Origin of the sequence: Rhizobium sp. R635, assembly GCF_002211285.1 — a bacterium.
In the GTDB taxonomy this organism is placed as follows: domain Bacteria; phylum Pseudomonadota; class Alphaproteobacteria; order Rhizobiales; family Rhizobiaceae; genus Rhizobium.
Window position 1 is genome coordinate 1 of record NZ_LOKX01000016.1, and the last position, 57,151, is coordinate 57,151.

The window sequence follows — 57,151 nt, forward strand, 5'->3', positions numbered from 1 at the left end:
CCAGAACACAAACCAGCATCAGCCAATCCGCTTGAGTTTCACTAGAACGAGTAACTTCGTCGCCAGCAGCGCCGCCGCCCTCGTCAGTGAGTGGGCTTATAGAACTAACCCTCCCAAACAGTCAACACTCATTCCAAAAGTTTTTTGACATTTTTGTAACAGGTTGAAAATCAAGGGCTTTTAGCAAGAATTTTCGAAAGCGTGCAAAATTGCCGCCTGATGAAGCGGTTTTTGGGATTCATTTTCGCCGAATCCCGCAGAATGGCTTCGCCGATGAAGACAAGGCTTATATGGGAAGCCCGAGATCGAATTCCAGCGTGCTTGCCTCTCACACGCCTCACTCGCTAGTTTGGGGAAGAACGATCCGGCGGAGTGAAGAATAATGCTTGTCCTCGATGAAGAACAGACGCGTGCGGCCCTGCCCTGGCCGGAGCTGATCGAGGCGATCGCCGCCATGTTTACGAGCGAATGCGTGATGCCGGTGCGCCATCACCACGACATGGACGTGCCCGGCGAGGAAAGTGCGACGCTGCTTCTGATGCCGGCCTGGGTTCCCGGGCGCTATGCCGGGGTGAAGGCGGTTTCCGTTTTTCCCGGCAATGCGCGGCGCAGCCTGCCGGCAATCTCAGGGACCTATCTTCTTTCCTCCGGCGCCACCGGCGAAATGCTCGCCGTCATCGACGGCGGCGAATTGACGGCACGGCGGACGGCGGCGGCATCGGCGCTGGCCGCCCGTTATCTCGCCCGCCCGGATGCGCAGGAGCTGCTCGTCTGCGGAACCGGTCGGCTGTCGCTCAACCTGATGTTCGCCCATGGCGCGACCCGGCCTATCAAGAAATATAGGATCTGGGGACGCAACACGGACGCGGCAGAGAAAACCGCAGCAGAGGCACGGACGCTCGGTCTGGATGCGGAGGCGACCTCGGACAGGGAAGCAGCCGCTCGAACGGCCGACATCATTTCCTGCGCCACGCTTTCGAGCGAGCCGTTGATATCGGGCGAATGGCTGAAACCTGGCGCGCACCTCGATCTCGTCGGCGCCTTCAAGCCGAGCATGCGCGAAAGCGACGACGAGGCCATCCGCCGTGCTTCTGTCCATGTCGATACCCGTGCCGGCGCCTGTAGCGAGGCCGGCGACATCGTCCAGCCGTTGAAAAGCGGCATACTTGAGATGAGCGACATCAAATCGGAGCTTGCCGAGCTTATCAGCGGCGCGCATAGCGGGCGACGCCATGACGGGGAAATCACCCTGTTCAAGTCGGTCGGCGCAGCACTTGAGGATCTCGCCGGCGCCATCCTTGCCTATGAGACGGTGGCGGGCCGCAAGTGACGAACAGTGCATCCTTGCCGGAGCTTCCGGTTTCGCATGTCCTGCCGGCCGTCGGCGCGGCGCTGGCCGAACGAGGGCGCGCCATCCTTTCCGCCCCGCCCGGCGCCGGCAAGACGACCTTGGTGCCGCTCTACTTGCTCGACCAAGCCTGGCGCGGCGACGGCAAGATCATCCTGCTCGAGCCGCGGCGGCTCGCGGCGCGGGCCGCGGCAAGCCGGATGGCATCGCTGATCGGCGAACAGGTGGGCGAGACGATCGGCTACCGCATGCGCCTCGACAACAGGATATCGGCGGCGACCAGGGTCGAAGTGGTGACCGAAGGGGTTTTCGCCCGGATGATCCTCGACGATCCGGAGCTGTCAGGCGTCTCGGCCGTGCTCTTCGACGAATTCCATGAGCGGTCGCTCGATGCCGATTTCGGGCTGGCGCTGGCGCTCGACGTCCAGTCGGCGCTACGTGACGATCTGCGTATTCTGGTCATGTCGGCGACGCTCGACGTGGAACGCGTGGCCGCCCTGCTCGATCACCCGCCCGTCATCGAAAGCCTGGGGCGCAGTTTTCCGATCGATATCCGCTATCAGGACCGGCCGGGCGGCGAGCGCATCGAGGATGCCGTTACACGAGCGATTATCAATGCACATGCCGAAGAAGACGGCTCGATTCTGGCCTTCCTGCCCGGACAGGCGGAAATCACGCGCACCGTGGAGCGCCTGCAGGGGCGCTTCGGGCCTGAAACGCTGATTGCTCCCCTTTATGGCAATCTCAGCCAGAAGGAGCAGGATGCCGCGATCCGGCCGGCGGCCAAGGGAACGCGCAAGATCGTCCTTGCCACCTCGATTGCCGAAACCTCGATCACCATCGACGGCGTCAGGATCGTGATCGACAGCGGGTTGCAGCGTCTGCCGGTTTTCGAGGCCTCGACCGGGATTACGCGGCTCGAGACGGTGCGCGTCTCCAGGGCCTCCGCCGATCAGCGGGCCGGCCGCGCCGGACGAACGGAACCCGGCATCGCAATAAGGCTGTGGCATCAGGGACAGACGACGGCTTTGCCGGCTTTCACGCCGCCGCAGATTCTTTCCAGCGATCTTTCCGGACTGGTGCTCGATCTCGCCCATTGGGGCGTTCAGGACCCAACGTCGCTCGCCTTCGTCGATCAGCCGCCGGAAACGACGCTCAGGGAAGCGCGGGCACTGCTCGGCCAACTCGGCGCGCTCGACAAGGACGGCGCTCTGACGGCGCGCGGCAAGATCATGCGCGATCTCGCTTTGCCCCCGCGGCTTGCCGCTATGGTCGTTTCATCTGGCGAATCGGGCCATGCCCGGGAGGCGGCGATGATATCAGTGCTTCTGACCGAACAGGGGCTTGGCGGACCGAGCATTGACATCGAGGAACGGCTGCGGCGTTTCAAGGTCGAGCGCGGCGAAAGAGCCGACGCCTCGCGGCGGCTGGCAGGGCGGCTGGCGGCCGGCCTCGACATCGTTGCCGCAACGGCGCCGGCGCTCGCGGGCCAGCTTCTGCTGCATGCATTCCCTGACAGAATAGCGCTTCAGCGCGGCGGACGCGGACGATTCGTGATGGCGAACGGGCGGGGAGCGGAGCTGCCGGAAACCGAAAGGCTTGCCGGCAGCCAGATGCTCGTCATCGCCGATCTCACCGGGCGGGCAGCGCAGGGGCGGATTCTCGCGGCCGCCGAAGTGACGCGCGCCGACATCGAAGTAGAGCTGCCGGGCGAGATCAAAACGGACGACCAGACCTTCTTCGACCGGCAGAGCCGACAGGTGCGGGCGCGGCGGGCAACCCGGCTCGGCGCGATCGTCTTCGAGGAGACGCCCTTGCCGCGCCCTTCCGGAACCGCCGTCACAGCGGCGCTGATGGAAGGTGTGCGCGAATTGGGGCTCGATCAGCTCGCCTTCTCGAAGGAGGCACTCCAGCTTCGCGAACGGATCGGGTTCCTTCACCGGACGATCGGCGATCCGTGGCCCGACGTCAGCGACGATGCAATGCTTTCCCGGCTGGACGAATGGTTCGCCCCCTTCCAGACGGAAGCGCGCGGCCTTTCGGAAGTTTCCGCGGGCGGTCTTTCGAGCGGGTTGATGTCGCTGGTGCCGCACGAGCTGCAGCGCGATCTTAGCCGGCTTGCGCCGACGCATTTCGAGGCCCCGACCGGCCAGCGGCATCCGATCCAATATGAGGGCGAGGAGCCCGTGCTGACGATCCGCGTGCAGGAGCTGTTCGGGCTGAAGCAACACCCGGCCATCGCCGGAGGCCGCCTGCCGCTGCTTCTGGAACTGACCTCGCCGGCGCACCGGCCGATCCAGACGACTCGCGACCTGCCGGGCTTCTGGGCCGGCTCTTGGAAGGATGTGCGCGCCGAGATGCGCGGGCGCTATCCCCGGCATCCCTGGCCTGAACGGCCGGAAGAAGCGCCCCCGACGACACGGGCAAAACCGCGTGGTACATGAGGGCCATTCCCAAGGAGCCTGGCATGATCGACAAGACGGAAAGCCACACGCTGGAAGATCGGCACAGCAGCCGCAGGCTACGCCTGCAGACGCTGGTGCGGTTGCGCTGGCTTGCTGTCGGCGGGCAAGCGGCGACCGTGTTCATCGTTGCCTTCTGGCTGAAATTTCCCCTGCCGCTGATCGCCAGCTGCTCACTGATCGCCGCCCTTGCCTGGGTGAATTTCTACCTGACGATCCGCTATCCGCCGACGCATCGGCTGGGGCCGCCTGCCGCCTTCGCGCTGCTCGGCTTCGATCTTCTGCAACTCTGCGCGCTGCTCTTCATCACCGGCGGCCTTGCCAATCCCTTCGCCGCTCTCGTCTGCGTGCCCGTCATCATCTCCTTTGCCTCGCAGCCGATCCGCTACAGCACCGCGCTGATCGGTTTTGCGATGGTCTGCATCACGGTGCTTGCCTTTTCGCCCTTCCCGCTGCCCTGGTTCGACGGGGTCGAGATCAATGTGCACAATGTCATGCAGTTCGGCGTCTGGTGCTCGATCGCCTCGACGATGGCCTTTGCCGCTTTCTATGCCTATCGCGTCTCGATGGAGGCGGGCCAGCTTGCCGACGCGCTGGCGGCAACCGAACTGGTGCTGCAGCGGGAAAAGCATCTTTCGCAGCTCGACGGGCTGGCTGCCGCCGCCGCGCATGAACTCGGCACGCCGCTGGCGACGATCAGCGTCGTCGCCAAGGAAATGGAACGGGAGCTCAAGGACGACGACCGGTTTCGCGAAGACGTGATGCTGCTGCGCAGCCAGAGCGAACGCTGCCGCGATATCCTGCGGCGGCTGACGACGCTTTCCTCGGAAGGCGAGGCGCATATGCGGCGGCTACCATTATCCTCGATGATCGAGGAGATCGTGGCACCCCACCGGGAATTCGGCATCACGCTCGAGCTCATCGAAAAGAGCCCGCGCAAGGGCGAACCGGTCACCGACCGCAATGCCGGCATCATGTACGGGCTCGGCAACCTCATCGAAAATGCCGTCGATTATGCCAGGGAGAAGGTGACCGTGACGGTCGAGCACAATCACGACAAAGTGCGGATCATCATCGAGGACGACGGCAATGGTTATTCGCCCGACATTCTGACGCGGATCGGCGAACCCTATGTGACCAAGCGGCAGAAGGAGGATACGGCCGGCGGGCTCGGGCTCGGGCTTTTCATCGCCAAGACGCTGCTGGAACGCTCCGGCGCATCGCTGATTTTCGAGAATCGCGACCCGGAAAGCGCGGGTGCGCGCATCCGAATCGAATGGCCGCGCATGCTGATCGACGCAAATTCGACAAAATGAGTTTATCGGCATAAGTAGGAATTGAGATCGGCGCTCAGCCGCCAGGACCCGAGACGATGACAGAACAGAATCATGAAAATTTCGCAGCATCTGATGAAGACCATATCGGTCCCGACGCCAGCCTGCTGATCGTCGACGACGACGGGCCGTTCCTGCGCCGGCTGGCGCGGGCGATGGAGACGCGCGGTTTTCAGGTGGAAACGGCCGAATCAGTGGCGGAAGGCGTTGCGAAATCGAAAGGCAGGCCGCCAAAATATGCGGTGGTCGACCTTCGCCTCGGCGACGGCAACGGGCTCGACGTCATCGAAGCGATCCGCCAGCGACGCGACGACACCCGAATCATCGTATTGACCGGCTATGGCAATATCGCCACGGCGGTGACCGCCGTCAAACTCGGCGCCGTCGATTATCTCGCAAAGCCTGCCGATGCCGACGACGTCTTTTCGGCGCTGACGCAGCGGCCGGGCGAAAAGGCGGAGCTTCCCGAAAATCCGATGTCGGCCGACCGCGTGCGCTGGGAGCATATCCAGCGGGTCTATGAAATGTGCGAGCGCAATGTTTCCGAGACGGCGCGCCGGCTCAACATGCATCGGCGGACGCTGCAGCGCATCCTTGCCAAACGCGCGCCGAAATAGACGAATACGTTCTCAGTATCAGACATCGTCCACATTGAACGGCTTTCCGTTCGCCCATTCGGCCATCATCAGCCTTTGGGCGGCGGCCCGCGAAAAATTGAGCGTGACCGATTTGCGCGTGGCGGGCGCCAAACGGTGTTCCGGCGCCTCGCGAATCATGTGGGCGCCATAACCGTCCGAGAGGAAAAGCCCGCATTCTTCGGGAAAAATGTCGAGCGGCACGCCCTCGTGAGTCGCAAAGAACAGCCGGTCGCAATGCAGCCGGTATTCCGGCCATTTGCGATCGACCCTGAAATCCTCGATCGAGGTCTTGATTTCGATGATCCAGACCTCGCCCTTTTCCGAAAGCGTGATCAGATCGGCGCGGCGGCCGCTCGCCAGCGGCAGTTCCGGCAGTACGGCGTGACGCATTTCATGCAGCAATATCTGCGTTCCCCGCCGCACCATCATGGCTCTGTCCGATTGCCGGCCATCGATTAACGGATTGTTATTGTAAACGCTCAAAATCGTCATGGATAACCATCGCGGTGTCGGGTGTGTTGTTGCAAAAAAACCATGCGCTTTTAATTTGCGCGCGAGACGGATTTGTCGTGCTGCAGCAGTCTTGCAAAGCGCAAGTTAATCGAAAATAAACCATAATCAACGATGGTCGAAAGACCTTCTCCTTGCCCCAAAACTTCAAGAGTCATCTATGCGCTTCCGCAATGCATTCCCTGTATTTGGCCTGCTGACGACGCTCGCTCTGGCCGGTTGCTCCACGAGTTCCGACAGCGCCTCCGTCGACGACAAGGGCGCAGGCCCGACGGTACAGACGGCACAGATCTTCAACGACGCCTACGGCGTGACGAAGGATGCCGGATACTCCCTGCCGGCGATCCCGATCGACAGGGTCAAGCCGCAGTTCCGCCGCCAGGTCGTCAGCTACCAGACCACCGAGCGTCCCGGAACGATCATCGTCAACACGCGCGAGCGCTTCCTCTATTACATCCTCGCCAACGGCAAGGCGATGCGCTACGGCATCGGCGTCGGCAAGCAGGGCTTCGCATGGGCCGGCACCGCCTACGTCGCCTGGAAGCAGGAATGGCCGACCTGGCACCCGCCGAAGGAAATGGCCGTTCGCCGCCCCGACGTCGCCAAGTATGTCGAAGACGGCATGGGCCCGGGTCTCAGCAATCCGCTCGGCGCGCGCGCCATGTATCTCTTCAACGAGGACGGCAAGGACACGCTCTTCCGCCTGCACGGCACGCCGGAATGGGCCTCGATCGGCACCGCCGCTTCCTCGGGCTGCATTCGCCTGATGAACCAGGACGTCATCGACCTTTACAGCCGCGTCCGTCCCGGCAAGGGCACGTCCAAGGTCGTCGTCATTCAGTAAGCTAGATACCGAATTCGGTATAAAAAAGGCCGCCGGAACCTCGTTCCGGCGGCCTTTTCATATTCACACGGCCTGCTTCGCTTTCAATTCGAGGCGACGGCGGTGAAGCACCGGCTCGGTGTAGCCGTTCGGCTGCTCCCTGCCCTTCAGGACGAGAACAAGAGCCGCCTGGAAGGCGATCGAACCGTCGAAATTGCCTGCCATCGGCTGGTAGGCGGGATCGGATGCGTTCTGCCGGTCGACGACGGCGGCCATACGCTTCATCGTCTCGACGATCTGAGCCTCACCGACGACCTTGTGATGCAGCCAGTTCGCCATGTGCTGGGCCGAGATGCGCAATGTCGCGCGGTCTTCCATCAGGCCGACATTGTTGATGTCGGGCACCTTCGAGCAGCCGACGCCGTGATCGATCCAGCGCACGACATAGCCGAGAATGCCTTGGGCATTGTTGTCGAGCTCGCGCTGGATTTCCTCCGGCGTCCAGTTCGGCCGCACCGCGACCGGCACGGAGAGAATATCTGACAGCTTGGCGCGGGCGCGGTCCTTCAGCCCTTGCTGGACCTTGGCGACGTTGACGCGGTGATAGTGGGTGGCGTGCAGGGTCGCCGCCGTCGGCGACGGCACCCAGGCGGTGTTGGCGCCGGCTTTGGGATGGGCAATCTTCTGTTCCAGCATCGCCGCCATCAGATCCGGCATCGCCCACATGCCCTTGCCGATCTGGGCATGGCCCGACAGGCCGCATTCGAGACCGATATCGACGTTCCAATTCTCATAGGCCGAAATCCAGGCCGCCTGGCGCATGTCGCCCTTGCGAATCATCGGGCCGGCTTCCATCGAGGTGTGGATTTCGTCGCCGGTGCGGTCGAGGAAGCCGGTATTGATGAAGACGACGCGCTCGCGGGCGGCGCGGATACATTCCTTGAGGTTGACGGTGGTCCGGCGTTCCTCATCCATGATGCCCATCTTGATGGTGTTGCGCGCCATGCCGAGCATATCTTCGACCCGCGAAAAGATCTCGACGGCGAAAGCGACTTCTTCAGGGCCATGCATCTTCGGCTTGACCACATACATGGAGCCGGTGCGGGAATTCTTCTTCCGGCCGGCCGTACCGATATCATAGAGCGCAATCAGGCCGGTGATGACGGCATCCATGATGCCCTCGGGCACTTCATTGCCGTCCCGGTCGAGGATCGCAGGATTGGTCATGAGGTGGCCGACATTGCGCACCAGCATCAGCGAGCGGCGATGCACCTCGAAGGAAACGCCATCGGGGCCGGTATAGTCCAGATCCGGGTTGAGCTTGCGGATGAAGCTCGTTCCACCCTTCGCCACCTCTTCCTGCAGATCGCCCTTCATCAGGCCGAGCCAGTTACCGTAGACGACGACTTTGTCTTCGGCATCGACGGCGGCAATCGAATCCTCGCAGTCCATGATCGTCGTGATCGCCGATTCCAGCCAGACGTCGGAAATATGCGCCGGGTCGGACTTGCCGATCGCCGTCGACGCGTCGATGACTATATCGATGTGAATACCGTTATTCTTGAGGAGAATATGGGAGGGAGCGGCGGCGTCACCGCGATAGCCGGCAAAATGCCCGCTATCCCCGAGCGTTACCTGCTCGCCGTCGACCGATCTGACGACAAGCGCTCCATCCTTGACGGCGAAGCTTCCGATGTCCTTCCAGCTCCAATCCTGCAGCGGCACCGATGCATCGAGGAAGTCGCGCACCCAGGCGATGACCTTCTCGCCGCGCTTCGGATTGTAGCCCTTGCCCTTCTCGACGCCGTCGCTCTCGGGAATGGCATCCGTGCCATAGAGCGCATCATAGAGCGAACCCCAGCGGGCATTGGCGGCGTTGAGCGCATAACGCGCATTCATGACGGGAACGACAAGTTGCGGACCGGCGATCGAAGCGATTTCAGGATCGACATTTTCTGTCGAGACCTGAAAATCCGAGCCCTCGGGCAGGAGATAACCGATTTCGCGGAGGAATGATTGGTATTCATCCATATCCGCCGGCGCACCATGACGGCGATACCAATCGTCAATCTTTGCCTGCAGTTCGTCGCGTTTGGCGAGCAATGCGCGATTCCTCGGGCCGAGATCGTGAACGATCGCCGAAAAATCAGCGAAAAACTTCTCCGCATCGACCGCCAGACCCGGCAATACGTCCTTGACTAGGAAATCGTGAAGGACGGTTTCGATGGCAAGACCGTTCTTGTCTATGCGGCTCATGCGACATTCTCCCTGCAGCAGCTTTCGGAAGCTGACACTTTGCCCGGCTTTCATTCACAGTCAATTCAGCAATAATTCGAAAGATTTATGCTCTTTCGGAAATTATGCGCGGCGTCACGCGCATCGGCAGTCCGTTCTGTGGCTGAGTCGTCAGCTTCTGCACCGGCCAGGGGTTGGTCTGATCGGTGGAATCGAAGCGATAACGGTGCATCAGGACGGCAAGGGCGATCACCGCCTCCTGAAGCGCGAAGGTCGCTCCGATGCAGACGCGCGGACCGGCGCCGAAAGGCAGGAACTGGAAGCGTCCGATAGAGCCGCGATTTTCCGGCAGGAAGCGCTCCGGCATATAGGCGCGCGGTCTGTCCCAGTGACGTTCGTGGCGATGCAGCGTCCAGGGCATGATGAGCACCGTGACGCCGGCCTCGATCTCGACCCTCTCGCCCTTGGCGCTCGTCCAGGAATCATCCGCTATAGCGGCACGGTTGATGGATGGCGCAGGGGGATAAAGGCGCAGGGCCTCCTCGAAGGCGGCGCGCGTCTGCGGCATCATATCCAGCCATTTCACAGGTTCGGCGCCGGTGGCGAGCACCGCGTCGATTTCCTCTTCCATCGCCGCGCGGATATGTGGGCTGTTCGATACGCAATAGAGCGTCCAGGCCAATGCCCGGGCTGTGGTCTCATGCCCTGCGCCGATGAAGGTCAGGATATTGTCTTCGATCTCTTCCTTCGTCAGTCCGTCAGGGCCTGCCTGTTCCAGGAGCAGCGTCAGGAAATCCTCGGGCGCGGCACGGCGATCCGCCTTCATCTTGGCAAGCCGCATATCCATCGTGTCACGCACGATGGCGCGGAATTTCTCCAGCACTTTCTGGCCACCGATGCGTGTCACACGTGGAACCCAGGATGGAGCGCGCATCAGATCCATCGGGTCGACGCGACCCATGCGATGCAGAAGTTCATTGACGTCATCAGCGAAATGGCCGCTCGAGGTGACGATTTCACCGGAGAATAACGTGTCAGCGAGAATCGCGAAGGTCAGCTCGGTCATATCGGTGCTGATATCGAAAATCGCGCCTGCCTCGCCCGCGCTCTCATATTTACGGACATAATCTTCCGATTGGCGCAGCATCTGTCCGGCAAAGCCCTGGGCATGGCGGGGCGTGAAGACAGGCGCCACCGCCTTGCGTGATCTCTTCCAGACCGGACCTTCGGCGGTCAGAAGGCCGTCACGGAGGATCGGTCGCAGGACAAGCTGGCGAACATCCGACATGCGGTAATTATTGGCATTGTCGACCAGCACATGCTTGATGAGGCCGGGATCGTTGACGATCAGCGTCCTCTGGCCGAAGAAGCTCGTTCTGATCCAGGGCAGCGTATAGGAGGGCTCGCCCCAGAGTTCGAGCGGGTTGCGCAGTATGATGCGGATGATTTCCAGCCGGCTCGGCGGCACGGTGCGCGGCAGCGGTGCCGGCGGAACGAAGGGATCAGGACGCATGTCCATCGTCAAAGCCTTTCGGGGAAGATCGGCGCCTTCCCGGCAAGCTTGAAGCTAGAGCAGGCCCTTGAGTTCGTCCAGCTTGTCGTTGATCAGCCAGCCGTAATAATTCTCCTCCGGCCAGACCGTCGTGCCGCCAGAACGGTTCTTCGCGGCAAGGGCCGCGGCACGCTGGCGCGAATTGCCGACATTATAAAGCGTCGCGGTCAAGCCGGGATTGCCCGAGATATCCATGCCGGCAATCTCCTTGTAATCGTCGATCGACCTGCGGATCGAAGCGGCGACGAAGGCGAGCGAGATATCGGGATCCATGATGGCCTTGTAGACCGCGCCGGCATTCTTCTCGTTCAGCTTCGGATAACCCGACACGCGGCTGACGAGATCGGAGAGCATCAATGCCGTCAGCGGGTTGACCTGGCCGAGACCGAAGGTCTGGCCGGCATAGAAGGGCTGGAAGAAGACGGCGCTGAAGCGGTTGTTGGGGAAGCTTTGACCGCCGACGGTCTTACCACGGAAATCGCTTTCCCAAACGTCTTCGCGGCAGGACCAGAGTGTATAGGAATCGCTCTTGCCCTTGCATTCGGCAAATTGCGGCCGCGCGACGAAATCGTCGATGTTTTCGCCGTCATAGGCGAAACGGAAGCTTTCTCCGGCATAGGAGGCGGCTTTTACATAATAGGCCTGCAACCGGTCGTAGGCGTCGACATTATAGGTATGTTCGCCGACGATCGCGCCGATGACATGGATGGGATTGATGCCGTAGGCGCTGGAGACCTTGCGGATCTTGGCCATCAGCTCGCGATCGGTCGCCAGAAGCTCGTGGACCTTCTCGTATTTCAGATCGAAGCTGCTCTTGGTGCCTTTGGTGCGGCGGACGGATGCGCCCGGAATATCGGGCTGCTCGGCATGACGATTGCCTGCCGGCACCGTCTGCATTGCGAAGGCCGGCGCTGAATTCACCAGGGCAACGGCAATCATAAGGCTTGTCAAAAGGCGTCGCACGATCCGCTATCCCGTCCGTTCATCGTCCTGTTCGCGATGCGGCTGACTGGACCAGAATCTTGGCCGAATAAAGCCGGAGCGGAAAACAAAACGGGCCTTCACTAAAAAGTAAAAGGCCCGCTGTCGAGAGTGGAATTCGTCACAACTCGGCATTCACACCGGTAAAGAGGTGAACCGGTGCGCCGATATCACAGAATGAAGCGCGACAGGTCGGTATTCTGCGCGAGATCGCCGACATGTTCGCGCACATATGCGGCATCGATCGTAATCGCCGTGCCGCCGCGATCCGGGGCGTTGTAGGAAATATCGTCCAGGACCCGCTCCATCACCGTCTGCAGGCGGCGCGCGCCGATATTCTCGACGGAGGAGTTCAGATGCACGGCGACGTCGGCAAGCGCGTCGATCGCGTCCTCGGTGAAATCGAGGTTCAGGTTTTCGGTCTCCATCAGCGCGCGATACTGGCGGATGAGGCTCGCTTCCGTCTCGGTCAGGATCCGGCGGAAATCCTCCTTGTTCAGCGGGCGCAGCTCGACACGGATCGGCAGGCGGCCCTGCAGCTCGGGAAGAAGATCCGAAGGCTTGGCGACATGGAAGGCGCCCGACGCGATGAAGAGCACGTGGTCGGTTTTGACAGGTCCGTATTTGGTCGAGACCGTCGTGCCTTCGACGAGCGGCAGGAGGTCGCGCTGCACGCCTTCACGGGAAACGCCCGCCCCCATGCCGCCGTCGCGGGCGGCGATCTTGTCGATTTCATCGAGGAAGACGATGCCGTCATTCTCGACCGAGCGGACGGCCTCGCGCTGGATCACCTCATTGTCGATCAGCTTGTCGGACTCGTCGCGGATCAGATCGGTATAGGAAGCCTTGACCGTCGTGCGCACCTTCTTGGTACGGCCGCCCATCGCCTTGCCGAACATTTCCGACAGGTTCAGCACGCCGATATTGGCGCCCGGCATGCCGGGAATTTCGAAGCCGCCCATGCCGGAACCGGTATCGGCCACCTCGATATCGATTTCCTTGTCGTCGAGTTCGCCGTCCCTCAGCTTCTTACGGAAGTTCTCGCGGGTGGCAGGCGAAGCGGTGGTGCCGACCAAGGCATCGAGAACACGCTCTTCGGCGCTGACATGCGCCTTGGCCTGCACTTCGGCCCGCTTCTTCTCGCGCACCAGGCCGATGCCGACTTCGACAAGATCGCGGACGATCTGCTCGACATCGCGGCCGACATAGCCGACCTCGGTGAATTTGGTGGCTTCCACCTTGATGAAGGGCGCGCCGGCGAGCTTTGCCAGGCGGCGGGAAATTTCCGTCTTGCCGACGCCGGTCGGGCCGATCATCAGGATGTTCTTGGGCATGACTTCGTCGCGCAGGCTCGGATCGAGCTGCTGGCGGCGCCAGCGGTTGCGCAGCGCGATCGCGACGGCGCGCTTGGCCTCATGCTGGCCGATGATGTAGCGGTCGAGTTCGGAAACGATCTCGCGGGGGGAAAAGGTCGTCATTGCGTATCATTCTCCTGGCGGTCCGGGGCGATCAGCGGCACCCGGCCGTAATTCATCGTTATTTCGCCAAGCCTTGAAAGCATGGTTGGTCCGGCCGCACCTCAGCCTTCGACCTCAAGCGATTCCACCACGATATTATGGTTTGTGTAGACGCAGATGTCGGCGGCGATATCGAGGGCGCGGCGCGCGATCTCTTCGGCCGATTTGTCGGTATCCATGAGCGCGCGGGCGGCCGCGAAGGCGTAGTTGCCGCCCGAGCCGATCGCCGTCGTGCCATGCTCAGGCTCCAGAACATCGCCGTTGCCGGTGATCGCGAGCGTGATCGACTTGTCGGCGACGAGCATCATGGCTTCGAGATTACGCAGGTATTTGTCGGTACGCCAGTCCTTGGCGAGTTCGACGGCGGCTCGCATCAGCTGGCCGGGATATTGCTCCAGCTTCTTTTCAAGCCTTTCGAGCAGGGTGAAGGCATCGGCGGTGGCGCCGGCGAAACCGGCGATGACCTCGCCCTTGCCGATGCGGCGCACCTTGCGGGCATTGCCCTTCATGACGGTCTGGCCGAGGCTCACCTGGCCGTCGCCCGCCATCACCACCTTGCCGCCTTTTCGAACTGTAATGATCGTTGTCATAAAACACCTGTCTGCCCATGACGAGGGCTACTCTGCCAAGCCGCTCACCGGCCTTGTTGAACCCTATGTAAGTGGGCCGGAGCCGATTGCAAATGGGCCGGCTTTTCTCTTCCCCGGCTTCTGGATATTTCCCCATGCGCCTGATAAGGAACGGCCTTATTCCGATGGAGGGCCAGATGGCCGAGACCGCAGCAAGCCGCACGGGCAGCGTTTCCCGCAAGACCAACGAGACCTCGATTTCCGTTTCCGTCAATCTCGACGGTACCGGCAAATCGAAGATTTCGACGGGCGTCGGCTTCTTCGATCATATGCTCGACCAGCTTTCGCGGCATTCCCTGATCGACATGGAGATCGACGCCAAGGGCGACCTGCATATCGACGATCACCATACCGTCGAGGATACGGGTATCGCGATCGGCCAGGCGATCTCCAAGGCGCTCGGCGACCGGCGCGGCATCACGCGCTACGCTTCGATAGACCTTGCCATGGACGAGACGATGACCAAGGCCGCGGTCGATCTTTCCGGCCGGCCCTTCCTCGTCTGGAACGTCGCCTTCAGCGCGCCGAAGATCGGAACCTTCGACACCGAGCTCGTCCGCGAATTCTTCCAGGCGCTCGCCCAGAATGCCGGCATCACCTTGCATATTCTCAACCATTATGGCGCCAACAACCACCATATTGCCGAGACATGCTTCAAGGCCGTTGCCCGCGCATTGCGCACGGCGACAGAGATCGATCCGAGACAGGCGGGCCGTGTTCCCTCGACCAAGGGCACGCTCGTCTGAGCCCCTTAAGGGAGCGGCGAGAATGACTTCAAGCTATATTTTCCTGACGCCGCCCGGCAGCGCAGGTACACGCCTTGACGAAACGCGAGCCATCCGCGACGGCTTCACGTGGCTCGGCTTCCTGTTCCCGTGGATTTGGCTACTGGCACATCGGCTGTGGCTGCCGGCGGGCGTGGCCTTTCTGGCGCAGGCAGTCGGCGGCGCGCTGATGGACGAGCCGGGTCTCGGGCTGGCGGGAGCGGCGATCGCGCTTGGTGTGAATGTGCTGGTCGGCCTCGAAGGCCAGAATTTGCGCATTCGCAGCCTTGCCGCCACAGGCTGGAACGAAGACGGGCTCGTTACAGCCGATACGATCGGCATTGCCGAGGACGTCTATTTCTCGGACAAGGCAAACATTACAGAGAGCGACGGCGCCGCCGCACCGGACTGGGAGAACAAGACCCGCCCGGACGGCCGCCACGGCCATGCCACCTCGCTCGGTCTTTTCGGTTTTGATGGAGGACGCTGATCATGCGCGTCGCGATTATCGACTACGGTTCCGGCAACCTGCGCTCGGCGACCAAGGCTTTCGAACGGGCTGCCCGCGAGGCGGGCATCGATGCGCATATCGACCTCACCGACAAGGCAGAGAATGTCGCTGCGGCTGACCGTATCGTACTTCCCGGCGTCGGCGCCTATGCCGATTGCCGGCGTGGCCTCGATGCCGTGCCTGGGATGACCGAAGTGCTGATCGAGGCTGTCGAGAAGAAAGCGCGGCCATTCCTCGGCATCTGCGTCGGCATGCAGCTCATGTCCTCGCGCGGCCTCGAAAAGACCGTCACCCATGGTTTCGGCTGGATTCCCGGCGACGTCATCGAGATGACGCCTGGAGATCCCACGCTGAAGATCCCGCAAATCGGCTGGAACACCCTCGATCTCCAGCGCGAACACCCGCTCTTCGACGGCATTCCCACAGGATCGCAGGGGCTGCACGCCTATTTCGTCCATTCCTACCATCTTGCCGCCGAAAATGCGGGCGATGTCATCGCGACCGTCGACTATGGCGGCCCGATGACCGCTCTCGTCGGGCGCGACAACATGGTCGGGGCACAGTTCCATCCGGAAAAGAGCCAGAAACTCGGGCTTGCGCTGATCGCCAATTTCCTGCGCTGGAACCCGTAATACGGCCGCCTTATTTTTCCTTTATGGAAACGGCGGAACAGGAGTGTGCTCGATGCCGGCTTCGCGGAAATCAGGCAAGGTGCTCTATACGCTCAGGCCCTCCCGGGAAGGCCTTCCTCCCTTCTCGGATATCAGGCTTCCCGGCGGAACGATCATCCGCCGCGTTGACGAAGCCATCCATAGGAGGGCGCTTTCCAATGCAGCCAAGGCGTTGAAAGAAAGGCTGGACCGATGATCCATGAGTTTCTTGCCGGCAACGAGAATTCCCAGCTGCGCGCCAATGGCATCAGCGCCGGCGATATCGCCGAGGCGGTGCTGGAATTCTATATCGAGGGCGAAGACGACCTGATCGGTCTGCTCGCCTATGCCCTTTATGAACGGCAAAAGCGCGATTTCGTCCTCAGCCATCGCAAGCGCAACGCCGGCCGTTCGCCCAATGAGGCGGAGCTTGCTGCCGTCAACAGCAACTATCTCTCCACAGACCTGCGCAACACGCTGCGCGACCGCGCCTCGCAGATCCTTTCGAGTTATGCCGAGACCTATGTGGAGGCGATGGAGCCCGAGATCCGGCTTGCGGCCGTCAACAACGATGCGCTGCGCCGGGTGCGCGAGATCGAGAAATCGGTGAAAAAGCGCCTGGGCTTCTGGCGCCAGGTGCGCGCCGGCTTCACCGTTACCCTGCTGATCCTACTGCTTTTCGGCGCGGCCACCATTGCCGCTGTCTTTTTCCGCTCGGATATCGTAGATGCGTGGAATGCGCTGATGGTACCGACCACTTTACGGACGTAAGACGACATGATCCTTTTTCCCGCGATCGACCTGAAGGGCGGCCAGTGCGTCCGCTTGAAACTCGGCGACATGCAGCAGGCGACGGTCTACAACACCGATCCGGCCGCCCAGGCGAAATCCTTCGAAGACCAGGGTTTCGAATGGCTGCACGTGGTCGATCTCGACGGCGCCTTTGCGGGACATTCGGCCAATGGCGATGCCGTCGAGGCGATCCTGAAGGCGACCAAGAATCCGGTGCAGCTCGGTGGCGGCATCCGCACGCTCGATCATATCGAAGCCTGGCTGTCGCGCGGCCTGCGCCGCGTCATTCTCGGCACTGTCGCGGTCAGAAATCCTCAGCTGGTCATCGAGGCCTGCCGGAAATTTCCCGGCCGCGTCGCCGTCGGCATCGATGCCAAGGGCGGCAAGGTGGCCGTCGAGGGTTGGGCTGAAGCTTCCGAACTCGGCATCATCGAGCTCGCCAGGAAATTCGAGGGCGCCGGCGTTGCCGCGATCATCTACACCGATATCGACCGCGACGGGATCCTGACCGGTATCAACTGGGCGTCGACGCTGGAGCTTGCCGACGCCGTCTCCATCCCCGTCATCGCTTCGGGCGGCCTTGCCTCCATCGAAGACATCGAGCGCATGCTGCAGCCCGATGCGCGGAAGCTCGAAGGGGCGATCTCGGGCCGTGCGCTTTACGACGGCCGGATCGATCCGGCGGAAGCGCTGGCGCTGATCAAGGCCAGCAGGGCCAGGGAGACTGCGTAAATGACCCTCAAGGCTCGTGTCATCCCCTGCCTCGACGTCAAGGACGGCCGTGTCGTCAAGGGCGTCAATTTCCTCAATCTCGTCGATGCCGGCGATCCCGTCGAAGCGGCGAAGGCCTATGATGCGGCCGGCGCCGACGAACTCTGCTTCCTCGATATCACCGCTTCTTCGGACAATCGCGAGACGATCTTCGATGTCGTGTCGCGCACAGCCGACCAGTGCTTCATGCCGCTGACGGTCGGCGGCGGGGTCAGAACCATCGCCGATATCCGCAAGCTCCTGCTGTGCGGCGCCGATAAGGTCTCGATCAATTCGGCAGCCGTCAGCAATCCCGATTTCGTCGCCGAGGCGGCCGACAAGTTCGGCGATCAGTGCATCGTCGTCTCGATCGACGCCAAGCGCAGGCGCACGCAGGCGGTCGGCGGCTACAATCTCAGCGCCTGGGAGATCTATACGCATGGCGGCCGCAATGCGACCGGCATCGACGCCATCGAATTCGCCCAGAAGATGGTGGCCCGCGGCGCAGGCGAACTGCTCGTTACCTCGATGGACCGCGACGGCACCAAGGTCGGCTACGACCTGGAACTGACGCGGGCGATCGCCGATGCGGTGCGGGTGCCGGTCATCGCGTCGGGCGGCGTCGGCGATCTCGACGATCTCGTCGCCGGGGTGAAGGAAGGCCATGCCAACGCGGTACTTGCCGCCTCGATCTTCCATTTCGGCACCTATACCGTCGGCGAGGCCAAGCACTATATGTCGAAGTGCGGCATCGACATGCGTCTCGACTGAACCTTGAAAGCGGACATATGAGCGGATTTTCCCTTTCCGACCTCGAAAGGATCGTCGCAGAGCGATCGAACGCCTCGCCGGAGCAATCCTGGACGGCAAAGCTCGTGGCCGCCGGCCAGCCGAAAGCGGCAAAAAAGCTCGGTGAAGAGGCGATTGAAGCCGTGATGGCGGCGGTGACTGATGACCGCGACAATCTGACCTATGAAGCCGCCGATGTGCTCTATCATCTCTTGGTCGTATTGCGGATTGCTGAAATACCGTTAGAGAATGTCATGGCCGAACTCGAGCGCAGAACCGCGCAGTCCGGCCTCAAGGAAAAGGCCAGCCGGCAGGGTTCATGAGTATCGCGACTGAGATTATCGGGGTGCCGGAAACGTTGGATCACTTCCAGTCGGAATCCTATTCGCCCTACCATTTCTTTTCTTCCGAACAATGGGCGAAATTCCGGGCCGACACGCCGCTGACGCTGACCAGCGACGAGGTCAAGCGGCTGCGCTCGATGGGCGATCCGATCGATCTCGACGAGGTCCGGCGCATCTATCTCTCGCTGTCGCGCCTGCTTTCGTCGCATGTCGAATCCTCGCAGATGCTGTTCAACCAGCGCAACCGCTTCCTCAGCATGTCGGATGTGACGAAGACGCCTTTCGTCATCGGCATCGCCGGTTCGGTCGCCGTCGGCAAATCGACCACTGCCCGTATCCTCAAGGAGCTTTTGGGACGCTGGCCCTCGAGCCCGAAAGTCGATCTCATCACCACCGACGGCTTCCTCCACCCGAACGCCGTGCTGCAGCGGGAAAAGCTGATGCAGCGCAAGGGTTTTCCGGAGAGCTACGATACGGCCGCGATCCTACGCTTCCTCTCGGCGATCAAGGCGGGACAGCCTGACGTGAAGGCGCCCTGCTATTCGCACCTCGTCTACGACGTGCTGCCGGACGAATACAAGATCATCGACCGGCCCGACATCCTGATCTTCGAAGGCATCAACGTGCTGCAATCGCGCGACTTGCCGGCCGACGGCAAGATCGTGCCCATGGTGTCCGACTTCTTCGACTTTTCGATCTATATCGATGCGGCGGAAAACAAGATCCATAACTGGTATGTGACGCGCTTCATGCGGCTGCGTGAAACCGCCTTCCGCGATCCCAACTCTTATTTCCATCGCTACGCGTCGATCACCGATGCGGAAGCGCTTGAAATCGCCGAGGATCTCTGGACGAACATCAACCTGAAGAACCTGCGCCAGAACATCCTGCCGACGCGGCCGCGCGCCGATCTCATCCTGAAAAAAGGCAAGGACCACCTGATCGAGCAGGTTGCGCTCAGGAAACTATAGCAGGCGATCAATTTTCACGAATGGACGCGTCGCAGCGTCAGATTGATGCGGCCGCCGTTCTTCAGCAGCGTCGACGTCCCGGGATGAATGCGGTCAACGCCATGGAAACAAAGCCTCCCCTCGCCGCCCAGCACGACCAGATCGCCGCTCGCAAGCTTGAAGGATAGCGTGCGATCATTGCGGTTGAGGCCGCCGACCCGAAAGAGGCAGCTGTTGCCGAGCGAGATCGAGACGACCGGCGCCTGCAAATCCCTCTCGTCCTTATCCTGATGCAGGCCCATGCGGGCGTCGTCGGAATAGAAATTGACGAGGCAGGCCTCCGGCGGCTTCTCATAACCGTAAACGTCATTCCAAATATCGAGCAAGAGGTTCGGCATCTCAGGCCAAGGCCTGCCGGTTGCCGGATGCGTCGGCTGATAACGATAGCCGCGCTCCTTGTCCGTTACCCAGCCGAGCGGCCCGCAATTGGTCATCCTGACCGACATCGGCTTACCGGTGCCGGGCATGACGGGCACATAGAGCGGCGCTTCGGTGACGACGGTACGGATGAGCTCGACCAATTCTTCCTGGCGCGCCCGGTCGAGGTAGCCGGGGAGATGGCGGATGCCGTTCAGGAGACCCGGCATATCACTCGCCGCCGCCCGGGCGGCCACGCATTTTCTTGACTTCAGAGCGGCCGGATTTTTCTTTCAGCCGACGCTCGACAGAACCCTTGGTCGGCTTGGTCTTCTTGCGCGGCGGCGGTGGCGGCTTGGCCGCTTCCAGGATCAGCTCCTTCAGCCGCTCGCGCGCATCCTCCCGGTTGCGGTCCTGGCTGCGAAAGCGGCTAGCCTCGATCATCAGCACGCCCTCCTTCGACATACGCCGGCCGGCGAGCTTGACCGCATTGGCCTTGACGCGATCATTGAGGGAAGGTGAATTCGGGATGTTGAAGAACAGCTGGACCGCGGTCGAGACCTTGTTGACATTCTGCCCGCCGGGACCGCCCGCCAGAACGAACTGTTCCGTCAGTTCCCATCCCGCGATGGTGATCCTGTCATCGATGTAGAGAGCGTCGCTGGCCATGCGGCGTTCTATCTCATATCGCCGGCCAATTGGAAATATCGGCCGGCAACGAGAAAACCCGGCAATCCTGCGACGCCGGGTTTCACGTGAATCAGAAAGTTTATCCGCTTTATTCGGCTGCGACCTTCACGCCCGGGGCCGCGTCGCGGACGCCGCCATCGACATGATTTTCGAACTTGGCGAAGTTGGCGATGAACATCGAGACCAGCTTTTCGGCCTGCGCGTCATAGGCGGCCTTATCGGCCCAGGTCGAGCGCGGATCGAGAATGCCGCCATCGACACCATCGACGGAGACCGGCACGGCGAAGCCGAAGTTGGCGTCCGTGCGGAACTCGACCTGGCCGAGCTTGCCGCTCAGAGCCGCGGCCAGCAGCGCGCGTGTCGCCTTGATCGGCATGCGCTTGCCGGTGCCGTAGGCACCGCCGGTCCAGCCGGTGTTGACGAGCCAGCACTCGACGCCGTGACGGCCGATCAGCTCCTTGAGCAGATTGCCGTATTCGGCCGGGTGGCGCGGCATGAAGGGTGCGCCAAAGCAGGTGGAGAAGGTCGCTTCCGGCTCGACGACACCCTTTTCGGTGCCGGCCACCTTGGCGGTGTAGCCGGAGAGGAAGTGATACATGGCCTGATCGGGCGTCAGGCGCGCGATCGGCGGCATGACGCCGAAGGCATCGGCCGTCAGCATGATGATCGTCTTCGGATGCCCGGCGCGGCCGGTTTCCGAAGCGTTCGGGATGAAATGCATCGGGTAGGCGCAACGGGTGTTTTCCGTCAGCGAACCGTCATCGAAATCGGGCTCGCGACGTTCGTTGAGGACGACGTTTTCGAGCACGGTGCCGAAGCGCTGGGTCGTCGCGTAGATCTCCGGCTCGGCCTCGGCCGAAAGGCGGATGGTCTTGGCGTAGCAGCCGCCTTCGAAGTTGAAGATGCCGTTTTCGCTCCAGCCATGTTCGTCATCGCCGATCAGCGTGCGGGCCGGATCGGCCGAAAGGGTCGTCTTGCCGGTGCCGGAAAGGCCGAAGAAGACTGCCGCATCGCCATCCGGGCCGACATTGGCCGAGCAGTGCATCGGCATCACGCCCTTGGCCGGCAGCAAGTAGTTGAGGACGGTGAAGACCGATTTCTTCATTTCGCCGGCGTAAGATGTGCCGCCGATGAGAACGAGGCCGTTGGTGAGATCGCAGGCGATCACCGTTTCCGAACGGCAGCCGTGGCGCGCCGGATCGGCCTTGAAGCTCGGCAGATCGATGATCGTCAGCTTGGGCAGGAAAGTTGGCAGTGCTGCGGCGTCAGGACGGATCAGCAGATTGCGGATAAACAGCGAATGCCAGGCGAACTCGGTTACGACGCGGGTCGGCAGAGCATGGCCTTCTTCGGCGCCGCCGACGAGGTCCTGGACGAAAAGGTCCTTGCCGGCAGCATGCGCCAGCATGTCATCGCGCAGCAGGGCGAAGTGCTCCGGCGAGAGCGGCTTGTTGTTGTCCCACCAGATTTGACCATCCGTATTGGCGTCACGGACGACGAACTTGTCACGCGGCGAACGACCGGTGTGCTGACCGGTAAGGGCCCGAAGAGCGCCCTGAGCGGTCAGTTCGGCTTCACCCCGGCGGATCGATTCCTCATAGAGCGCTGCGGCGGAAAAGTTATAGCGAACGCTGGCTGCGCCGCCCAATCCAACCGTTGCAAGCTCCGTTGCCGGGTTATGAACTCCGAACTTTTCCATGGCTAGTTCCCTTTGCTCAGGCTCGTTGCCGTTAAAACTAAGCGGGAAAATACGGGGAGAAATTTTAAAAGACAAGAGACAAAAATTGAGAAAATGCAGTAATATCAAATAATTAATCGATTTAAATTTCTGTCGTTCTTTTTAAATCGTTTGAAGGCGCCGCGTTGAAACATTTTGGCGCACCACTTCGGGTTGCGGTGGAATTTTACGACAATCCTCCCCTTTATCTTTGCCACAATTTGTTCCACCTTTATCCTCCATAAGCGCATCCGGTCACTGAGACCGCCTGGGGACGACTAAAATCCGGGAGATTGCGCACTGATGACGGAGACCAACACCATGCCGACAATCGCGCTCGTTGACGACGACCGCAACATCCTGACCTCGGTGTCGATCGCACTGGAGGCCGAAGGATATAAGGTCGAGACCTATACGGACGGTGCCTCGGCGCTCGACGGCCTTCTGGCGCGACCGCCGCAGCTTGCGATCTTCGATATCAAGATGCCGCGCATGGACGGCATGGAACTTCTGCGCCGCCTGCGGCAGAAATCGGATATTCCGGTCATCTTCCTCACCTCCAAGGATGAGGAGATCGACGAACTGTTCGGCCTGAAGATGGGCGCGGACGATTTCATCACCAAGCCTTTCTCGCAGCGTCTGCTGGTGGAGCGCGTGCGCGCCGTCCTGCGCCGCGCCTCGAGCCGCGAAGCCGCGGCCGCCGGCGGCACGAGCCCCAGCGGCGCGCCGAAAGCCGGCGCGGTGCAGCAGGCCCGTTCGCTGGAACGCGGACAGCTGGTCATGGACCAGGAGCGCCACACCTGCACCTGGAAGGGCGAGGCCGTGACGCTGACGGTGACGGAGTTCCTGATCCTGCATTCGCTGGCGCAGCGCCCCGGCGTCGTGAAAAGCCGCGACGCGCTGATGGATGCGGCCTATGATGAACAGGTCTATGTCGACGACCGGACCATCGACAGCCACATCAAGCGGCTGCGCAAGAAATTCAAGATGGTCGATACCGACTTTGATATGATTGAAACGCTCTACGGAGTGGGATACCGCTTCCGCGAAGCAGCCTGAGCCCGAACGGCGCAGCGCGAGGAATTGTTGAGGGTTGCGGGCCGGTCGATCCGGCCCCACCCTTCGAAAGGGCCTGTCATTGGCACAATTGGTTCAGGAAAGGGATCTGGACGACGCGGAGGGCGTGAGCACCCGTCGCGTCCGAGGCCGCCGTTGGTCACATCCCTTCACGCTGATCCGCCGCATCTTCGGCAATGCGGTGTTTTCGAGCCTGACGCGGCGCATCCTGTTCTTCAACCTCGTCGCGCTGGTCGTGCTCGTCGGCGGCATCCTTTATCTCAACCAGTTTCGCGAAGGCTTGATCGACGCCCGCGCCGAAAGCCTGCTGACGCAGGGTGAAATCATCGCCGGCGCCGTTTCGGCCTCCGCGTCGGTCGATACGAACTCGATCACCATCGATCCGCAGAAGCTGCTCGAGCTGCAGGCCGGCCAGAGCATTACGCCGGTGCCGAACGACGAGGACCTGGAATTCCCGATCGATCCGGAGAAGGTCGCCCCGGTCCTGCGCCGGCTGATCTCGCCGACGCGCACGCGCGCGCGCATCTTCGATGCCGACGCCAATCTGCTGCTCGATTCGCGTCACCTCTATTCGCGCGGGCAGGTGCTGCGCTTCGACCTGCCGCCGGTCGAAGAAGAGAAGCAGACCTGGAGCGATTGGTTCGCGACCCTGTTCAACAAGGCGCTGCAGCCCGGCAATCTGCCGCTCTACAAGGAAGCGCCGGGCGGCGACGGCTCGATCTATCCCGAAGTCATGAACGCGCTGACCGGCGTGCGCGGCGCTGTGGTACGCACTACGGAGAAAGGCGAGCTGATCGTTTCCGTCGCCGTGCCGATCCAGCGCTTCCGCGCCGTGCTCGGCGTGCTGCTGTTGTCGACGCAGGCGGGCGACATCGACAATATCGTCCATGCCGAACGGCTTGCCATCATGCGGGTCTTCGGCGTGGCGACGCTCGTCAACGTGCTGCTGTCCCTGGTGCTGTCGTCGACCATCGCCAATCCGCTGCGCCGGCTTTCGGCAGCGGCGATCCGCGTGCGCCGTGGCGCCAAGACGCGCGAGGAGATCCCCGACTTCTCCGCCCGCCAGGACGAAATCGGCAATCTTTCCATCGCCTTGCGCGAGATGACGACGGCGCTTTACGACCGCATCGATGCGATCGAGAGCTTTGCGGCCGATGTCAGCCACGAACTCAAGAACCCGCTGACCTCGCTGCGCAGCGCCGTCGAAACGCTGCCGCTCGCCAAATCCGACGAATCCAAGAAACGGCTGCTTGACGTCATCCAGCATGATGTGCGCCGCCTCGACCGCCTGATCAGCGACATATCGGACGCCTCGCGCCTCGATGCCGAACTTGCACGCGTCGATGCCGGCTCCGTCGACATGGAAGTGCTGCTGCGCGACCTGATCGACGTGTCCCGCCAGATCCGGGGCAGCAAGAAGCAGGTGGAAATCGAATATACGATCGAACGCAAGCCGAACATCAAGACGCGTTTCGTCGTCAACGGCCACGATCTGCGCATCGGTCAGATCGTCACGAACCTGATCGAAAACGCCCGCTCCTTCGTTCCCGAGAAGGGCGGCAAGATCACCGTGAGGCTGGTGCGCACGCGCTCGCGCTGCGTCACGACCATCGAAGACAACGGCCCCGGCATCCAGGCGGAAAATATCGACCGCATCTTCGAGCGTTTCTATACGGACCGGCCGGAATCGGAAGGTTTCGGCCAGAATTCCGGCCTCGGCCTTTCGATCAGCCGCCAGATCGCCGAAGCCCATGGCGGTTCGCTGAGGGCGGAGAACATCACCGATGGCGAGAACGGGCGCGTGCTCGGCGCGCGCTTCATCCTCGCCCTTCCGCTTGACGCCGCCGCATGAGCGGGCCGGCTCCCAACATCCATGCGACGGCGATCGTCGTCGGCAGGACGGGGCTCCTGTTCAGCGGGCCGTCCGGCTGGGGAAAGTCGATGCTGGCCTTCACCTGCATGACCGAGGCCCGCCGGCTGGGTCTCTTTACGGCGCTCGTCGCTGACGACCAGGTCCTCCTGTCGGAAGATGCCGGCTCGGTGATTGCCGCATGCCCGCCGTCGATCGCCGGGTTGATCGAGCTTCGCGGCACCGGCATCGTCCGGCAGGATCACGTGCCCCAGGCAATCATGCACTATGCCGTGCTTCCCGGCAGCGCTTCCGGTGAAAACCGCGTCCCCGCGGAGGGCGAAATCGTCAGTCTCGCCCCGGGTTTTTCGCTTCCCGCATTGCGGCTGCTCACAAATGTTGCCTCACCGCTGGCGATCCTCATGGCGAAAGCGCCTGACATCGGATGCTGAAGGCTTCCGGATTGATCAATCCGCCTTATATATTTGCATTTTTATCTTGCACTTCGGCTTTTCATAGCCAAGATGTGCCGCCACCGGTGGACGAAATTGCTGCATTGCGATATCTCAGCCACCGTTTGCGGATATGGGAGCAGTAATATCATGATCGGACTTGTGCTTGTCACTCATGGCAAGCTGGCTGAAGAGTTTCGTCATGCTGTCGAGCACGTCGTCGGTCCTCAGAAATTCATCGAGACGGTCTGTATTGGCCCCGAAGACGATATGGACCAAAGACGGCAGGACATTCTGCAAGCCGTTTCCGGTGCCGACGACGGCCATGGCGTCGTCATCCTGACCGACATGTTTGGCGGCACGCCGTCCAATCTTGCCATATCGGTCATGAGCAGCGGCCATACCGAGGTCATTGCCGGCGTCAACCTGCCGATGCTGATCAAGCTCGCTGGCGTGCGCGGCGAGAACAACATGGAGAAGGCGCTGGTGGAGGCTTCCGAAGCCGGGCGGAAATATATCAATGTCGCGAGCCGCGTGCTCAGCGGAAAATAACGGGCCTTCATGACGTCGCTTTCCCGGGAACTCCTCATCATCAACAAGCGCGGTCTTCACGCGCGCGCCTCCGCCAAATTCGTGCAGATGGTCGAGAATTTCGATGCAGCCATCACCGTTTCCAAAGATGGAATGACGGTCGGCGGCACCTCGATCATGGGCCTCATGATGCTGGCGGCAAGTCCTGGCTCGAGCGTGGTCGTCTCGGCGAGCGGCATCCAGGCCGCCGAAGCGCTGGAGGCGCTGGATCAGCTGATCCAGAACAAGTTCGGCGAAGAAATGTGACCTCGGCCGAGCTCATATAAACATATAAAGACTTCTTTATATCCTTATTGCCATCCCAGGCGAAGCCTGCTAAACGGCTGGCATGCCGTGCGCTTGCTTGCGCCTGCGCCAATTTTTGAGACGTTTTTCAGCCTGGAGACCTCTATGAGCACTGAAAAAGATTATGTCGTCGCCGATATCGGGCTTGCGGATTTCGGCCGCAAGGAAATTACGATCGCCGAAACCGAAATGCCGGGGCTGATGTCCTGCCGCGCCGAATTCGGCCAGGCAAAGCCGCTGAAGGGCGCGCGCATCACCGGTTCGCTGCATATGACCATCCAGACGGCCGTGCTGATCGAGACGCTGGTGGCGCTCGGCGCCGAAGTCCGCTGGGCTTCGTGCAACATCTTCTCGACGCAGGACCATGCCGCCGCCGCGATCGCCGCTGCCGGCGTTCCGGTATTCGCCATCAAGGGTGAATCGCTCGAAGATTACTGGGTCTATACGGACAAGATCTTCCAGTGGGCCGATGGCGGTCTTTCCAACATGATCCTCGATGACGGCGGCGACGCCACCATGTACATCCTGCTCGGCGCCCGCGCCGAAGCCGGCGAGGACGTGCTCTCCAACCCGCATTCCGAAGAAGAAGAAATCCTCTTCGCACAGATCAAGAAGCGCCTCGCCGCTTCTCCGGGCTGGTTCACCAAGCAGCGCGACGCCATCAAGGGCGTCACGGAAGAAACCACCACGGGCGTCAACCGCCTCTACCAGCTCAGCCAGAAGGGCCTGCTGCCCTTCCCGGCGATCAACGTCAACGACTCCGTCACCAAGTCGAAGTTCGACAACAAGTACGGCTGCAAGGAATCGCTGGTCGACGGCATCCGCCGCGGCACCGACGTGATGATGGCCGGCAAGGTTGCCGTCGTCTGCGGTTACGGTGACGTCGGCAAGGGTTCTGCCGCTTCGCTTTCCGGCGCCGGCGCCCGCGTCAAGGTGACCGAAGCCGATCCGATCTGCGCCCTGCAGGCCGCCATGGACGGTTACGAAGTGGTTCTGCTCGAGGACGTCGTTTCCTCGGCCGATATCTTCATCACAACGACCGGCAACAAGGACGTCATCCGCATCGACCACATGCGGCAGATGAAGGACATGGCGATCGTCGGCAACATCGGCCATTTCGACAACGAAATCGAAGTCGCCGCGCTGCGGAACCTCAAGTGGACCAACGTCAAGCCGCAGGTCGACCTGATCGAGTTCCCCAAGGGCAACCGCATCATCCTTCTCTCCGAAGGCCGTCTGCTGAACCTCGGCAATGCGACGGGCCATCCGTCCTTCGTCATGTCGGCTTCCTTCACCAACCAGACGCTGGCGCAGATCGAGCTCTTCACCAAGCCCGGCCAGTACGAGAACAAGGTGTACATCCTGCCGAAGCACCTCGACGAGAAGGTCGCGCGCCTTCATCTCGATAAGCTCGGCGTGAAGCTTACCCAGCTCAGCGAAGAGCAGGCTGCCTATATCGGCGTGAAGCCGCAGGGCCCGTTCAAGTCCGACCACTACAGATATTGATAGGATCATCAATATCCACAAGATGTAGAAGCCGCGGCATTGACAAATGCCGCGGCTTATTTTTTGGACGCTCCCTTCCCGCCGATTCCCTTCCGAAGTATTGTTTTAAGACTTGATTCGGGACGCCGGACACCGTCCGACCGTCTCGAAATGGGATGTCTTGTCGTAATGCGGCACATTGAAAGACGGAGACATACCGCGGATGTCGGAAATGAAAAACAGCCTGTCCGGTCAGGCGGATGACGGCGTTCGCGCCGGTCGCCGCCCGTTCACGGCAGGCCAAGGATATCAATCTGCAACGGCACACGAGGCCGCAAAGCAAGAGCATGGATCATTGGCGCGCTTCCTGAAAACCTGCGCAGCCGGCACGGCGTTTGCCGCGCTGGCGCGGCCGGTTCTGGCACAGACCGAGCAGCAGGCGGCGGCCTCGGCTCATCTCTTCACCTCCTCGCAGGTCGTCGGCGTTTCCGTCGTCATCGGCGTCATCTCGGCGGCGCTGCTGTCGACACTGTGGCTCGTGCGCCAGCGCGGCAACCTGGAAAACGAAAGCCGGGAAATCCGCTCGGCGCTTTCCGATGCCCAACAGCGCATTTCGCAATACCAGGCTCTGATCGCTGACAAGAACCGGCGGATCGTCATCTGGGACGGCAATACCCGCCCTGAGCTTCTCGGCCAGCTTCCGCCCGAAACCGGCGCGCCGCAGGACGGAGAATTCCTGGCCTTCGGCCTCTGGCTGAAATCACGCTCCGCCTCCGATCTGGAAAAGGCGATCGACCGGCTGCGCGACGGCGCGCAAAGCTTTGACATGGTGGTCGAAACCATCCGTGACGAAGTGCTCGAGGCGCAGGGCCGGGTTTCCGGCGGGCGCGCCTTCGTCCGCTTCGTGGCGCTCAACAATCTGCGCGCCGAGCTCGCAGAGATCAGGATCGAGCGCGACCGGCTGATGACCTCGATCTCGGCCTTCCAGACCATGCTCGACGCGATCGACATGCCGGCCTGGCAGCGCGACCCGGCGGGCCGCCTGACCTGGGTCAACCTTGCTTACGGCGAGGCGGTCGAAGCACGATCGCCGCAGCAGGCGATCAATGAAGGCCGCGAGATGCTGACGACCGTGGCGCGCGAACGCATCCGCGCGACGGCGACGCCGGAATCGCCCTTCCACGACACGATCTCGACAGTCGTGCGCGGCAACCGCACATTCTTCGACGTCGTCGACGTCAAGGTTCCCGGCGGCTCGGCCGGCATTGCGGTCGACGTGTCCGACATAGAGGCGGTTCGCGCCGAGCTGGAACGGACGCTGAAGAGCCACGCCGAAACACTCGACCATCTCGCGACACCCGTCGCCATCTTCGACGGCGACCGCAGGCTGCAATTCTACAACCAGGCCTTCGTCGCCCTTTGGGAGTTGGATATCGCCTTCCTCGAAAGCCGGCCCGACAATAGCGAGCTGCTCGAACGGCTGCGGGCAGCCAAGAAGCTGCCGGACCAGCTCAACTGGAAAAGCTGGAAGGAAGCGGCGCTTTCGGTCTATCGCGCGCTCGATACGCAATCGGATCTCTGGCACCTGCCGAACGGGCAGACGCTGCGCGTCTTCGCGACAGCCCATCCGCAGGGCGGCGCCACCTGGGTGTTCGAAAACCTGACCGAGCAGGTCGACCTCGAAACGCGCTACAATACGCTGGTCAAGGTGCAGGGCGAAACGATCGACCATCTTTCCGAAGGTGTGGCGGTGTTCGGCCCCGATGGACGCATCCGCCTGTCCAACCCGGCGTTCCGCGCGCTCTGGGGGATCACCGAAGCCGAGGCCAAGCCCGGCACCCATATCCGTGCCCTCGGCGAGGCCTGCGCGCCCTCCTACGACCGGCCGGACGGCTGGAAGACCTTCGCCGAACTGATCACCAGCTTCGACGACGAACGCCGCTCGGGCCAAGGCACGCTGGAACTCTTCTCCGGCCTCGTGCTCGACTACGCCGTCATCCCGCTGCCGAACGCCCAGACCATGCTGACCTTCGTCAACATGACCGACAGCGTGCGCGCCGAACGCGCGCTGACCGAGAAGAACGAGGCGCTGCGCAAGGCCGACGAGCTGAAGAACGACTTCGTTCAGCACGTTTCCTATGAGCTGCGCTCGCCGCTGACGAATATCATCGGCTTCACCGATCTCCTGCGCACGCAGGGCGTGGGACCGCTGAACGACCGGCAGGCCGAATATATCGACCACATCTCGACCTCGTCCTCGGTTCTGCTGACGCTCGTCAACGATATTCTCGATCTTGCGACCGTCGATGCCGGCATCATGCGGCTGAACTATGCGGAGATCGATCTCAACGACCTGCTCGACGACGTCTCGATGCAGATCGCAGATCGCCTCCACGAAAGCGGCGTGGCGCTCGAAATCACCGCGCCCGCCTATCTCGGCTCGATCGTCGCCGATCCGCAGCGGCTGAAGCAGATCCTGCTGAAGCTCCTGTCCAATGCGGCGAATTTCTCGCCCGAGGGCACCTCGATCTCGCTGGAATGCCATCGCGAGGGCTCGGATTTCGTCTTCGCCGTCAGTGATCGCGGCCCCGGCATCTCGCCTGAGATGATCACCACCGTTTTCGACCGCTTTGCGACGGGTGCAAAAAGCGGCAAACGCGGCGGCGCCGGCCTCGGTCTCTCGATCGTCGACAGCTTCGTCAGCCTGCATCATGGCGACGTGACGATCGATAGCGAGCCGGGCAAGGGCACGACCGTCGTCTGCCGCATCCCCTCGGTCGATATCCCGCATTCCGCCGCTGCCGAATGACGACGAGTGACACGATCTCGCTTTTCCTGAAGGACGAGGCGGCCACCATTCGCTTCGGCGAAGACCTGGCTCTCGCCCTGAAAGCCGGCGATTGCCTTGCCCTTTCGGGCGATCTCGGCGCCGGAAAATCCTCGCTGGCGCGCGCCATCCTGCGGGCCGCGGCCGATGACGAGGGTCTGGAAGTCCCGAGCCCGACCTTCACGCTGGTACAATCCTACGATCTGCGCATCCCGGTTTCGCACTTCGATCTCTACCGGCTGGGCGATCCTGCCGAGCTGACTGAACTCGGCTTCGACGAGGCCTTGCAGAACGGCATCTGCCTCGTCGAATGGCCCGAGATGGCCGAAGGCGAGTTGCCGGCGTCTCGCATCTCCTTGCGGCTCGAACATGAAGGCGCCGGCCGCCGCGCCACGATCACGGCGGCTGAGAAGACCGCGGCCCGTATCCGGCGTGTGCTTGATATCCGCGACTTTCTTGCCGATGCCGGTTGTGGAGACGCCAAGCGGCGTTTCCTTATCGGGGATGCGTCGCTGCGCGCCTATGAATCCGTCTATCCGAAGAAGGGCGAACGCAAGATCCTGATGGACTGGCCGCCGTTGCCGGACGGCCCACCGGTTCTGGACGGCAAACCTTATCCCAAGGTCGCCCATCTCGCAGAAAACGCCTATCCCTTTGTGGCGATCGCCAACGCCTTGCGCGAACGCGGCTTTGCGGCGCCGGAGATCTACAAGGTCGACTATAACAAGGGCATCCTGCTGATCGAGGATCTCGGCAGCGAAGGCGTGCTCGATGACGATGGGCGGCCGATCCCCGAACGTTACCGGCAAAGTGTCGCCTGTCTCGCACACCTTCATTCCATGCAGATTCCTCAAGATATCCCGGTTACAGCAGACCATACGCATCACATTCCCGACTTCGACCGCACGGCGATGAAGATGGAAGTGCGGCTGGTGCTCGACTGGCATATTGCCTGGAAGCGCGGCACGGCGCCGACGGATACCGAGCGCGAGGAATATCTGGCAATCTGGGACGACCTGATCGACGAGTTGCAATCGGCCGAAACCAATCTGCTTCTGCGTGACTTCCATTCACCCAACATCATCTGGCGTGAACATGAGAGCGGCGTCCGCAGGATCGGTATCATCGACTTTCAGGATTCGATGATAGGGCCGGCCGCCTATGACCTTGCCTCCATCGTCCAGGATGCGCGCGTCACCATCGAGCCGGATCTTTTCCGGCAACTGATGGACGACTACCTCACCATCCGCCGCGCGCAGGGCGGCTTTGACGAAGCCGGATTCATGAAGGCCTGGGCCATCATGTCGGCGCAGCGCAACTGCAAGCTTGCCGGTCTCTGGGTGCGGCTGCTGCAGCGGGACGGCAAGCCCGGCTACCTCAAGCACATGCCGCGAACGCTCTCCTATCTCCAGGTCGCGCTCGAGCACGAAACGCTTGCCCCCTTGCGCGATTGGTGCTCAAGGGCTGGAATAGGCCAAAGCGAATCATAAGTTCCGGATCAGCATGACGATCAGACAAGCCATGGTATTGGCCGCGGGTCTCGGGACCCGCATGCGCCCGATCACCGATACGATCCCGAAGCCGCTGGTGAAGATCGACGGCAAGCCGATGATCGATTACGCGCTGGATTCGCTTGTTGCGGCCGGCGTCGAACGAGCCGTCGTCAACATTCACCATCACGCCGGCCAGATGCTCGATCATCTCGGAAACTATCGCGGCCTCGACATCGTCATATCAGACGAGCGGGAGGCGCTAATGAATTCCGGCGGTGGGCTGGCGAAGGGCCTGACACTGCTGACGCGCGACAGCCTCTTCGTCATGAATGCAGATCTCTTCTGGATCGGCGAACAGCCGGGACGACCGACGAACCTGCAGCGCTTAGCCGGATTCTTCGATGCCGAGCGCATGGACATGGCGCTGCTCTGCGTCCGCATCGAGGACACGACGGGCCATAACGGCAAGAACGATTTCGGCCTTGCCGCTGACGGCCGGCTGACGCGTTATCGCGACGATCCCACCAATCCCGTCGTCTATGCCGGGGCGATCGTCATGAACCCGGCGCTATTCGACGATGCGCCGAAGGATGCCTTCAACCTCAATATCTATTTCGACAAGGCGATCGCGCGCGGGCGGCTGTTCGGCATCGTGCTCGAAGGCCATTGGCTGACCGTGGGAACGCCGGAGGCGATCGGCGAAGCGGAGGAAACGATCCGCCGATTGCGGGCGTTCGCGTGAGCTCATGGCGGAGCGGCACCAGCCACGCATCCTGACGATCCCGGCGGGCCTTCCCTTCCTGAAAACGCTGGCGACGACACTTTGCGACGGCCGGCTGACGCCGCTCTTCCGGCACGAGCCCGACGATCCGCTGTCTCTCGCCGGGGTGACGATCTATCTGCCGACCCGGCGCGCGGTACGCGTGCTGCGATCGGAATTCGTTGATTTGCTCGGCGGCCGCTCGGCCATCCTCCCCGTCATCCGTCCCCTCGGCGAAACCGATGACGACAGCGGCTATTTCGACGAGGCGCTGCCGGCGACGATCGATCTCGCCCAGCCGCTGTCGAATACCGCCCGCCTGCTGGAGCTTGCGCGCCTTATCCTCGCCTGGCGCAACAAGCTGCCGGAAATCGTCCGCCACATTCATTCGGATTCGCCGCTCGTTGCGCCTGCAAGCCCGGCCGATGCGATCTGGCTTGCCCGCAACCTTGCGGAGCTGATCGATTCCATCGAAACCGAAGATCTCGACTGGTCGGAGCTGTCGAAACTCGACACCGGCGACTATGCCGCCTGGTGGCAGCTGACGGCGGAATTCCTGCAGATCGCCAGCGCATTCTGGCCGGAGCGGCTTTCCGAGCTCGGCAAGTCCTCGCCGGCGCGGCACAGGAACGCCATCCTCCGGGCCGAGGCAAACAGGATTTCGACGATGACGCCCACAGGGCCGATCATCATTGCCGGTTCGACGGGCTCCGTTCCCGCCACGGCCGATCTCATCGCCGCCGTCGCCAATCTGCCCGAAGGCGTGATCGTACTGCCGGGCCTTGATCTCTCCATGCCGGACAAGCACTGGCCGATGGTCGCGCCGGAACCGGAGCCCGGCCAACACGTAAACCCAGCAAGCCGCAGCCATCCGCAATATGGCCTGTCGTTCCTGCTCAAGCGCCTGAAGCTCACGTGCGCCGACATCGCGCTTCTCGACAGGCCGGAAGCCGATCTCGACCGGCGCGCAGAAATCCTGTCACGTGCGCTCAGCCCAGCCGAGGCGACCAGCGACTGGGGGGCATGGAAAAACGATCTGCCTGACGGCGCCCTGTCTTCGGCCTTCGCCGATGTGTCGCTGATCGAAGCCGCCAACGAGCGCGAGGAAGCGACCGCGATTGCCATTGCGCTCCGGCTGGCGCTGGAAAGGCCCGGGCAGGACGGTGAAAGCCGGGCGGCACTCATCACGCCGGACCGCAATCTCGCCCGCCGGGTAATGGCGGAGCTTTCCCGCTTCGGCATCCTGGCCGACGATTCGGCCGGCACGCCGCTCGCGGCCACGCCGCAAGGCACCCTGCTGCAATTGCTCTTGGAGGCGTCGCTGCGGCCGGGCGATCCGGTGGCGATCGTCTCGCTGCTCAAACATCCCCTCGCCCGTTTCGGGCTCGAACGCGACGCGTTGATTTCGGCCACCGAGGCGCTCGAGCTGCTGGCGCTGCGCGGCGGCGTGGCGGAGGTCGACATCAGCACACTCGAGCCGCTGCTCACCCATCAGCTTGCCGAACAGGCCCTGGACAGGCACGCGCCGCAATGGCGAAAGACGCTTGGCCCCGAAGCAGCCGATGCCGCATACGGGCTTGCGCGCCGGGTTCAACAGGCGACCGCGCCGCTCGCTTCGGCGCTGCTGCGGCACCGGCCGGAAGATCGCGGCGGGACGGCGAGTTTTCCCTTGTCCGAATGGGCGGAGCGCACCGGCCGCTCCCTCGAAGCCGTCGCCGCCGATCCGCAAGGCAATCTCGCCGATCTCTGGTCGAGCGAGGCGGGAGACGCGCTCGCCGCGCTGCTTAGCGAAGTGATCGATACGGACGGCCAGATGGAGGCCGACGGGCCGCAATGGATCGACATCATGGCGGCGCTTGCCGCCGGCCATGCGGTGAAGCCGCGGGCACTCAGCCATCCCAGGCTCTTCATCTTCGGGACGCTGGAAGCCCGCCTGCAGAGCGTCGACACGCTGATCCTCGGCGGCCTGAACGAGGGTTCCTGGCCGGGACAGACCGCCAACAATCCCTTCATTCCCAGGATGATGAAGACCGAAATCGGGCTGGAGCCGCCGGAACGGCGCATCGGCCAGCTGGCGCACGATTTCGAGATGGCGAACGGCACGCGCCATCTGATCTACTCGCGCGCACTGCGCCAGGGCTCGACGCCGACTGTCGGCTCACGCTGGTTGCAGCGGCTCCTGGCGCTCGGCGGAGAGGCTTTCGAAGCGGAGTTGAAGGGACGCGGCAACCGATACCTGCAATGGGCCGGCCTCATCGACCGCGGAGAGGCTCAGGCACCGGCACAGCGCCCCTCACCAAAGCCGCCGCTCGCGCTACAGCCGAAATCCTATTCCTTCAGCGAAGTCGGCCGGCTGCGCCGCGATCCCTATTCCATCTATGCCCGCCGTGTTCTGCGGCTCGACCCGGTCGATCCGTTCAATCGTGATCCGGGAGCGGCCGAACGCGGCACGCTCTACCACAAGATCATCGACCGCTTCATCCGGGAGGCCCATATCGCCGGCACGCCGGATGCGGCAGCGGCGATGGAGCGCATCCTTTCCGAGCTCTTCGACATGGAGCAGCTGCCGCCACATATCGATGCGGTGTGGCGGCCGCGCTTCCGCGAAGTGGCCCGCGCCTTCCTCGAATGGGAGGCCGGACGGCGACCCGGCATCCGCAAGACGCTGACGGAAGTGCGGGGCGGCGTCGAGTTGGAGGCGATCAATATCCGGCTCAACGGTGTCGCGGACCGCATCGACGTCACCGGACCGAACGCCGCCGATATCATCGACTACAAGACCGGCTACAATCCCTCGCCGGCTCAGGCGCGCGCGCTTCTCGATCCGCAGCTTGCGCTCGAAGCGGCGGCGCTGAGCGCCGGCGCCTTCCGCGATGCCGGCAGCCTCGTGCCGCAGGACCTGCTCTATGTCCGGCTGCGCCCGGGACGGCGCTTTCAGGTCGATACCGTCAATAACGAGAGCTCGGCGCGTAGCGACAAGGCAAAATCGGCGATGGATCTCGCCGAGGAATCGATCGATCAGCTGGTCAAATTCGTGGGATTGCTGCAATCCGGCGAGAAGGGCTTCACCTCGCGGCTCATTCCGGCGCAGCAATTCGATTTCGGCGGCGACTACGATCATCTCGCCCGTGTTTCCGAATGGTCGACGGCCGAGACCGAGGAAGGCGGCGGCGATGAATGATGTGACCGACCTTCCCGACGACGACGATCCGGGCGCCTGGATCGGCTGGACGACGATCCAGCAGGCCATCGCATCCGATCCGGTGCGCTCGGCATGGGTTTCGGCCAATGCCGGTTCCGGCAAAACGCATGTTCTGACACAGCGCGTCATTCGGCTTCTGCTCGCCGGGGCGCGGCCTTCGGCCATTCTCTGCCTTACCTATACCAAGGCTGCAGCTTCCGAAATGTCGAACCGCGTCTTCGAACGGCTGGCCGAATGGGTGGTGCTCGACGATGAAGATCTCAGCCGGCGGATCGGCCAGATCGAGGGCACGGCGCCCGACAGGATCAAACTTGCCGAGGCCCGGCGGCTGTTTGCCAAGGCGCTGGAGACGCCGGGCGGGTTGAAGATCCAGACGATCCACGCCTTTTGCGAGGCGCTGCTGCATCAGTTCCCGCTGGAGGCCAACGTCGCCGGACACTTCTCGGTTCTCGACGATCGCGCGGCCGCCGCACTGCTTTCCGATGCGCGCCGGGCACTGCTGACGGCAACCGCGCCGGCGCAAGACCGCGCGCTTGCCGAGGCATTTGCCTATGTGCTCAATCTCGGCGACGAATCCGGTCTCGAGAACCTGCTCGGCGACATCGTGGCCAATCGTAATGCCATTCGCCGTTTCACCGCGGCGGCCGACCAGCATGGCGGCGTTGAGCTGGTGCTGCGCAAAAGGCTCGGCCTTGCATCAGACGACACGGAAAGAGGGATCGCGGCGCAATATTGGCCGCTGCCCGGGCTTTCCGGCAGCACGCTGGAACTTTACCTCTCGCTTGCCGACCACAAGGGGGGCGCAAAGGCACAGGAAGTTGCCTACGGCCTCCGGCTCGCCGGACGGGAGCGCGATGATGCAAGACGCGCCGAAATGCTCGAAAAGATCTTCCTGACGGCGGCAAAGGGCGAGCCGAAGGCGGATTCGCAATTCCTCGTCAAAGCCATGCTCGCCGAAGCGCCTGAATTGGCTGACGCCATCGCCGCTGCCCGCGCGCATGTTGCGGCAAGCCGCGACCGGTTGAAGCTCATGCGGATGTACGGCGCCACGCATGCAGCACTCGTGCTCGCCGACCGGCTGAACAAGGACTACGAGGAGCTGAAGAAGCAGCGCAGCCAGCTCGATTTCGAGGACCTGATCACCCGCACCGCCGATCTCCTGACGAAAAGCGGCGTCGGGCCCTGGATTCACTACAAGCTCGACCGCGGCATCGACCATATCCTGGTCGACGAGGCGCAGGACACCAGCCCGATCCAGTGGAGCGTCATTCAGTCGCTCGCCGAAGATTTCTTCTCCGGCGAAAGCGCCCGGCCGATCGTGCGCACGCTCTTTGCCGTCGGTGACGAAAAGCAGTCGATCTATTCTTTCCAGGGCGCGCGGCCCGAGCGTTTCTCCGAAGAGAGCGACCGGACCCGGCGGCGTGTTTCCGACAGCGGGCAGAGCTTTTCCTCTGTCCGGCTGCCGCTCTCCTTCCGCTCGACGGCCGACGTGCTCGAAGCCGTCGACCACATCTTCAAAGAGCCGGACAATGCACGCGGCCTCAGCGCGCTCGGCGAACCGGTCGTGCATCGTTCGAGCCGCATCGGGCATCCCGGCGCCGTCGATTTCTGGGAGATGGTGGCGCCGGAAGCGGTGGTGAAGGAGGAGGACTGGACCGCGCCCTTCGACGCGACGCCGGAAAGCGCACCGGCCGCCATCCTGGCGCGGCGGATCGCGCATTCGATCGGAACGCTCGTCGGCCGTGAGACGATCGTCGAAAAGGGCAAGGAACGGCTGATCGAAGCCGGTGACATCCTCGTGCTGGTGCGCAAGCGCGACGCTTTCGTCAACGCCTTGACGCGCGCACTGAAGCGCCGCGGCGACATCCCCGTCGCCGGCGCCGACAGGCTGGTGCTGACCAGCCACATCGCCGTACAGGATCTGCTGGCGCTCGGCCGTTTTCTGCTTCTGCCGGAGGACGATCTCTCGCTCGCCGCCGTGCTCAAGAGCCCGCTTTTCGATCTTTCCGAGGAGGACGTCTTTTCGATCGCCGCGCTGCGTGGGGACAATGAGAGCGTCTGGAGCCATCTCAGGAAATTCGCCGCAGACGGCACCGAACGTTTCCGGGCCGCAGTCGAAAAGCTTGAGCTGTTCCTGCGGCAATCCAGGAGCCTGTCGGTTCATGATTTCTACGCGCGGGTGCTGGGCAGCCATGGCGGGCGGCGGCAATTTCTGGCGCGCCTCGGCACCGAGGTCAGCGATATTCTCGATGAATTCCTGACCTTTACCCTCGACCACGAGAGTTCCGGCCTTCCCGGGCTGCAATCCTTCATCTCTACCCTGGAGCTCGAGGCGCCCGAGGTGAAGCGCGAGCAGGACAAGGGGCGCAACGAGGTGCGGATCATGACCGTGCATGCCTCGAAGGGCCTCGAAGCGCCGATCGTTTTCCTCGTCGACGGCGGTTCCAAGGCCTTCACGCATACCCATATGCCGAAACTTCGGCTGATCGAATCGCCGTCCGGCGAGCCGCCGATGCCTGTCTGGGTTCCCGTTTCCGACCTTGCCAATTCGCTGACGCAGAGCGACGCGGCGCGTGTCCAGAGACTGGCGGAAGAGGAATACCGCCGGCTGCTCTATGTCGCCATGACGCGCGCCGCCGACCGCTTGGTCGTCTGCGGCTATCGCGGGGTGCGGGAGAACAACGACACCTGGCACAAGATGATCTCGACGGCGCTGCGTGAAGATCATCCCTATGTCGAGGTGGCGACGTTCTCCGGCCCCGATGGCGAATGGCAGGGCACCAGATGGCGCGTGCCGCGGGTGGACCGCAGCTTCGAACGTCTCGACCGCAGCCAACACCACGAAAGCCAGGAAGCCCTGCCGGACGGCCTGTTGCGTCCGTTGCCGCCGCAGGCCGAGCTGCCCCGGCCACTCAGCCCTTCCGGCGCGGGGACGATCGTCGACGAAGATGAAGGCGGCCTGCTCATCACTTCGCCGCTGTTCGGCGAGAAGGAGCGCAGCGATCGTTCGCTGGAGAAAGGCAGGCTGATCCACCGTATGCTGCAGGCGCTTCCCGATATTCCGGCCGGCGAACGGCCCGATGCCGCGCAGCGCTATGGCGAACGGGCGGCGCGGTTCTGGCCGGAGGCCGAGCGGCGCAAGCTCATCGATTCGGTTCTGAAACTATTAAACGAGGAGGGCCTGCAGCCGGTCCTCGGCCGGGAGGCGCGGCCCGAGGTCTCGATCATGGGCACGTTGACGCTCGACGGCAGACGCTATGCCGTTTCCGGCCGTATCGACCGGCTCGCCGTGCTTGCCGATCGTGTCGTCATTCTCGACTACAAGACCAACCGGGTGCCGCCGGCGACCGAGGAGGCGATCCCTTCCGCGCATAAGGCCCAGCTCGCGATCTATCGCGAGATCCTGGCGCCGCTCTATCCCGGCAAGCGCATCGACTGCATGCTCGTCTATACCGAGAATGCGTCGCTCTACACGCTGAGCGAAAAGGCGCTCGGTTTGGCGCTTGCAGGACTCAAGACAAAGTGAAATACCGGACATTGAAATTTCGGCACCGCACCATCACATGTGGTTCAACACTTGAGTTAAAGGAGCAGCCCATGGCTACCGTGAAAGTCGATATCAATAACTTCCAGTCGGAAGTTCTGGAATCCGCAGAACCCGTCGTCGTCGATTTCTGGGCTGAATGGTGCGGCCCGTGCAAGATGATTGCTCCGAGCCTCGAAGAAATCGCCGTCGAGATGGAAGGCAAGGTCAAGGTCGCCAAGCTCAACATCGACGAGAATCCGGAACTCGCCGCCCAGTTCGGCGTGCGCTCCATTCCGACGCTTGCGATCTTCAAGGGCGGCGAAGTGGCCGATATCTCGGTCGGCGCCAAGCCGAAGACGGCTCTTTCGAACTGGATTTCGAACGCCGCCTGATTGGTATCGCCTACATGAAAAAAGCCCGGCTTCGACCGGGCTTTTTTCATTTCACATTCCTTCGTTTCGCCCGCTTCACTTCGGAGGCGTGCCGTTGTCGGCAAGCACATCGCCGACGAGATAGAGGGAGCCGCCGATCAGGATACGCGGCGGCAGCGCCTCTGGGTCGAGGGCGGATTTTATCGCTTCCAGCGCATCACCGACCGTCGACATCGGTTCGGCGACCAGGCCGGCATCATAGGCGGCATTCGACAGGATCACCGGGTCGATCACCGCATCGCTGCCGCGGATCGGCACGCAGAAAACCTTCTCGACCAGGCCTGCGAAGGCCTTGAAATAACCGATCGGATCCTTGGTGTTGATCATGCCGGTGATCAGGAACAGCGGCCGTGGCTGGCGCTCTTCGAAATTGGCCATGGCTTCGGCGATCACCTCGCCGGCGCCGGGATTGTGCCCGCCATCGACCCAGATCTCGGCGCCGGCGGGCGCATGCTGCATCAGCCGGCCTTCGCTCAGGCGCTGCAGCCGGCCCGGCCATTCCACCAAATTCATCGCCTTTTCCATCATCGTCTCGGTGACGGTGAAGCCAGCGGCCTTGACGGCGCGGATGGCGGCGGCAGCATTGGCATATTGATGGCGGCCGGGAAGGCGCGGTAGCGGCAGATCGGCAAGCCCATACTCGTCCTGATAGACGAGCCGGCCATATTCCTCGTGCGCCATGAAATCCTGCCCGAAGACCGCACTCGGGCAATGCAGCCGCTCGGCCGTCGACATCAGCACGTCGAGGGCGGCGTCATATTCCTGATGGCCGATGACGACGGGCAATCCCGGCTTCATGATGCCGGCCTTTTCGGCGGCGATCAGTTCGACCCTGTCGCCGAGATAGGGCTGGTGATCCAGCGAGATCGGCATGATGACCGAGACGGCCGGATCGGAAATGACATTGGTGGCGTCGAAACGGCCGCCGAGGCCGACTTCGATGATCGCGGCATCGGCCGGATGTTCGGAAAATAGGATGAAGGTGACTGCCGTCAGAATTTCGAAGACGGTGATGTGCTGCCCGGCATTGGCATCGGCCACGCGTCGCAGGGCCTCGGCAAAGACGGCGTCATCGACAAGCTGCCCGCGTCCGCCCGCCACGCCGATGCGATAACGCTCGTGCCAATTGACGAGATGCGGTGAGGTGTGGACGTGAGCGCTATAGCCGCCGGCTTCGAGCAGGGCGCGGCAGAAGGCGGTGACCGACCCTTTGCCGTTGGTGCCGGCGACATGAATCACCGGCGGCAATTTCTTGTGCGGATTGCCGAGCACATCGAGAAGACGGATGATGCGATCAAGAGACAGATCGAACCCCTTGGGATGCAATCCCATGAGTTTTTCGATCTCTTGCGCTGCCTCACTCACCGCGGTTTGGCCTCTGGGTATCATTTCGGCACCCCGCCCGTTTGCCTGATATCAGGCGCTCGCCGCCAGGGCGATCGCTCCGCGAGTCACGTCGTTGGCTGCCGAGACGGGCTTCTTCGTCAGGATCTTCAGAAGACGCGCCAGCGTTTCCGGAATGTCGTGACGCTTAACGACCATGTCGACCATACCATGTTCCAGCAGATATTCGGAGGTCTGGAAGCCCTCGGGCAGTTTTTCACGCAGCGTCTGCTCGATCACGCGCTTGCCGGCAAAGCCGATTTCTGCGCCGGGCTCGGCCAGATGGATATCGCCGAGCATGGCATAGGAGGCCGTGACGCCGCCCGTCGTCGGATTGGTCAGTACGACGACATAAGGCTGGCCGGATTCCTTGAGCAGATCGACGGCAACGGTCGTGCGCGGCAACTGCATCAGCGAGAGAATGCCTTCCTGCATGCGCGCGCCGCCGGAAGCGGGGAACATAACCAGCGGGCATTTTTCCGACGTCGCACGTTCGAAAGCCTTGACGATCGCCTCGCCGGCAGCAATGCCGAGCGAACCGCCGATGAAGTTGAACTCGTGCACGACGGCAACGAGTTTCAGGCCCTGCACCTTTCCGAGGCCGGCGAGGATCGTGTCCTCCTGCTCGGTCTTCAGGCGGCTGTCGCGGAGACGATCGCTGTATTTCTTCGAATCGCGGAACTTCAGCGGGTCCTGGACGACCTTCGGCTGCGGCAGCGCTTCGTATTCACCGTTGTCGAAAAGATCGGCAAGGCGAGCCTTGGCCGGCATCTTCATGTGATAACCAGATGCCGGAATCACCCATTTGTTGGATTCCAGGTCCTTATGGAAGACCATCTCGCCCGTTTCCGGGCACTTGATCCAGAGGTTCTCCGGCACTTCGCGACGGCCCAGCATGGAATTGATCCGCGGGCGAACGTAGTTGGTGATCCAGTTCAACTCGAATTCTCCTGATTGACTAAAGCGCGTCACGATCTTTCAGATCGGTTTCCACGCTTTAGATCTTTGTTTTCCCGCAGTCGTTGCCGCAAAACCGCTGCACACTTTTGCGCGACATGCTCTAATACCAATGTGGGGAAACTATTCGGCAGCAACAAGGCGCGCCGAACGTGTTCCGGAGGAAAGGCCGCGCACTAGCGTTGCGACTGCCTGAACCGTATCTGCCGTGGCCTTCCCGTCTTTCGTCAAGCTGGTCGCGACCTGATTGACGATGGCGGTGCCGACGACGACACCATCGGCCGAACCGCCGATGACCTTCGCATGCTCCGCCGTCTTGACGCCGAAGCCGACGCAGACAGGCAGCTCCGTATGCTGCTTGATGCGCTGGACGGCGCCCGACACCAGCGACGGATCGGGCAGCGCCGAGCCGGTGATGCCGTTCATCGAGACGTAGTAGACGAAGCCGGAGGTGTTCTTCAACACGGCCGGCAGGCGCTTCTCGTCGGTGGTCGGCGTCGCCAGGCGAATGAAATTGATGCCTTTGCGGATTGCCGGAATGCAGAGTTCGTCATCCATCTCCGGCGGCAGGTCGACGACGATCAGGCCGTCGATACCGGCAGCGATCGCGTCATCGAGGAATTTTTCGACGCCGTAGATGTAGATCGGATTGTAATAGCCCATCATGACGATCGGCGTCGCATCGTTGGTCTTGCGGAAATCGGCCGCCAGCTGCAGCGTCTTCTTCAGCGTCTGGCCGCCTTTCAGCGCGCGCTGGCCGGCCAGCTGGATCGCCGGTCCATCGGCCATCGGATCGGAAAAGGGCATGCCGAGCTCGATAATGTCGGAGCCCGCTTCCGGCAGCGCCTTCATGATGCCGAGAGACGTATCGTAATCAGGATCGCCGCCCATGAAATAGGTCACAAGCGCCGGACGGCCCTCGGCCTTCAGCTCGGCAAAGCGTTTGTCCATGCGTGCGGTCATGTCTTACAGTCCCATTCCCAGAATCTTGCCGACGGTGAAGATATCCTTGTCGCCGCGGCCGGAGAGGTTCATCAGGATGATCTCGTCCTTGCCCATTTTCGGCGCGCGCTTGATGACCTCGGCAATCGCATGCGCGGCCTCGAGCGCCGGGATGATGCCTTCGAGACGGGTCAGAGTCTGGAACGCCTCGAGCGCTTCATGGTCCATGATCGGCACGTAATCGACGCGGCCGATATCGCTCAGCCAGGAATGTTCGGGGCCGATGCCGGGATAATCGAGACCGGCTGAAATCGAGTGGCCTTCCTTGATCTGGCCGTCGCCATCCTGCAGCAGATAGGTACGGTTGCCGTGCAGCACGCCAGGCGAACCGGCGGTGATCGAAGCGCAATGTTCGTCGCCCTGCAGGCCCTTGCCGCCGGCTTCGACGCCGACGATCTTCACGGAGGAATCGTCGAGGAAGGGGTGGAAGATGCCGATCGCATTCGAGCCACCGCCAACGGCAGCGACGACGAGATCCGGCAGGCGGCCTTCCGCCGCCAGCATCTGCTCTTTCGCTTCCGTGCCGATCACCGACTGGAAGTCGCGGACCATCTCCGGATAGGGATGCGGGCCGGCCGCCGTTCCGATCAGGTAATAGGTATCCTCGACATTGGTGACCCAGTCGCGAAGCGCCTCGTTCATGGCGTCCTTCAGCGTGCCGCTGCCTGCCGTCACCGGCTTCACTTCCGCGCCGAGCAGCTTCATGCGGAAAACGTTCGGCGCCTGGCGTTCGACATCGGTCGCGCCCATGTAGACGACGCAGGGAAGACCGAAGCGGGCGGCAACGGTCGCCGAGGCTACGCCATGCTGACCAGCGCCGGTTTCGGCGATGATCCGCGTCTTGCCCATGCGCTTGGCAAGCAGGATCTGGCCGATGCAGTTGTTGATCTTGTGGGAACCGGTGTGGTTCAGCTCTTCGCGCTTGAAATAGATCTTCGCGCCGCCAAGCTCGGCCGTCAGCCGTTCGGCGAAATAAAGCGGGCTCGGGCGGCCGATATAATGGGCACCGAGATGCTTCAATTCCGCCTGGAATGCCGGATCGCTCTTTGCCTTGTTCCATTCATCCTGCAGATCGAGGATCAAAGGCATCAACGTTTCGGCAACGAAACGACCGCCATAGATGCCGAAACGGCCATCTTCATCGGGGCCGGAACGGAAGGAATTCGGTTTAAGCGTTTCGTTCACTCTCAACTCCCTGAGGCCATGACAGGCGTATCCGCCTTTTCGACCGCATCGAAAAATTCATCGATCATCGCGACGCTCTTCACGCCGGGCGCGCTTTCGACGCCCGAGGAAACGTCGATACCACGTGTCTTGGTGGCCGATAGCGCGTCCGCGACATTGTCCTTGTTCAGCCCGCCGGAAAGCATGTAGTCGATGCTGCCGTCGAGCCAGCTCAAAAGGCTCCAGTCGAAGGAAATCCCGTTGCCGCCGGGCAGTTCCGAACCTTTCGGCGCTTTCGCGTCGAAGAGGAAACGGTCGGCGATGCCGATATAGGCTTCGACGCGTTTCAGATCATCGGCCGTGCGCACGGAAAAGACTTTCATGACCGGCAGGCCATAGAGCGCCTTGATCGTCAGCACATGTTCGGGGCTCTCGTTGCCATGAAGCTGCAGAATATCCGGCTTCAACAGCGATACGATCTCGTCCAGCTCGTCATTGGTGGGATCGACGACGACGGCGACGATCTTCGCCTTGCCGCGGGCGGGTTCGGCAAGTTTGGCCGCAATATCCGGTTCGACGTAACGCGGGCTCTTTTCGAAGAAGATAAAACCGATATGGGTCGCGCCGCGTTTCAGCGCACGATCGATCGCTTCGGGCGTCTTCAAGCCACAGATCTTGATATCGGGTTTCATGGCAGCGAAGTGACACGAAATGCGGCAAGAGTCGAGCCAATTTGCGTGGAACGCTGCATTTAGCGGACGCTCAGCTAATCGAAATCAATGGCGTGCAATTGGCTACCGTGCCGCTTCAGCCAGGATTTCGCGTCCTCCATGCCGGGGCAAAGCTTTTTGCAAAGCGCCCAGAAACGAGGCCCGTGGTTCATCTCCTTGAGATGGGCAACTTCGTGGGCGGCGAGATAATCGATCACCGAAGGCGGCGCCATGACGATGCGCCAGGAAAAGCTCAAGTTTCCTTCCGACGAGCAGGAGCCCCACCGGCTGCGGGTATCCTTCATCGAGATCGACCGTATCGGCGCCCGGATCGTTGCGGCATGCATCGTCGCCAGTCGTTCGAGATCGGCCCGCGCCTCCTTCTTGAGAAAGGCCGCGATGCGCCGCCCGACATGTTCGGGCATGCCGCTGACGCGCAGCACGGGGCTGCCGTCCACAGAGACCACCTCCGTCAAGCCGCGCAGGCTGCCGGTGTGCTCGATGCGATGAGAAACGCCGCGCAGGAGGATCTTGCCGCCGTCGCTTAAGCCCGTATCGGTCGAAAACTTCGCAAGCCTGGTGAGCAGCCATCCCTGGTGCCGATCGAGGAAGGCATTGACCTCACGCGCAGCAAGGCCTCTCGGCACCGTCATCTTGAGGGCTCGCCCGCCCGGCTCGATGCGCAGCGTGATGCGCGTCGCCTGGTCATGCTGCTTGATGGTCAGGGGCATGAGCCGGCCGGCGACGTCAAGCGTCCGCGTTTCGGGCGGAGCCGGCTTTCGCGCCTTTGGCCGTGTCTTCAGAAGCGGAAACATGGGAGTTTTCTATACGATTCGCCGGGGAATCTAAACGATTGCCGGGTAGGCAGGCATGGAAAAACCGGCATCGGTGAGATGCCGGTCATCACTTCATTGCTTGAGCCTTCACGGCGTCTGGAACTCCGCGACCGGGCCATTGTCGTCGCGCTTGGCGCTCTTGCGGTCACGCATGAAGCGGTCGAACTCTTCCTGGTCCTTGGCGCGGCGGAGTTCACTGAGATATTCGTCGAATTCCTCGCGCATTTCGTCAAGCTTGCGGCGCTCTTCCTCGATCCGGTCGAGCTCGGCCTTGCGCCAGTCGTCGAAGGCGACGTTGCCGGTCGAGAAATGCGGGCGATGACGGCCATGCGAACGGCGGCAGGAGGCGAAGAAGCCATCGGTCGCCTGATTGACGTCGCGCTTGAAGCCGCGCAGACGATCGCCGAAGATGATATAGGCAAGCATGGCTAGACCCAGAGGCCAGAAAACCATGAAGCCGAGAATCATCAGGGCAATGGTAGCCGGAGTCCAATCCGGTCGAAGCAATGCTGACTGGTTCATCGTGCGGTATCCTTGCTTTCCGCGCCCGGCAAGATGCCGAACGCTGAAATCGATGTGGTTACCGCAAGAACCGCCTTCAAGGCGATTGCCCACGAAATCGGACAAGGCCTTGAATCGCCTTTTCTAATTCAGCTATCGCTGAATCAGGCCGTGCGACCGCCCTTGATAACCCGCTGAACCGGGTTTTTGACGGCGGAACGGGAATGCTGGCGGACGAAGCTGACGATGCGCGGCGCGATCTCACGGCGGAACCGGGAACCGTTGAAAACGCCGTAGTGACCGACATCCGGCTGAAGATAATGCATGCGCATATCTTCGGGAATGTTGACGCAGATGGTCTGCGCCGCCTTGGTCTGGCCGACGCCCGAAATGTCGTCGTTCTCGCCTTCGACGGTCAGAAGCGCCACCTTGCGGATCGCTGCGGGATCGACGCGTTTACCGCGATGCATCAATTCACCCTTCGGCAGGGAGTGCTTGATGAAGACCTCCTCCACCGTCTGCAGGTAGAATTCGGCGGTCAGATCCATGACGGCGAGATATTCGTCGTAGAAATCGCGGTGTTTTTCCGGCTCGCCGTCGTTCTTCACGAGATGCATGAAGAATTCCTTGTGGGCGACCAGATGGCGATCGAGATTCATCGACATGAACCCGGAAAGCTGCAGGAAGCCAGGATAGACGGGACGCATGAAGCCCGGCTGCGGCCAGGGCACGTTCATGATGACATTGTCGGAGAACCACTGCAGCGAGCGCTCCTGGGCAAGCTTGTTGACCGCCGTCGGATTGATGCGCGTGTCGATCGGGCCGCCCATCAGCGTCATCGACGAGGGAGACAGCGGATCGTTGGCTTCTTCCATCACGGCAGCGGCGGCCAGCACCGGAACGGACGGCTGACAGACGGCGATGACATGGGTGTCATGACCGAGGAAATGCAGCATCTCGATGACGTAGTCAACATAATCATCGAAATCGAACCTGCCTTCCGTCATCGGCACCATGCGGGCGTCGATCCAATCGGTGATGTAGACATCAGCGCTCGGCAGCAGCGCTTCGACCGTGCCGCGCAAGAGCGTCGCATAGTGGCCGGACATCGGCGCGACGATCAGGATACGGGGATCGCTGGCCCGGCCGGGCGGAACGTTCCGCGCGAAATGGAGGAGATTGCAGAAGGATCTCGACCAGACGACCTCTTCGCGGACGGAAACCGTCTGGTCGCCGATCGTCGTCTGCTTCAACCCGAATTCCGGCTTTCCATAGCGGCGTGTCGTGCGCTCGAACATTTCGAGGCTTGCCGCCATCGTCCGGCCGAAGGGTGTATGGGAGAACGGATTCAGCGGATTGGCATAGGCAAATCGCATAATGTCCGCTGCGGCACGAAAAGGCGCCATAGCGGCATGATTCAATTCATAAAGCTGATAGAACATAAACGGCGCCACCTTTCTCTATCGAAAAGATGACGTCGATTGGTAGACGTCGAATCTTTCCGCACGCTGGCCCAAAACGCAGACTAACAGGTTTTTGTTGCACAGCAACATGAACGAGTCGGACCTGCACAAGAAATGCCAGAGAGTTGATCTCTGGCATACCATACGACTGAAAACTTAAGGTTCAGCGCAAAAGGCGTCCTTAACGATCCGCGACGAAGGTCTGCTTCTGGCTGCCGAGGCCTTCGATGCCGAGTTCGACGACATCGCCATCCTTGAGATAACGCGGCGGCTTCATGCCCATGCCGACGCCGGGGGGCGTTCCTGTCGAGATGACATCGCCGGGATGCAGCGACATGAACTGGCTGAGATAGGAAACGATGTGAGCGACGCCATAGACCATGGTCTTGGAGGAGCCGTTCTGCATCGTCTGACCGTTGACCTTCAGCCACATGCCGAGGTTTTGCGGATCGGCGATCTCGTCCTTGGTGACCAGCCAGGGGCCGATCGGCCCGAAGGTGTCGCAGGACTTGCCCTTGGTCCACTGGCCGGCGCGTTCCGTCTGGAAAGCGCGCTCGGACACGTCATGCGACACGCAGTAGCCGGCGACATAGTCGAGCGCATCGGCTTCGCTGACATATTTCGCCGTCTTGCCGATGACGACGCCAAGCTCGACTTCCCAATCGGTCTTTTCCGAGCCGCGCGGAATGAGAACGGTGTCGTTCGGACCAACGATCGCTGAGGTCGCCTTCATGAAGATGACAGGCTCGGGCGGCACGGTGGCGCCGGTTTCGGCGGCGTGGTCGGAGAAATTCAGGCCGATGCAGATGAATTTGCCCGTGCCGGTGACGCATGCGCCGATGCGCTCGGGGGCAAGCTCCGGAAGGCTCTTCGGATCGATCGCCGCTATCTTTGCCAGGCCCGCCGGCGAAATCGCCTCACCGCCGATATCGGCGACGTGACCGGAGAGATCGCGGATCTTGCCATCGGCATCGAGAAGCGCGGGTTTTTCGCGACCTGCTTCGCCAACACGCATCAGCTTCATGGAATTCCTCCTCATCGAAAACGGATTTGCAACCACCTATGAACGAATTATTCATCGGTGTCATTACGGCTTTGACGAGAAGCGGTACGGCCTTCTAGAAAATTTCGGAGAGATCCGGGCCGGCGGGCACGATTTTCGTCGGGTTGAGGCTTTCAACCGAATAATAGCCACGCTTGATGTGATCGAGATTCACGGTTTCGGCAACGCCCGGCCAATCCAGCATGCGCCGACAGAAAGCGCGCAGATTGGCATAATCCGAAAGCCGGCGCAGATTGCATTTGAAGATGCCATGATAGGCAACATCGAAGCGCACCAGCGTCACGAAAAGCCGGATATCGCTTTCCGTGGGATGATCGGCAAAAAGGAAGGGCCGGCCTTCGAATTGCGGTTCGACCCAATCGAGGCACGAGAAGACATCGGCGAAGGCTTCCTCATAGGCGATCTGCGTGATGGCAAAACCGGCGCGATAGACCCCGTTGTTGAGGGCGGGATAGATGCGGTCGTTGAAAGCATCGATCTCGGCGCGTCTCTCGATGGGATAAAGATCGATCGGATTTTTCGCGAGCGCGCCGAAGCCGCTGTTCAGCATGCGCAGGATGTCAGAGGATTCATTGTTGACGATCGTCTGCCTCCGCTTGTCCCAGAGAACCGGCACGGTGGCGCGGCCGGTAAAATCCGGCGCCGCCCTGGTATAGATTTCGTGCATATAGGTGGCGCCGTTGAGGTGATCCTGCGTGGCGCCGGGATAGTCGCCGAAGCGCCAGCCCTGCTTGCTCAATTGCGGCTCGACGACGGAAACCGAGATCACGTCTTCCAGGCCCTTGAGCTTGCGGCCGATCAAAGTGCGCGACGCCCAGGGACAGATATAGGCGACATAGAGATGGTAACGGCTGGCGCCGGCTTCGAAGCCGCCCTCGCCCGTCGGCCCGGCGCTGCCATCCGGCGTCACCCAGTTGCGGAAGCTGGAGATTTGCCTGACAAAGCCGCCCTTTTCATCTTTTGCCTGAACGGGCTGCCAGTCTTCCATCCATTTTCCGTTCACCAGCATGCGCAACTCTCCAACCGATTGACTGAAGCGGTTCATACCCCGCTTCCGCGCGTGCGTAAGGCCGCTTTTATGGAGACAGTGCGTCCACCCAGCTGCGACGACGCTGCGCTTGCCAAGCCGGCGAAGCAGGAAATATGACTGCGCTGCAGTCCAAGATAAGATGGAGTTCGAAATGCACCTCTCCAAGGCCGTCGTTCGCACCGAACATGCGAGCCGCTATCTCCAGCAGCTCTGCAAACACTGGAGCCACAAGTTCAGCGTCGAGTTCGATCCGCATAAGGGCCGAGTGCCGTTCAGCGATACGGCCGAGGTAACGTTTACCGCCGACGATGCGGCGCTGACCATGGCGCTTTCCGTCGCCGATCCCGCTCAGCAGGCAAGGATGCAGGGCGTCGTCGACGATCATCTGAAGCGTTTTGCCTTCCGCGAGGAGCTCGACATCGTCTGGACCGACTAATCGCAACGATTTTATGCCCCCAACCCCGGAACAAGCATGACCAAGAGCAATAGCCGCGAATCCCAATATCCGATCGATCCGATGTTTCTCGACCGCTGGTCGCCCCGCGCCTTTACCGGCGAAATCATCGAGGAGGCACAGCTGCTCAGCCTGCTCGACGCCGCCCATTGGGCGCCGTCTTCGTCCAACCAGCAGCCCTGGCGCTTCATCTATGCCCTCAAGGGCTCGGAGCATTGGGAGAAATTCGTCGCACTGCTCGTCGATGCCAATCAGGAATGGGCGAAGAACGCGTCGGCGCTGATCTTCGTCGTGTCGCGCAGCTTCACCGGTGCTGCCGGCTCCGGCGAGGAAAAGCCGAGCTATACCCATTCCTTCGATGCCGGTGCGGCCTGGGGATATCTGGCGCTGCAAGCGCGCCTCTCCGGCTTCTATGCCCATGGCATGGGCGGCATCAAACATGAAGACATCAGAAAGACGTTCGATATCCCAGAGGGTTACCGGGTCGAGGCGGGCGTTGCCGTCGGCCGCCTGGCCGATAAGAGCGTTCTTTCCGAACGCAACCAGGCACGTGAAATCCCAAGCCAGCGTAAGCCGCTCGCTGAACTCGCCTTCAACGGCCGTTTCGTCGCAAACTGAGAAAGCCAGACAAAAGAAAACCCCGCCGTTCGAGGAACGGCGGGGCTTTTATTGAAGAAATCTCGATCAGATGTCGAGATTGGCGACGCTCAGCGCATTGTCCTGGATGAATTCGCGCCGCGGCTCGACTTCGTCACCCATCAGGCGGGCGAAGAGGCCGTCGGCATCGGTGGCGTCGGCGACCTTGACCTGCAGCAGCGAGCGCACGTTCGGATCAAGTGTCGTTTCCCAGAGCTGCTCGGCATTCATTTCGCCAAGGCCCTTGTAGCGCTGCATGCTGAGGCCCTTGCGGCCGCTGGCGAAGATCGCGTCGAGCAGGGCGCGCGGTCCTGAAATTTCGATATCGCCTTCACGGCGGTGCAGCGACGGCGGCGTCTGATAGATTTCCTTAAGGCGCGATGTCAGCTGGTCGATATGCCGGGCATCCGAGGAACCGATCAGCGCCATGTCGAGCACCACCACCTCCTTGACACCGCGGACCATGCGCTCAAGGCGCAAACCGCCATCGCTGGTCAAATCGCCCTGCCAGCCGCGTTCGGTCTCCTCGGCGATGATGTCGAGGCGGCCTGCCACTTCGTTCGCCAGGGTCAGCGCTCTTGCGGAATCACTGACCAATTCGGCATTCAGGGCGCCGGCGATTGCCGCCTGTTCGACGACGGCGCGATTGTAGCGCGAGTGGAGATTATCGAGCAAAGCGCGCATGCGCATCGCATCGAGAATGACCTCGCGCAGATCCTGACCGATGCGAACCTCGCCGCTGCCGAGCCTCAACGAGGCATCTTCCAGGCCCTGGGCGATGAGATATTCCTCAAGCGCCTTCTCATCCTTCAGATATTGCACCGACTTGCCGCGCGCGACCTTATAGAGCGGCGGCTGGGCGATATAGAGATGACCGCGCTCGATCAGCTCAGGCATCTGCCGGAAGAAGAAAGTGAGCAGCAGGGTGCGGATATGGGCGCCGTCAACGTCGGCATCCGTCATGATGATGATCTTGTGGTAACGCAGCTTTTCGGCGTTGAACTCGTCCTTGCCGATGCCGGTGCCGAGTGCGGTGATCAGCGTGCCGATTTCCTGGCTGGACAGCATCTTGTCGAAACGAGCGCGTTCGACGTTCAGAATCTTGCCGCGGAGCGGCAGGATCGCCTGGTTTTCGCGCGAACGGCCCTGCTTGGCCGAGCCGCCGGCGGAATCACCCTCGACGAGGAAGACTTCGGATTTTGCCGGATCGCGTTCCGAACAGTCGGCGAGCTTGCCGGGAAGCGAGGCGATATCGAGCGCGCCCTTGCGGCGGGTCAATTCGCGGGCCTTGCGGGCCGCCTCACGCGCGGCGGCGGCTTCGACGACCTTGCCGACCAGGATCTTGGCTTCGCTCGGATGTTCTTCGAACCAGGTGCTCAGCGCCTCGTTGACGAGGCTTTCGACGACGGGACGGACTTCCGAGGAAACGAGCTTGTCCTTCGTCTGCGACGAGAATTTCGGATCTGGCACCTTGACCGAGAGGACCGCCGTCAGTCCTTCGCGGCAGTCCTCGCCCTGCAGCGTCACCTTTTCCTTCTTGGTGATGCCGGAATTGTCGGCATAGGAAACCACCTGGCGCGTCAGCGCCGCGCGGAAGCCGGCCATATGGGTGCCGCCATCGCGCTGAGGAATGTTGTTGGTGAAGCAGAGCACGTTCTCGTGGTAGCTGTCGTTCCACCACATCGCCACTTCGACGGTGATACCGTCCTTTTCGCCGCGGATGGCGACCGGCTTGTCGACGAGCGGTTTCTTGGCGCGGTCGAGATAGGCGACGAAGGCTTCGAGGCCGCCGTCATAACGCATCTCTTCCTGCTTGATATCGGAATGGCGCTTGTCGCTCAAAAGGATGCGCACGCCCGAATTCAGGAAGGCGAGTTCGCGCAGGCGATGCTCCAGCGTGCCGTAATCGAATTCCGTCATGGTGAAGGTTTCGCTGCTCGGCATGAAGCTGACTTCGGTGCCGGTCATATCAGGGGCATCGCCCGTGACCTTCAGCGGAGCGTCGGCGACGCCATGGGTGAAGCGCATTTCATGGATCTTGCCGTGGCGGCGGATCTTCAGCTTGAGCCAGACCGAAAGAGCGTTGACGACGGAAACGCCGACGCCGTGCAGACCGCCCGAGACCTTGTAGGAATTCTGGTCGAACTTACCGCCGGCATGAAGCTGCGTCATGATGACTTCGGCCGCCGATACGCCTTCACCGGTATGGATGTCGGTCGGGATGCCGCGGCCGTTGTCGGTGACCGTGACAGAACCATCCGGATTGAGAGTGACGGTGACGATGTCGGCATGACCGGCAAGCGCTTCGTCGATCGCGTTGTCGACGACTTCATAGACCATGTGGTGGAGGCCTGAGCCATCGTCAGTGTCGCCGATATACATGCCGGGGCGCTTGCGCACGGCGTCAAGGCCCTTCAGGACCTTGATGGAATCTGCGCCATATTCGCTGCTTACGCCGTTTTCCGTCGCGGATGTATCGCTCATTCTGTCGAGATTTTCCCTGTTGTCGTAAAGCGGCGGCGGGCCTTGCGAATCACCGGCTTTCTTTACTCTCGTATATAGGTTTTTTGAGCCCAGTTCCCAATGGCAAGTCCCCTGAACAAGGCATAAAACAGGGGATTACGACGCTTTTCCGTCGCCTTTGCCGGCATTTTCGAGAAGAGCCGATAGCCGGGCGATCTCCGCGCTGTCAAGCTCGCGAATCCGCCGCGCCAGCCGGTTGGCAAATTCGGTATACTCCGGAGGCAGACCCGACGTGTCGATGACGACGCGGGGGTCGGACGAGCGGGCAAGCAGGAACAGTTCCTCGGCTTCGTCCCAGATGATGTTGAAATAGCCGGCGATGCGCTGGAGCAGATCGAATGTCGGCAGACCGCGTTTTCCGTGTTCGAGCGCCGAGAGATAGGCGGGGGAGACGTTCAGCGCATCCGCCATCTCCTTCTGCGAGACGCCCTTGCGCGCTCTCAGCCGACGGACCGCCTCTCCGAAGGGCGTCATGGCCTTTCCCCGTACCGCCGCGACAGGCGGATATAGAGAGCGCCCTCGCCGCCGTGATGCTGTGCGGCGGATTCATAGGAAGAAATCAGGTAGCGGAATTCCGGCTTCGAAAACCAGAGCGGCACGGCCCGCTTCAGCGCCCCGTCGCTGCCCATCGAGCTGCCCTTGCCTGTGATGACGAGCACATGACGCATGCCACGCTCATGGGCGCGGATCAGGAAATCGAGAAGGATGGCATGGGCCTCGCTCTGCACCAGCCCGTGCAGGTCGATGCGCGCCTCGAGCGCCAGCCGGCCCTTGGCAATCTTGCGCTTGACCGGCCTTTCCAGCGGATGATGCACCCCCGCCGGCGCTTTCGGCGGTGAAGGCGATGCCGGCTGCGCCGGCATGGGCGACGCGGTTGGCTGTTTTCCGAGTTTCTCTCGCTCGGCCGCCGCTTCGGCCTCTTCAAGAAAAGCATCGAGTTCGGTCAACTCATTCGCCTTGCCCGGCATCGGCCGCGTGCTGCGCGCGACCTTGCCCCAAAGGATCCTCTCATCGGCGCTGAGCTTTCGATCCCTGGCCATCAGTCGAATCGTCCGGCGGCGGCATTGGGAATGAGGATGGTAAAATCGGCGTCGTTGCGGACGGTGCCCGCGTTTTCTCCCGCCATATCCCCCGAGCCGGTGAAGATATCGCCGCGCGCCGGCCCGACGATCGCCGAGCCGGTGTCGAGCGCCAACATCAGCCGGCGGAAGGGCCGATCCTGATCGAGATGGGTGAGGCTTTCGGCCCCGATGAAAAAGGGGAAGCCGAAGGTATGGATCATCCGGTCGACCGCGAGCGAGCGCCCGGCAAGAAGCGGCACCTTGGCGGCGGCGACCGGGCCCGCCTCGGGATCGGCAACCGGAGCCTCCCGGAAGAAAATATAGGAGCGATTGTGCCACAGCACCTCGTCCACCCGCTCGGGATTGCGCGCCAGCCAGGCGCGGATCGACTGCATCGAAATCTCGGCGCGGTCGATTTCACCGCGGTCGATCAAGAGCTTGCCAATCGCCGAGAAAGGATGGCCGGCCTTTGCCGCATAGGTGATGCGGCCGATACGGCCGTCGCTGTAACGCAGGCGGGCGGCGCCCTGCACATGCACGAAGAAGACATCGACCTTCGACTTCGCCCAGGCGATTTCGAGGCCGCGGCCTTCGAGGAAACCGCAATCGATCTCGCGGCGGTCCGGATAGGCGCTAATGCGGCCGTCATGCAGACGGCCGAAAACATAAGCTCCGTCCAAATCGGCGGGGCGATTGGCGTCATCGAGATCGATCAGATCGTCCGGGCGGCGGTAGAAGGGAAACCGGAATATTTCGTCCCGGTTCTCCGACACCTCGATCTCGGGTTCGTAGAAAGCGGTGACGAAGCCGGGATTGCCATCCGTGCGCCGGATCAGAAAGGGCCGGCAGTGTCTCTCGAAAAAGGCGCGCGCCGATGCCGGAGACGAGGGTGTGAAGTCTTCGGCGGCCAGCAGCAGCGGAAGCAGATCTTCCGAACTCAGGCCGAGCGATCCGGTGCGGTAGGGTTTGACGTCGGTGATTTGCCGTCGGCAGCTCCGCATGACTTCAAAAAGGCCGGAAGGATCGTCATCCTTCCAGCCTTCCAAAGTGTCGAAGCTGACAGCCTGCAGGACGAAGTCCGATGCCTGGTCACTCATGTTCCGATTCGGTCGCCACAAGTTTCCAGTTCGGATCGCGCGAGCGGGTATCGCGGGCGAAAGTCCAGAGATCGTTGACCTCGGCGACGTTTTCGGCGTCACCCTCGATCAGCGCATCCGCCTTGTCGAAGGTGGCCGATATCAGCTGGCTGACGATGCGAACGGTGATCTGCGCTTCGCTGCCCTTCGTCTCGGCATGGGTGATTTCGGCCTTGTCGATGCCGACGAAGGTGGATTTCACCTTCTCGTCCCTGGATTCGCGTTCGCCGATCGCGGCGTCGAAGCCGTCATAGACTTCGCGGGACAGAAGGTTTCTCAACGTTTTCCGGTCGCCATCAGCATAGGCCATGACGATCATCTCATAGGCCATGCGGGCGCCGTTCAGAAACTCCTTCGGAGTGAAGGAAGGATCGGCCCTATTCAAGGCGCGCAGCGATTCGTTGAGCGGCGTTCCCGGCGCAGCGACGGCATCGATGGCGGAGAAGCGATCCTCATCCTCATTCGTCGCGTCGCGCCGGGGCAGCGTCACGACCTTGCCGCCATCAGCGGCTTCGGCCGGAGCGGCATCCCGCGGCGTATAGAGATCGCGCGGCGGCTTCTCATTTCCGGTGCGACGGCCGAGCACGGAACGGAGCTGAAAGAAAATCAGCACCGCCGCCACCAGGAAGAATAATGTGATGAAGTCGTTCGAACTCATATCGTATCGCAACCGCCGTTAACATCTCTGATTTGTACTCCCATATAGTCCGCCTATACAGATGATTCAAATGATGGCTGGCATCTTCGCCAGCGTCCAGAGGAGACCGGCAAAGGCCGGGAAATGACGACCATGCGTTTTTCGATCCTGCCAGCTTTCATTCTGTTGCTGCCGCTCGCCGAAATTGCCGGTT

Annotated in this window: 54 protein-coding genes (1 of these 54 cut by a window edge); 29 read left to right on the forward strand and 25 right to left on the reverse strand. The window is 61.8% G+C overall.

What is annotated here, in order from left to right:
• The first annotated feature begins 382 nt into the window (after positions 1-382).
• The 4 genes from ATY78_RS14375 to ATY78_RS14390 are packed head-to-tail and all read left to right on the forward strand — an operon-like array spanning position 383 to position 5,761.
• Positions 383-1,330: an ornithine cyclodeaminase family protein gene (locus tag ATY78_RS14375; RefSeq protein ID WP_088683002.1), complete on the forward strand. Its 948-nt coding sequence runs from the start codon at positions 383-385 to the stop codon at positions 1,328-1,330.
• Complete coding sequence (gene hrpB, locus ATY78_RS14380; protein WP_088683003.1) at positions 1,327-3,792, forward strand: ATP-dependent helicase HrpB; 2,466 nt, start codon at positions 1,327-1,329, stop codon at positions 3,790-3,792. Before ATY78_RS14375 ends, hrpB begins: the two co-directional genes overlap by 4 nt.
• A 23-nt stretch (positions 3,793-3,815) precedes the next feature.
• Positions 3,816-5,126 (forward strand): ActS/PrrB/RegB family redox-sensitive histidine kinase, encoded by a 1,311-nt coding sequence (locus tag ATY78_RS14385; protein WP_088683061.1) that lies wholly within the window; start codon positions 3,816-3,818, stop codon positions 5,124-5,126.
• Between the two features lie 56 nt (positions 5,127-5,182).
• Entirely contained in the window at positions 5,183-5,761 is a 579-nt protein-coding gene (locus ATY78_RS14390; protein ID WP_088683004.1) for an ActR/PrrA/RegA family redox response regulator transcription factor, read from the forward strand.
• Between the two features lie 18 nt (positions 5,762-5,779).
• Here the strand turns inward: ATY78_RS14390 and ATY78_RS14395 are convergent, their stop codons facing one another.
• Together ATY78_RS14395 and ATY78_RS28980 are read right to left on the reverse strand one after the other, a co-directional pair.
• Positions 5,780-6,274, reverse strand: a complete 495-nt coding sequence (locus ATY78_RS14395; RefSeq protein WP_088683005.1) for an MmcB family DNA repair protein — start codon at positions 6,272-6,274, stop codon at positions 5,780-5,782.
• Positions 6,275-6,324: 50 nt separating this feature from the next.
• Complete coding sequence (locus ATY78_RS28980) at positions 6,325-6,450, reverse strand: hypothetical protein (protein WP_280950446.1); 126 nt, start codon at positions 6,448-6,450, stop codon at positions 6,325-6,327.
• Between the two features lie 2 nt (positions 6,451-6,452).
• On the opposite strand from ATY78_RS28980, the gene ATY78_RS14400 reads away from it, so the two are divergent.
• Positions 6,453-7,136, forward strand: coding sequence for a L,D-transpeptidase (locus ATY78_RS14400; protein WP_088683006.1), 684 nt, complete (start codon positions 6,453-6,455; stop codon positions 7,134-7,136).
• Between the two features lie 63 nt (positions 7,137-7,199).
• On the opposite strand, the gene ATY78_RS14405 is transcribed toward ATY78_RS14400, so the two are convergent.
• From ATY78_RS14405 to hslV, 5 genes are all read right to left on the reverse strand, one after another.
• Positions 7,200-9,371, reverse strand: a complete 2,172-nt coding sequence (locus ATY78_RS14405; RefSeq protein ID WP_088683007.1) for a malate synthase G — start codon at positions 9,369-9,371, stop codon at positions 7,200-7,202.
• 85 nt (positions 9,372-9,456) lie between these two features.
• Positions 9,457-10,869: a cytochrome P450 gene (locus ATY78_RS14410; RefSeq protein WP_088683008.1), complete on the reverse strand. Its 1,413-nt coding sequence runs from the start codon at positions 10,867-10,869 to the stop codon at positions 9,457-9,459.
• Positions 10,870-10,917: 48 nt separating this feature from the next.
• Complete coding sequence (locus ATY78_RS14415) at positions 10,918-11,865, reverse strand: DUF1402 family protein (RefSeq protein WP_088683009.1); 948 nt, start codon at positions 11,863-11,865, stop codon at positions 10,918-10,920.
• A gap of 188 nt (positions 11,866-12,053) precedes the next feature.
• On the reverse strand, positions 12,054-13,361 hold the full coding sequence (gene hslU / locus ATY78_RS14420) for an ATP-dependent protease ATPase subunit HslU (protein ID WP_088683010.1): 1,308 nt from the start codon (positions 13,359-13,361) through the stop codon (positions 12,054-12,056).
• 101 nt (positions 13,362-13,462) lie between these two features.
• On the reverse strand, positions 13,463-13,990 hold the full coding sequence (gene hslV / locus ATY78_RS14425) for an ATP-dependent protease subunit HslV (RefSeq protein WP_008528783.1): 528 nt from the start codon (positions 13,988-13,990) through the stop codon (positions 13,463-13,465).
• A 176-nt stretch (positions 13,991-14,166) separates the two neighbouring features.
• Between hslV and hisB the strand changes: the two genes are divergently transcribed.
• From hisB to coaA, 9 genes are read left to right on the forward strand one after another with little or no spacing between them, the layout of a single operon-like run.
• Entirely contained in the window at positions 14,167-14,775 is a 609-nt protein-coding gene (gene hisB / locus ATY78_RS14430; RefSeq protein ID WP_010033258.1) for an imidazoleglycerol-phosphate dehydratase HisB, read from the forward strand.
• Between the two features lie 22 nt (positions 14,776-14,797).
• A complete protein-coding gene (locus ATY78_RS14435) occupies positions 14,798-15,283 on the forward strand; it encodes a DUF2628 domain-containing protein (RefSeq protein ID WP_088683011.1) in 486 nt (161 codons plus the stop codon).
• 2 nt (positions 15,284-15,285) lie between these two features.
• Positions 15,286-15,936: an imidazole glycerol phosphate synthase subunit HisH gene (hisH, locus tag ATY78_RS14440; protein ID WP_088683012.1), complete on the forward strand. Its 651-nt coding sequence runs from the start codon at positions 15,286-15,288 to the stop codon at positions 15,934-15,936.
• Between the two features lie 52 nt (positions 15,937-15,988).
• Entirely contained in the window at positions 15,989-16,171 is a 183-nt protein-coding gene (locus tag ATY78_RS14445; protein WP_088683013.1) for a hypothetical protein, read from the forward strand.
• Entirely contained in the window at positions 16,168-16,725 is a 558-nt protein-coding gene (locus ATY78_RS14450; RefSeq protein ID WP_088683014.1) for a hypothetical protein, read from the forward strand. The genes ATY78_RS14445 and ATY78_RS14450 overlap by 4 nt, the downstream gene beginning before the upstream one ends.
• 6 nt (positions 16,726-16,731) lie before the next feature.
• Positions 16,732-17,478 (forward strand): 1-(5-phosphoribosyl)-5-[(5-phosphoribosylamino)methylideneamino]imidazole-4-carboxamide isomerase, encoded by a 747-nt coding sequence (gene hisA, locus ATY78_RS14455; RefSeq protein WP_088683015.1) that lies wholly within the window; start codon positions 16,732-16,734, stop codon positions 17,476-17,478.
• Complete coding sequence (gene hisF / locus ATY78_RS14460; RefSeq protein WP_088683016.1) at positions 17,479-18,267, forward strand: imidazole glycerol phosphate synthase subunit HisF; 789 nt, start codon at positions 17,479-17,481, stop codon at positions 18,265-18,267.
• A 17-nt stretch (positions 18,268-18,284) separates the two neighbouring features.
• Positions 18,285-18,608 carry a phosphoribosyl-ATP diphosphatase gene (locus ATY78_RS14465; protein WP_088683017.1) on the forward strand — a complete coding sequence of 108 codons (324 nt, stop codon included), beginning with the start codon at positions 18,285-18,287 and terminating at the stop codon, positions 18,606-18,608.
• Complete coding sequence (coaA, locus tag ATY78_RS14470; protein ID WP_088683018.1) at positions 18,605-19,600, forward strand: type I pantothenate kinase; 996 nt, start codon at positions 18,605-18,607, stop codon at positions 19,598-19,600. Before ATY78_RS14465 ends, coaA begins: the two co-directional genes overlap by 4 nt.
• Positions 19,601-19,614: 14 nt before the next feature.
• On the opposite strand, the gene ATY78_RS14475 is transcribed toward coaA, so the two are convergent.
• The 3 genes from ATY78_RS14475 to ATY78_RS14485 form a co-directional block, all read right to left on the reverse strand.
• Positions 19,615-20,226, reverse strand: a complete 612-nt coding sequence (locus ATY78_RS14475) for an alpha-ketoglutarate-dependent dioxygenase AlkB (protein ID WP_088683019.1) — start codon at positions 20,224-20,226, stop codon at positions 19,615-19,617.
• 1 nt (position 20,227) lies between these two features.
• A complete protein-coding gene (gene arfB / locus ATY78_RS14480; RefSeq protein WP_088683020.1) occupies positions 20,228-20,665 on the reverse strand; it encodes an alternative ribosome rescue aminoacyl-tRNA hydrolase ArfB in 438 nt (145 codons plus the stop codon).
• A 109-nt stretch (positions 20,666-20,774) separates the two neighbouring features.
• A complete protein-coding gene (locus ATY78_RS14485) occupies positions 20,775-22,385 on the reverse strand; it encodes a phosphoenolpyruvate carboxykinase (RefSeq protein ID WP_088683021.1) in 1,611 nt (536 codons plus the stop codon).
• Between the two features lie 339 nt (positions 22,386-22,724).
• Between ATY78_RS14485 and ATY78_RS14490 the strand changes: the two genes are divergently transcribed.
• The 12 genes from ATY78_RS14490 (at position 22,725) to trxA (ending at position 40,342) form a co-directional block, all read left to right on the forward strand.
• Positions 22,725-23,462: a response regulator transcription factor gene (locus tag ATY78_RS14490; protein ID WP_189636746.1), complete on the forward strand. Its 738-nt coding sequence runs from the start codon at positions 22,725-22,727 to the stop codon at positions 23,460-23,462.
• A gap of 79 nt (positions 23,463-23,541) precedes the next feature.
• The gene (locus ATY78_RS14495) at positions 23,542-25,332 is read left to right on the forward strand and encodes a sensor histidine kinase (RefSeq protein WP_088683022.1); all 1,791 of its coding nucleotides are present in this window, start codon (positions 23,542-23,544) and stop codon (positions 25,330-25,332) included.
• A complete protein-coding gene (locus ATY78_RS14500) occupies positions 25,329-25,781 on the forward strand; it encodes a serine/threonine protein kinase (RefSeq protein ID WP_088683023.1) in 453 nt (150 codons plus the stop codon). Before ATY78_RS14495 ends, ATY78_RS14500 begins: the two co-directional genes overlap by 4 nt.
• Before the next feature lie 150 nt (positions 25,782-25,931).
• On the forward strand, positions 25,932-26,333 hold the full coding sequence (locus tag ATY78_RS14505) for a PTS sugar transporter subunit IIA (RefSeq protein ID WP_004672623.1): 402 nt from the start codon (positions 25,932-25,934) through the stop codon (positions 26,331-26,333).
• Positions 26,334-26,342: 9 nt separating this feature from the next.
• Complete coding sequence (locus ATY78_RS14510) at positions 26,343-26,618, forward strand: HPr family phosphocarrier protein (protein ID WP_088683024.1); 276 nt, start codon at positions 26,343-26,345, stop codon at positions 26,616-26,618.
• A gap of 144 nt (positions 26,619-26,762) precedes the next feature.
• Positions 26,763-28,163: an adenosylhomocysteinase gene (gene ahcY, locus ATY78_RS14515; protein ID WP_088683025.1), complete on the forward strand. Its 1,401-nt coding sequence runs from the start codon at positions 26,763-26,765 to the stop codon at positions 28,161-28,163.
• A 202-nt stretch (positions 28,164-28,365) separates the two neighbouring features.
• Complete coding sequence (locus ATY78_RS14520) at positions 28,366-30,951, forward strand: PAS domain-containing sensor histidine kinase (RefSeq protein WP_088683026.1); 2,586 nt, start codon at positions 28,366-28,368, stop codon at positions 30,949-30,951.
• On the forward strand, positions 30,948-32,459 hold the full coding sequence (tsaE, locus tag ATY78_RS14525) for a tRNA (adenosine(37)-N6)-threonylcarbamoyltransferase complex ATPase subunit type 1 TsaE (protein ID WP_088683027.1): 1,512 nt from the start codon (positions 30,948-30,950) through the stop codon (positions 32,457-32,459). Before ATY78_RS14520 ends, tsaE begins: the two co-directional genes overlap by 4 nt.
• Positions 32,460-32,472: 13 nt before the next feature.
• The gene (locus tag ATY78_RS14530) at positions 32,473-33,204 is read left to right on the forward strand and encodes a nucleotidyltransferase family protein (protein ID WP_088683028.1); all 732 of its coding nucleotides are present in this window, start codon (positions 32,473-32,475) and stop codon (positions 33,202-33,204) included.
• Between the two features lie 4 nt (positions 33,205-33,208).
• Positions 33,209-36,403, forward strand: a complete 3,195-nt coding sequence (gene addB, locus ATY78_RS14535) for a double-strand break repair protein AddB (RefSeq protein ID WP_088683029.1) — start codon at positions 33,209-33,211, stop codon at positions 36,401-36,403.
• Positions 36,396-39,950, forward strand: a complete 3,555-nt coding sequence (gene addA, locus ATY78_RS14540) for a double-strand break repair helicase AddA (protein WP_088683030.1) — start codon at positions 36,396-36,398, stop codon at positions 39,948-39,950. Before addB ends, addA begins: the two co-directional genes overlap by 8 nt.
• Before the next feature lie 71 nt (positions 39,951-40,021).
• Positions 40,022-40,342 (forward strand): thioredoxin, encoded by a 321-nt coding sequence (gene trxA, locus ATY78_RS14545; RefSeq protein ID WP_008528748.1) that lies wholly within the window; start codon positions 40,022-40,024, stop codon positions 40,340-40,342.
• A 75-nt stretch (positions 40,343-40,417) separates the two neighbouring features.
• On the opposite strand, the gene ATY78_RS14550 is transcribed toward trxA, so the two are convergent.
• The 10 genes from ATY78_RS14550 to ATY78_RS14595 form a co-directional block, all read right to left on the reverse strand.
• Positions 40,418-41,770 carry a folylpolyglutamate synthase/dihydrofolate synthase family protein gene (locus ATY78_RS14550; protein WP_088683031.1) on the reverse strand — a complete coding sequence of 451 codons (1,353 nt, stop codon included), beginning with the start codon at positions 41,768-41,770 and terminating at the stop codon, positions 40,418-40,420.
• Positions 41,771-41,797: 27 nt separating this feature from the next.
• Entirely contained in the window at positions 41,798-42,703 is a 906-nt protein-coding gene (gene accD / locus ATY78_RS14555; RefSeq protein WP_088683032.1) for an acetyl-CoA carboxylase, carboxyltransferase subunit beta, read from the reverse strand.
• A 141-nt stretch (positions 42,704-42,844) separates the two neighbouring features.
• Positions 42,845-43,684, reverse strand: a complete 840-nt coding sequence (gene trpA / locus ATY78_RS14560; RefSeq protein WP_039617059.1) for a tryptophan synthase subunit alpha — start codon at positions 43,682-43,684, stop codon at positions 42,845-42,847.
• Positions 43,685-43,687: 3 nt separating this feature from the next.
• A complete protein-coding gene (gene trpB, locus ATY78_RS14565; protein WP_088683033.1) occupies positions 43,688-44,908 on the reverse strand; it encodes a tryptophan synthase subunit beta in 1,221 nt (406 codons plus the stop codon).
• A gap of 2 nt (positions 44,909-44,910) precedes the next feature.
• Positions 44,911-45,579, reverse strand: a complete 669-nt coding sequence (locus tag ATY78_RS14570; RefSeq protein WP_088683034.1) for a phosphoribosylanthranilate isomerase — start codon at positions 45,577-45,579, stop codon at positions 44,911-44,913.
• Between the two features lie 74 nt (positions 45,580-45,653).
• Entirely contained in the window at positions 45,654-46,412 is a 759-nt protein-coding gene (locus ATY78_RS14575; protein WP_088683035.1) for a M48 family metallopeptidase, read from the reverse strand.
• A 108-nt stretch (positions 46,413-46,520) separates the two neighbouring features.
• Entirely contained in the window at positions 46,521-46,955 is a 435-nt protein-coding gene (locus tag ATY78_RS14580; RefSeq protein ID WP_088683062.1) for a DUF2852 domain-containing protein, read from the reverse strand.
• Between the two features lie 143 nt (positions 46,956-47,098).
• On the reverse strand, positions 47,099-48,376 hold the full coding sequence (gene phaZ, locus ATY78_RS14585; RefSeq protein ID WP_088683036.1) for a polyhydroxyalkanoate depolymerase: 1,278 nt from the start codon (positions 48,374-48,376) through the stop codon (positions 47,099-47,101).
• 202 nt (positions 48,377-48,578) lie between these two features.
• Positions 48,579-49,421, reverse strand: a complete 843-nt coding sequence (locus tag ATY78_RS14590) for a fumarylacetoacetate hydrolase family protein (protein ID WP_088683037.1) — start codon at positions 49,419-49,421, stop codon at positions 48,579-48,581.
• 94 nt (positions 49,422-49,515) lie between these two features.
• The gene (locus ATY78_RS14595) at positions 49,516-50,469 is read right to left on the reverse strand and encodes a glutathione S-transferase family protein (RefSeq protein ID WP_088683038.1); all 954 of its coding nucleotides are present in this window, start codon (positions 50,467-50,469) and stop codon (positions 49,516-49,518) included.
• 172 nt (positions 50,470-50,641) lie between these two features.
• On the opposite strand from ATY78_RS14595, the gene ATY78_RS14600 reads away from it, so the two are divergent.
• On the forward strand, positions 50,642-50,926 hold the full coding sequence (locus ATY78_RS14600; protein ID WP_088683063.1) for a DUF2218 domain-containing protein: 285 nt from the start codon (positions 50,642-50,644) through the stop codon (positions 50,924-50,926).
• Positions 50,927-50,962: 36 nt separating this feature from the next.
• Entirely contained in the window at positions 50,963-51,562 is a 600-nt protein-coding gene (locus ATY78_RS14605) for a nitroreductase family protein (protein WP_088683039.1), read from the forward strand.
• 66 nt (positions 51,563-51,628) lie between these two features.
• On the opposite strand, the gene gyrB is transcribed toward ATY78_RS14605, so the two are convergent.
• The 5 genes from gyrB to ATY78_RS14630 form a co-directional block, all read right to left on the reverse strand.
• On the reverse strand, positions 51,629-54,064 hold the full coding sequence (gyrB, locus tag ATY78_RS14610; RefSeq protein WP_088683040.1) for a DNA topoisomerase (ATP-hydrolyzing) subunit B: 2,436 nt from the start codon (positions 54,062-54,064) through the stop codon (positions 51,629-51,631).
• Between the two features lie 135 nt (positions 54,065-54,199).
• The gene (locus ATY78_RS14615) at positions 54,200-54,577 is read right to left on the reverse strand and encodes a helix-turn-helix transcriptional regulator (RefSeq protein ID WP_088683041.1); all 378 of its coding nucleotides are present in this window, start codon (positions 54,575-54,577) and stop codon (positions 54,200-54,202) included.
• The gene (locus tag ATY78_RS14620; RefSeq protein ID WP_088683042.1) at positions 54,574-55,143 is read right to left on the reverse strand and encodes a Smr/MutS family protein; all 570 of its coding nucleotides are present in this window, start codon (positions 55,141-55,143) and stop codon (positions 54,574-54,576) included. The genes ATY78_RS14615 and ATY78_RS14620 overlap by 4 nt, the downstream gene beginning before the upstream one ends.
• On the reverse strand, positions 55,143-56,261 hold the full coding sequence (locus ATY78_RS14625; RefSeq protein WP_088683043.1) for a murein transglycosylase A: 1,119 nt from the start codon (positions 56,259-56,261) through the stop codon (positions 55,143-55,145). Before ATY78_RS14625 ends, ATY78_RS14620 begins: the two co-directional genes overlap by 1 nt.
• Positions 56,254-56,958 carry a Tim44/TimA family putative adaptor protein gene (locus ATY78_RS14630; protein ID WP_088683044.1) on the reverse strand — a complete coding sequence of 235 codons (705 nt, stop codon included), beginning with the start codon at positions 56,956-56,958 and terminating at the stop codon, positions 56,254-56,256. The genes ATY78_RS14625 and ATY78_RS14630 overlap by 8 nt, the downstream gene beginning before the upstream one ends.
• Before the next feature lie 132 nt (positions 56,959-57,090).
• Between ATY78_RS14630 and ATY78_RS14635 the strand changes: the two genes are divergently transcribed.
• Positions 57,091-57,151, forward strand: partial view of an FxsA family protein gene (locus tag ATY78_RS14635; RefSeq protein ID WP_088683064.1) — the 5' end (the start) only. It continues 443 nt past the right edge of the window; the window shows 61 of its 504 coding nt (coding positions 1-61); the start codon lies at positions 57,091-57,093; its stop codon lies off the right edge, out of view.

Excerpts from the sequence above, each read along its gene's own strand:
- ATY78_RS14375 (WP_088683002.1), top strand. The coding sequence starts at position 383 with ATGCTTGTCCTCGATGAAGAACAGACGCGTGCGGCCCTGCCCTGGCCG.
- ATY78_RS14385 (WP_088683061.1), top strand. The coding sequence starts at position 3,816 with ATGATCGACAAGACGGAAAGCCACACGCTGGAAGATCGGCACAGCAGC.
- ATY78_RS14390 (WP_088683004.1), top strand. The coding sequence starts at position 5,183 with ATGACAGAACAGAATCATGAAAATTTCGCAGCATCTGATGAAGACCAT.
- ATY78_RS14395 (WP_088683005.1), bottom strand. The coding sequence starts at position 6,274 with ATGACGATTTTGAGCGTTTACAATAACAATCCGTTAATCGATGGCCGG.
- ATY78_RS28980 (WP_280950446.1), bottom strand. The coding sequence starts at position 6,450 with ATGACTCTTGAAGTTTTGGGGCAAGGAGAAGGTCTTTCGACCATCGTT.
- ATY78_RS14400 (WP_088683006.1), top strand. The coding sequence starts at position 6,453 with ATGCGCTTCCGCAATGCATTCCCTGTATTTGGCCTGCTGACGACGCTC.
- ATY78_RS14405 (WP_088683007.1), bottom strand. The coding sequence starts at position 9,371 with ATGAGCCGCATAGACAAGAACGGTCTTGCCATCGAAACCGTCCTTCAC.
- ATY78_RS14410 (WP_088683008.1), bottom strand. The coding sequence starts at position 10,869 with ATGGACATGCGTCCTGATCCCTTCGTTCCGCCGGCACCGCTGCCGCGC.
- hslU (WP_088683010.1), bottom strand. The coding sequence starts at position 13,361 with ATGACGACCTTTTCCCCCCGCGAGATCGTTTCCGAACTCGACCGCTAC.
- hslV (WP_008528783.1), bottom strand. The coding sequence starts at position 13,990 with ATGACAACGATCATTACAGTTCGAAAAGGCGGCAAGGTGGTGATGGCG.
- hisB (WP_010033258.1), top strand. The coding sequence starts at position 14,167 with ATGGCCGAGACCGCAGCAAGCCGCACGGGCAGCGTTTCCCGCAAGACC.
- ATY78_RS14435 (WP_088683011.1), top strand. The coding sequence starts at position 14,798 with ATGACTTCAAGCTATATTTTCCTGACGCCGCCCGGCAGCGCAGGTACA.
- hisH (WP_088683012.1), top strand. The coding sequence starts at position 15,286 with ATGCGCGTCGCGATTATCGACTACGGTTCCGGCAACCTGCGCTCGGCG.
- ATY78_RS14445 (WP_088683013.1), top strand. The coding sequence starts at position 15,989 with ATGCCGGCTTCGCGGAAATCAGGCAAGGTGCTCTATACGCTCAGGCCC.
- ATY78_RS14450 (WP_088683014.1), top strand. The coding sequence starts at position 16,168 with ATGATCCATGAGTTTCTTGCCGGCAACGAGAATTCCCAGCTGCGCGCC.
- hisA (WP_088683015.1), top strand. The coding sequence starts at position 16,732 with ATGATCCTTTTTCCCGCGATCGACCTGAAGGGCGGCCAGTGCGTCCGC.
- hisF (WP_088683016.1), top strand. The coding sequence starts at position 17,479 with ATGACCCTCAAGGCTCGTGTCATCCCCTGCCTCGACGTCAAGGACGGC.
- ATY78_RS14465 (WP_088683017.1), top strand. The coding sequence starts at position 18,285 with ATGAGCGGATTTTCCCTTTCCGACCTCGAAAGGATCGTCGCAGAGCGA.
- coaA (WP_088683018.1), top strand. The coding sequence starts at position 18,605 with ATGAGTATCGCGACTGAGATTATCGGGGTGCCGGAAACGTTGGATCAC.
- ATY78_RS14475 (WP_088683019.1), bottom strand. The coding sequence starts at position 20,226 with ATGCCGGGTCTCCTGAACGGCATCCGCCATCTCCCCGGCTACCTCGAC.
- arfB (WP_088683020.1), bottom strand. The coding sequence starts at position 20,665 with ATGGCCAGCGACGCTCTCTACATCGATGACAGGATCACCATCGCGGGA.
- ATY78_RS14485 (WP_088683021.1), bottom strand. The coding sequence starts at position 22,385 with ATGGAAAAGTTCGGAGTTCATAACCCGGCAACGGAGCTTGCAACGGTT.
- ATY78_RS14490 (WP_189636746.1), top strand. The coding sequence starts at position 22,725 with ATGCCGACAATCGCGCTCGTTGACGACGACCGCAACATCCTGACCTCG.
- ATY78_RS14500 (WP_088683023.1), top strand. The coding sequence starts at position 25,329 with ATGAGCGGGCCGGCTCCCAACATCCATGCGACGGCGATCGTCGTCGGC.
- ATY78_RS14505 (WP_004672623.1), top strand. The coding sequence starts at position 25,932 with ATGATCGGACTTGTGCTTGTCACTCATGGCAAGCTGGCTGAAGAGTTT.
- ATY78_RS14510 (WP_088683024.1), top strand. The coding sequence starts at position 26,343 with ATGACGTCGCTTTCCCGGGAACTCCTCATCATCAACAAGCGCGGTCTT.
- ahcY (WP_088683025.1), top strand. The coding sequence starts at position 26,763 with ATGAGCACTGAAAAAGATTATGTCGTCGCCGATATCGGGCTTGCGGAT.
- ATY78_RS14520 (WP_088683026.1), top strand. The coding sequence starts at position 28,366 with ATGTCGGAAATGAAAAACAGCCTGTCCGGTCAGGCGGATGACGGCGTT.
- tsaE (WP_088683027.1), top strand. The coding sequence starts at position 30,948 with ATGACGACGAGTGACACGATCTCGCTTTTCCTGAAGGACGAGGCGGCC.
- ATY78_RS14530 (WP_088683028.1), top strand. The coding sequence starts at position 32,473 with ATGACGATCAGACAAGCCATGGTATTGGCCGCGGGTCTCGGGACCCGC.
- addB (WP_088683029.1), top strand. The coding sequence starts at position 33,209 with ATGGCGGAGCGGCACCAGCCACGCATCCTGACGATCCCGGCGGGCCTT.
- addA (WP_088683030.1), top strand. The coding sequence starts at position 36,396 with ATGAATGATGTGACCGACCTTCCCGACGACGACGATCCGGGCGCCTGG.
- trxA (WP_008528748.1), top strand. The coding sequence starts at position 40,022 with ATGGCTACCGTGAAAGTCGATATCAATAACTTCCAGTCGGAAGTTCTG.
- ATY78_RS14550 (WP_088683031.1), bottom strand. The coding sequence starts at position 41,770 with ATGATACCCAGAGGCCAAACCGCGGTGAGTGAGGCAGCGCAAGAGATC.
- trpA (WP_039617059.1), bottom strand. The coding sequence starts at position 43,684 with ATGACCGCACGCATGGACAAACGCTTTGCCGAGCTGAAGGCCGAGGGC.
- ATY78_RS14570 (WP_088683034.1), bottom strand. The coding sequence starts at position 45,579 with ATGAAACCCGATATCAAGATCTGTGGCTTGAAGACGCCCGAAGCGATC.
- ATY78_RS14575 (WP_088683035.1), bottom strand. The coding sequence starts at position 46,412 with ATGTTTCCGCTTCTGAAGACACGGCCAAAGGCGCGAAAGCCGGCTCCG.
- ATY78_RS14580 (WP_088683062.1), bottom strand. The coding sequence starts at position 46,955 with ATGAACCAGTCAGCATTGCTTCGACCGGATTGGACTCCGGCTACCATT.
- phaZ (WP_088683036.1), bottom strand. The coding sequence starts at position 48,376 with ATGTTCTATCAGCTTTATGAATTGAATCATGCCGCTATGGCGCCTTTT.
- ATY78_RS14590 (WP_088683037.1), bottom strand. The coding sequence starts at position 49,421 with ATGAAGCTGATGCGTGTTGGCGAAGCAGGTCGCGAAAAACCCGCGCTT.
- ATY78_RS14595 (WP_088683038.1), bottom strand. The coding sequence starts at position 50,469 with ATGCTGGTGAACGGAAAATGGATGGAAGACTGGCAGCCCGTTCAGGCA.
- ATY78_RS14600 (WP_088683063.1), top strand. The coding sequence starts at position 50,642 with ATGCACCTCTCCAAGGCCGTCGTTCGCACCGAACATGCGAGCCGCTAT.
- ATY78_RS14605 (WP_088683039.1), top strand. The coding sequence starts at position 50,963 with ATGACCAAGAGCAATAGCCGCGAATCCCAATATCCGATCGATCCGATG.
- gyrB (WP_088683040.1), bottom strand. The coding sequence starts at position 54,064 with ATGAGCGATACATCCGCGACGGAAAACGGCGTAAGCAGCGAATATGGC.
- ATY78_RS14615 (WP_088683041.1), bottom strand. The coding sequence starts at position 54,577 with ATGACGCCCTTCGGAGAGGCGGTCCGTCGGCTGAGAGCGCGCAAGGGC.
- ATY78_RS14620 (WP_088683042.1), bottom strand. The coding sequence starts at position 55,143 with ATGGCCAGGGATCGAAAGCTCAGCGCCGATGAGAGGATCCTTTGGGGC.
- ATY78_RS14625 (WP_088683043.1), bottom strand. The coding sequence starts at position 56,261 with ATGAGTGACCAGGCATCGGACTTCGTCCTGCAGGCTGTCAGCTTCGAC.
- ATY78_RS14630 (WP_088683044.1), bottom strand. The coding sequence starts at position 56,958 with ATGAGTTCGAACGACTTCATCACATTATTCTTCCTGGTGGCGGCGGTG.